Annotated in this window: 48 protein-coding genes and 3 tRNA genes; 23 read left to right on the forward strand and 28 right to left on the reverse strand. The window is 66.8% G+C overall.

Annotated elements, in window-relative coordinates; translation table 11 throughout:
• Nucleotides 1-219 (forward strand): hypothetical protein (locus NFW05_RS17995; RefSeq protein ID WP_295310096.1); only part of this gene is annotated, 219 nt, incomplete at its 5' end.
• 216 nt (nucleotides 220-435) lie between these two features.
• A complete protein-coding gene (locus NFW05_RS18000) occupies nucleotides 436-1,797 on the forward strand; it encodes a glycosyltransferase family 39 protein (protein WP_295310098.1) in 1,362 nt (453 codons plus the stop codon).
• A 36-nt stretch (nucleotides 1,798-1,833) separates the two neighbouring features.
• On the opposite strand, the gene NFW05_RS18005 is transcribed toward NFW05_RS18000, so the two are convergent.
• The 3 genes from NFW05_RS18005 to NFW05_RS18015 form a co-directional block, all read right to left on the reverse strand.
• Nucleotides 1,834-2,643, reverse strand: coding sequence for a class I SAM-dependent methyltransferase (locus tag NFW05_RS18005; RefSeq protein WP_295310100.1), 810 nt, complete (start codon nucleotides 2,641-2,643; stop codon nucleotides 1,834-1,836).
• Nucleotides 2,644-2,647: 4 nt separating this feature from the next.
• Nucleotides 2,648-2,977 (reverse strand): hypothetical protein, encoded by a 330-nt coding sequence (locus tag NFW05_RS18010; RefSeq protein ID WP_295310101.1) that lies wholly within the window; start codon nucleotides 2,975-2,977, stop codon nucleotides 2,648-2,650.
• A gap of 291 nt (nucleotides 2,978-3,268) precedes the next feature.
• Nucleotides 3,269-4,291, reverse strand: a complete 1,023-nt coding sequence (locus tag NFW05_RS18015; protein ID WP_295310103.1) for a glycosyltransferase family 2 protein — start codon at nucleotides 4,289-4,291, stop codon at nucleotides 3,269-3,271.
• 392 nt (nucleotides 4,292-4,683) lie between these two features.
• Here NFW05_RS18015 and NFW05_RS18020 point away from each other — a divergent pair, with 392 nt between their 5' ends.
• On the forward strand, nucleotides 4,684-5,316 hold the full coding sequence (locus NFW05_RS18020; protein WP_295310105.1) for a hypothetical protein: 633 nt from the start codon (nucleotides 4,684-4,686) through the stop codon (nucleotides 5,314-5,316).
• Nucleotides 5,317-5,381: 65 nt separating this feature from the next.
• Here the strand turns inward: NFW05_RS18020 and NFW05_RS18025 are convergent, their stop codons facing one another.
• The 13 genes from NFW05_RS18025 to NFW05_RS18085 all read right to left on the reverse strand — a co-directional run bounded on the left by NFW05_RS18025 (nucleotide 5,382) and on the right by NFW05_RS18085 (nucleotide 19,676).
• The gene (locus tag NFW05_RS18025; RefSeq protein WP_295310107.1) at nucleotides 5,382-6,716 is read right to left on the reverse strand and encodes a ferric reductase-like transmembrane domain-containing protein; all 1,335 of its coding nucleotides are present in this window, start codon (nucleotides 6,714-6,716) and stop codon (nucleotides 5,382-5,384) included.
• 3 nt (nucleotides 6,717-6,719) lie between these two features.
• Nucleotides 6,720-7,898, reverse strand: a complete 1,179-nt coding sequence (locus tag NFW05_RS18030) for a radical SAM protein (protein WP_295310109.1) — start codon at nucleotides 7,896-7,898, stop codon at nucleotides 6,720-6,722.
• Nucleotides 7,895-8,716, reverse strand: a complete 822-nt coding sequence (locus tag NFW05_RS18035; RefSeq protein WP_295310111.1) for a hypothetical protein — start codon at nucleotides 8,714-8,716, stop codon at nucleotides 7,895-7,897. The genes NFW05_RS18030 and NFW05_RS18035 overlap by 4 nt, the downstream gene beginning before the upstream one ends.
• Nucleotides 8,717-8,737: 21 nt before the next feature.
• Nucleotides 8,738-9,148 (reverse strand): hypothetical protein, encoded by a 411-nt coding sequence (locus NFW05_RS18040; protein ID WP_295310113.1) that lies wholly within the window; start codon nucleotides 9,146-9,148, stop codon nucleotides 8,738-8,740.
• A 265-nt stretch (nucleotides 9,149-9,413) separates the two neighbouring features.
• Nucleotides 9,414-9,815 carry a bacteriohemerythrin gene (locus NFW05_RS18045; RefSeq protein ID WP_295310115.1) on the reverse strand — a complete coding sequence of 134 codons (402 nt, stop codon included), beginning with the start codon at nucleotides 9,813-9,815 and terminating at the stop codon, nucleotides 9,414-9,416.
• 811 nt (nucleotides 9,816-10,626) lie between these two features.
• Nucleotides 10,627-10,929, reverse strand: a complete 303-nt coding sequence (locus tag NFW05_RS18050; protein WP_311104699.1) for a GFA family protein — start codon at nucleotides 10,927-10,929, stop codon at nucleotides 10,627-10,629.
• A gap of 256 nt (nucleotides 10,930-11,185) precedes the next feature.
• On the reverse strand, nucleotides 11,186-13,162 hold the full coding sequence (locus tag NFW05_RS18055; protein ID WP_295310117.1) for an acetoacetate--CoA ligase: 1,977 nt from the start codon (nucleotides 13,160-13,162) through the stop codon (nucleotides 11,186-11,188).
• A gap of 43 nt (nucleotides 13,163-13,205) precedes the next feature.
• On the reverse strand, nucleotides 13,206-13,613 hold the full coding sequence (locus NFW05_RS18060; RefSeq protein ID WP_295310118.1) for a thioesterase family protein: 408 nt from the start codon (nucleotides 13,611-13,613) through the stop codon (nucleotides 13,206-13,208).
• A 118-nt stretch (nucleotides 13,614-13,731) separates the two neighbouring features.
• Entirely contained in the window at nucleotides 13,732-15,525 is a 1,794-nt protein-coding gene (locus NFW05_RS18065; protein WP_295310120.1) for an acyl-CoA dehydrogenase, read from the reverse strand.
• 33 nt (nucleotides 15,526-15,558) lie between these two features.
• The gene (locus tag NFW05_RS18070; RefSeq protein WP_295310122.1) at nucleotides 15,559-17,256 is read right to left on the reverse strand and encodes a hypothetical protein; all 1,698 of its coding nucleotides are present in this window, start codon (nucleotides 17,254-17,256) and stop codon (nucleotides 15,559-15,561) included.
• A 43-nt stretch (nucleotides 17,257-17,299) separates the two neighbouring features.
• A complete protein-coding gene (locus tag NFW05_RS18075) occupies nucleotides 17,300-17,965 on the reverse strand; it encodes an energy-coupling factor ABC transporter permease (RefSeq protein ID WP_295310124.1) in 666 nt (221 codons plus the stop codon).
• Between the two features lie 26 nt (nucleotides 17,966-17,991).
• A complete protein-coding gene (locus NFW05_RS18080; RefSeq protein ID WP_295310126.1) occupies nucleotides 17,992-18,924 on the reverse strand; it encodes an electron transfer flavoprotein subunit alpha/FixB family protein in 933 nt (310 codons plus the stop codon).
• 2 nt (nucleotides 18,925-18,926) lie between these two features.
• On the reverse strand, nucleotides 18,927-19,676 hold the full coding sequence (locus tag NFW05_RS18085) for an electron transfer flavoprotein subunit beta/FixA family protein (RefSeq protein WP_295310128.1): 750 nt from the start codon (nucleotides 19,674-19,676) through the stop codon (nucleotides 18,927-18,929).
• A 249-nt stretch (nucleotides 19,677-19,925) separates the two neighbouring features.
• On the opposite strand from NFW05_RS18085, the gene NFW05_RS18090 reads away from it, so the two are divergent.
• The 5 genes from NFW05_RS18090 to NFW05_RS18110 all read left to right on the forward strand — a co-directional run bounded on the left by NFW05_RS18090 (nucleotide 19,926) and on the right by NFW05_RS18110 (nucleotide 23,674).
• Nucleotides 19,926-20,537 carry a TetR/AcrR family transcriptional regulator gene (locus NFW05_RS18090; RefSeq protein WP_295310130.1) on the forward strand — a complete coding sequence of 204 codons (612 nt, stop codon included), beginning with the start codon at nucleotides 19,926-19,928 and terminating at the stop codon, nucleotides 20,535-20,537.
• Nucleotides 20,538-20,553: 16 nt separating this feature from the next.
• Entirely contained in the window at nucleotides 20,554-22,065 is a 1,512-nt protein-coding gene (gene glpK / locus NFW05_RS18095) for a glycerol kinase GlpK (protein WP_295310132.1), read from the forward strand.
• Between the two features lie 139 nt (nucleotides 22,066-22,204).
• Nucleotides 22,205-23,158, forward strand: coding sequence for an Hsp70 family protein (locus NFW05_RS18100; RefSeq protein ID WP_295310134.1), 954 nt, complete (start codon nucleotides 22,205-22,207; stop codon nucleotides 23,156-23,158).
• The gene (locus NFW05_RS18105; protein ID WP_295310136.1) at nucleotides 23,155-23,319 is read left to right on the forward strand and encodes a hypothetical protein; all 165 of its coding nucleotides are present in this window, start codon (nucleotides 23,155-23,157) and stop codon (nucleotides 23,317-23,319) included. The genes NFW05_RS18100 and NFW05_RS18105 overlap by 4 nt, the downstream gene beginning before the upstream one ends.
• The gene (locus NFW05_RS18110; protein ID WP_295310138.1) at nucleotides 23,312-23,674 is read left to right on the forward strand and encodes a hypothetical protein; all 363 of its coding nucleotides are present in this window, start codon (nucleotides 23,312-23,314) and stop codon (nucleotides 23,672-23,674) included. The genes NFW05_RS18105 and NFW05_RS18110 overlap by 8 nt, the downstream gene beginning before the upstream one ends.
• 135 nt (nucleotides 23,675-23,809) lie before the next feature.
• On the opposite strand, the gene NFW05_RS18115 is transcribed toward NFW05_RS18110, so the two are convergent.
• From NFW05_RS18115 to NFW05_RS18145, 7 genes are all read right to left on the reverse strand, one after another.
• Nucleotides 23,810-25,045 (reverse strand): HD domain-containing phosphohydrolase, encoded by a 1,236-nt coding sequence (locus NFW05_RS18115; RefSeq protein WP_295310140.1) that lies wholly within the window; start codon nucleotides 25,043-25,045, stop codon nucleotides 23,810-23,812.
• 109 nt (nucleotides 25,046-25,154) lie between these two features.
• Complete coding sequence (gene phaC, locus NFW05_RS18120; RefSeq protein ID WP_295310142.1) at nucleotides 25,155-26,261, reverse strand: class III poly(R)-hydroxyalkanoic acid synthase subunit PhaC; 1,107 nt, start codon at nucleotides 26,259-26,261, stop codon at nucleotides 25,155-25,157.
• Nucleotides 26,262-26,323: 62 nt separating this feature from the next.
• Nucleotides 26,324-27,394 carry a poly(R)-hydroxyalkanoic acid synthase subunit PhaE gene (locus NFW05_RS18125; protein ID WP_295310144.1) on the reverse strand — a complete coding sequence of 357 codons (1,071 nt, stop codon included), beginning with the start codon at nucleotides 27,392-27,394 and terminating at the stop codon, nucleotides 26,324-26,326.
• A 141-nt stretch (nucleotides 27,395-27,535) separates the two neighbouring features.
• Entirely contained in the window at nucleotides 27,536-27,955 is a 420-nt protein-coding gene (locus tag NFW05_RS18130; RefSeq protein WP_295310146.1) for a MaoC/PaaZ C-terminal domain-containing protein, read from the reverse strand.
• Between the two features lie 9 nt (nucleotides 27,956-27,964).
• The gene (locus tag NFW05_RS18135; protein WP_295310148.1) at nucleotides 27,965-28,405 is read right to left on the reverse strand and encodes a MaoC family dehydratase N-terminal domain-containing protein; all 441 of its coding nucleotides are present in this window, start codon (nucleotides 28,403-28,405) and stop codon (nucleotides 27,965-27,967) included.
• A 59-nt stretch (nucleotides 28,406-28,464) separates the two neighbouring features.
• Nucleotides 28,465-29,646 carry an acetyl-CoA C-acyltransferase gene (locus NFW05_RS18140; protein ID WP_295310150.1) on the reverse strand — a complete coding sequence of 394 codons (1,182 nt, stop codon included), beginning with the start codon at nucleotides 29,644-29,646 and terminating at the stop codon, nucleotides 28,465-28,467.
• A 58-nt stretch (nucleotides 29,647-29,704) separates the two neighbouring features.
• The gene (locus NFW05_RS18145; protein ID WP_295310152.1) at nucleotides 29,705-30,472 is read right to left on the reverse strand and encodes a 3-hydroxyacyl-CoA dehydrogenase; all 768 of its coding nucleotides are present in this window, start codon (nucleotides 30,470-30,472) and stop codon (nucleotides 29,705-29,707) included.
• A 502-nt stretch (nucleotides 30,473-30,974) separates the two neighbouring features.
• On the opposite strand from NFW05_RS18145, the gene NFW05_RS18150 reads away from it, so the two are divergent.
• Nucleotides 30,975-32,999: an alpha/beta fold hydrolase gene (locus NFW05_RS18150; RefSeq protein ID WP_295310154.1), complete on the forward strand. Its 2,025-nt coding sequence runs from the start codon at nucleotides 30,975-30,977 to the stop codon at nucleotides 32,997-32,999.
• A 69-nt stretch (nucleotides 33,000-33,068) separates the two neighbouring features.
• Here the strand turns inward: NFW05_RS18150 and NFW05_RS18155 are convergent, their stop codons facing one another.
• Complete coding sequence (locus NFW05_RS18155) at nucleotides 33,069-34,607, reverse strand: AMP-binding protein (protein ID WP_295310155.1); 1,539 nt, start codon at nucleotides 34,605-34,607, stop codon at nucleotides 33,069-33,071.
• Nucleotides 34,608-35,092: 485 nt separating this feature from the next.
• On the opposite strand from NFW05_RS18155, the gene NFW05_RS18160 reads away from it, so the two are divergent.
• The 7 genes from NFW05_RS18160 to NFW05_RS18190 all read left to right on the forward strand — a co-directional run bounded on the left by NFW05_RS18160 (nucleotide 35,093) and on the right by NFW05_RS18190 (nucleotide 39,973).
• Nucleotides 35,093-36,559 (forward strand): hypothetical protein, encoded by a 1,467-nt coding sequence (locus NFW05_RS18160; protein ID WP_295310157.1) that lies wholly within the window; start codon nucleotides 35,093-35,095, stop codon nucleotides 36,557-36,559.
• A gap of 211 nt (nucleotides 36,560-36,770) precedes the next feature.
• Nucleotides 36,771-37,547 (forward strand): enoyl-CoA hydratase, encoded by a 777-nt coding sequence (locus NFW05_RS18165; protein WP_295310159.1) that lies wholly within the window; start codon nucleotides 36,771-36,773, stop codon nucleotides 37,545-37,547.
• A gap of 488 nt (nucleotides 37,548-38,035) precedes the next feature.
• Nucleotides 38,036-38,112: transfer RNA gene (locus NFW05_RS18170), tRNA-Pro, on the forward strand.
• Nucleotides 38,113-38,190: 78 nt separating this feature from the next.
• Nucleotides 38,191-38,267: transfer RNA gene (locus NFW05_RS18175), tRNA-Arg, on the forward strand.
• Between the two features lie 8 nt (nucleotides 38,268-38,275).
• A tRNA-His gene (locus NFW05_RS18180) sits at nucleotides 38,276-38,351 on the forward strand.
• 131 nt (nucleotides 38,352-38,482) lie between these two features.
• On the forward strand, nucleotides 38,483-38,983 hold the full coding sequence (locus NFW05_RS18185; protein ID WP_295310160.1) for a putative molybdenum carrier protein: 501 nt from the start codon (nucleotides 38,483-38,485) through the stop codon (nucleotides 38,981-38,983).
• Nucleotides 38,984-39,163: 180 nt separating this feature from the next.
• On the forward strand, nucleotides 39,164-39,973 hold the full coding sequence (locus NFW05_RS18190; protein ID WP_295310162.1) for a DUF2189 domain-containing protein: 810 nt from the start codon (nucleotides 39,164-39,166) through the stop codon (nucleotides 39,971-39,973).
• An 11-nt stretch (nucleotides 39,974-39,984) separates the two neighbouring features.
• Here the strand turns inward: NFW05_RS18190 and NFW05_RS18195 are convergent, their stop codons facing one another.
• Nucleotides 39,985-40,848: an amino acid ABC transporter substrate-binding protein gene (locus tag NFW05_RS18195; protein ID WP_295310164.1), complete on the reverse strand. Its 864-nt coding sequence runs from the start codon at nucleotides 40,846-40,848 to the stop codon at nucleotides 39,985-39,987.
• A 267-nt stretch (nucleotides 40,849-41,115) separates the two neighbouring features.
• Between NFW05_RS18195 and NFW05_RS18200 the strand changes: the two genes are divergently transcribed.
• Genes NFW05_RS18200 through NFW05_RS18210 form a run of 3 tightly spaced genes read left to right on the forward strand, consistent with a single transcriptional unit; the run spans nucleotide 41,116 to nucleotide 45,618 of the window.
• A complete protein-coding gene (locus NFW05_RS18200) occupies nucleotides 41,116-42,885 on the forward strand; it encodes a type I secretion system permease/ATPase (RefSeq protein WP_295310166.1) in 1,770 nt (589 codons plus the stop codon).
• 7 nt (nucleotides 42,886-42,892) lie between these two features.
• On the forward strand, nucleotides 42,893-44,287 hold the full coding sequence (locus NFW05_RS18205) for an HlyD family type I secretion periplasmic adaptor subunit (RefSeq protein ID WP_295310168.1): 1,395 nt from the start codon (nucleotides 42,893-42,895) through the stop codon (nucleotides 44,285-44,287).
• Nucleotides 44,284-45,618, forward strand: a complete 1,335-nt coding sequence (locus NFW05_RS18210) for a TolC family outer membrane protein (RefSeq protein ID WP_295310170.1) — start codon at nucleotides 44,284-44,286, stop codon at nucleotides 45,616-45,618. Before NFW05_RS18205 ends, NFW05_RS18210 begins: the two co-directional genes overlap by 4 nt.
• A 24-nt stretch (nucleotides 45,619-45,642) precedes the next feature.
• Here NFW05_RS18210 and NFW05_RS18215 read toward each other — a convergent pair whose 3' ends face one another.
• The 3 genes from NFW05_RS18215 to arsS all read right to left on the reverse strand — a co-directional run bounded on the left by NFW05_RS18215 (nucleotide 45,643) and on the right by arsS (nucleotide 49,723).
• Nucleotides 45,643-47,787: an FAD-dependent oxidoreductase gene (locus NFW05_RS18215; protein ID WP_295310172.1), complete on the reverse strand. Its 2,145-nt coding sequence runs from the start codon at nucleotides 47,785-47,787 to the stop codon at nucleotides 45,643-45,645.
• Nucleotides 47,788-47,859: 72 nt separating this feature from the next.
• Nucleotides 47,860-48,576 carry a haloacid dehalogenase type II gene (locus NFW05_RS18220; RefSeq protein WP_295310174.1) on the reverse strand — a complete coding sequence of 239 codons (717 nt, stop codon included), beginning with the start codon at nucleotides 48,574-48,576 and terminating at the stop codon, nucleotides 47,860-47,862.
• Nucleotides 48,577-48,709: 133 nt separating this feature from the next.
• Nucleotides 48,710-49,723: an arsenosugar biosynthesis radical SAM (seleno)protein ArsS gene (gene arsS / locus NFW05_RS18225; protein ID WP_295310176.1), complete on the reverse strand. Its 1,014-nt coding sequence runs from the start codon at nucleotides 49,721-49,723 to the stop codon at nucleotides 48,710-48,712.
• 506 nt (nucleotides 49,724-50,229) lie between these two features.
• On the opposite strand from arsS, the gene tig reads away from it, so the two are divergent.
• The 4 genes from tig to NFW05_RS18245 all read left to right on the forward strand — a co-directional run.
• Nucleotides 50,230-51,537: a trigger factor gene (gene tig, locus NFW05_RS18230; protein WP_295310178.1), complete on the forward strand. Its 1,308-nt coding sequence runs from the start codon at nucleotides 50,230-50,232 to the stop codon at nucleotides 51,535-51,537.
• A gap of 38 nt (nucleotides 51,538-51,575) precedes the next feature.
• Nucleotides 51,576-52,205, forward strand: coding sequence for an ATP-dependent Clp endopeptidase proteolytic subunit ClpP (clpP, locus tag NFW05_RS18235; RefSeq protein ID WP_295310180.1), 630 nt, complete (start codon nucleotides 51,576-51,578; stop codon nucleotides 52,203-52,205).
• Between the two features lie 51 nt (nucleotides 52,206-52,256).
• On the forward strand, nucleotides 52,257-53,528 hold the full coding sequence (gene clpX / locus NFW05_RS18240; RefSeq protein ID WP_295310182.1) for an ATP-dependent Clp protease ATP-binding subunit ClpX: 1,272 nt from the start codon (nucleotides 52,257-52,259) through the stop codon (nucleotides 53,526-53,528).
• An 81-nt stretch (nucleotides 53,529-53,609) separates the two neighbouring features.
• Nucleotides 53,610-54,321: LON peptidase substrate-binding domain-containing protein (locus tag NFW05_RS18245; protein ID WP_295310184.1), on the forward strand; the 712-nt coding region annotated here is incomplete at its 3' end.

Here is a 54,321-nt window from a genome sequence, read left to right on the forward strand (position 1 = left end):
CATCATCATCAAACCGACCGACAGAATTTACAGCAAATTTTGGACTTGACTCGGCTGGGGGCGCTTCCACAGGGAACGGCATGGATCCATGTCGAGGGGATGCTCGCCGTCGACGCCGGAGCCTCCAGCAACGCGATCGCCGGCTTGTTCCGCCGAACATCGCCCAGGTCGATTCCTTCCTGCTCCTTCGCAGCCCCGACTGTCACACCACCATCATAGAAAAATCATAATTTTACCACTCTATCCTCGAGCTTTGTATAAGGAAATGGTCTTGACCGCTTCTCTTGGGGGCCGAGATAATGCTCGGCCGGTCGTTGCGCCGGAAGCGCCGTCTGTGTCCTACAGTTGTATCTTGAGGTGCCGTTGCAGGGAGCAGGACGTTTGGATTTCCTATGCTTCTTTTTCCTTCAGCTGAACGATCTCTGGAGTTGCTCGATGACAATCGATGGCCAAGCATACGAGACGAATCGGTGGTCTTCAGGGATGGCCAGGCGGCTCGACCGTATCGTGCACCACAGGTGGTTTGTACCAATCTGCTTCCTGATTTTTTTGACTTTGCGTGCCGGATTGATTGCATTCGTCCCGGTCGAACAGGCGTCCGACAATAGCTGGTACATCGCTCGGGCGGAGGACATCGTGCGCGGCCATGGCTTCAGCGAGGATGGTGTGCCGACCGCCTACTGGCCGGTGGGCTGGCCCGCGGTGATCGCGCTCCTCTACCGCATCTTCGGGATCGACGTCAACGTAGTGCTGATCGCAAACCTGCTTTTTGCAGCGGGCACCTTCTTCGTCATGCTTGGGCTCGGTCGCCAGCTGTTCGGGTTTGAGGCGGCTGCGCGAATCAGCGTGTTCCTGCTTGCGGTGTACCCCAACAACATTGCCTATACGAGCCTCACTTCCACGGAGGTTTTCTACACGTTTCTCCTCCTCCTTGGCACGTGGCTGTTTATAGCGCGCCGCACCATGCCTGCCGCGATTCTGTGCGGCCTGATCTTCGGTTACGCCACGCTAACCAAGCCGCAGACGCTGTTGATGCCAGCGGCCCTTGTTGGAATCAGTTTTTTGTTCGAGAACGGTCACCGGCTCAAGATGAGGACTCTTGCGCACGGCGCAATGGTGTATCTTTGTCTGGCCATGGTCCTTGGCCCATGGATCTATCGCAACTACCTGGTGTTCGGAGAGCCCGTTTTCGTGTCCACCAACAGTGGTTGGGCTCTCTACGTTGGAAACAATCCGAGTTCGCTCGCCAGGCGAGGCTTTCCGACGGACTCGGGCGCCGAGGTGACGGAGCTTCGACGAAAGACTTTCACACTCGCCACACAGGTGGAATCGAATCGGCAGGCACGGGCGGCTGCGCTGGCGTGGATTAGTGAAAATCCCGGAACGTTCCTGCTCTTGATGCCGATCAAGGCATTCAGCCTCTGGGCAGTGGATGGCGAGGCGGAATGGCTGTACCAGTTGGGTTCGCCATCGTACGACAAGTCGGTCACGGCATTCCGCACGATCCGCATCCTCAATCAGGGCTACTACCTGCTGCTGATCAGCGGATTTGCCGTGGCCGGCTGGATGATCCTGCGCCGCTATCTCGCACGCGATCGCCAAGCGGCGATCCCGGTTTGGTCGCTAACCGGCTACGTCTTCGCCGCCTACACGACCTTTCAATGCATGGTCATGGCCGCTTCGTATCGCTACAAATTCCCACTGATGCCGTTCGTGGTTCTGTCGAGCGCCTGGGTCATCTCGTGCTGGCTGGCGTCGCACCGTCAGAACCGGCGCGGCGACGAGCACGAGGGGTGACACGTGCCGTGCTCGTGGGTTGTGCCTTCCGGCGGATCAGCTTCCGGCCGCGGCGCAACCGATCGGCGAGCGCTTGCGCCAGATTGAGAGCGTCGCGAAGGAGAGCTTGCGCGCAAGGGAGGATCGAAAGAACGGACGCTCCAGCCGAAACAGCGTTCTGACCAAGCCCGGGCCGCCAATGTTGAGCATGGGGAATGCGTCAGGATTGTAGTACAGCACGTAGGTCAGCAATCCGGGATAGACCTGGTCCACCAACTCGTAGCCGGCGTCGGTGAACAGGCGATCCAGGTCCGACAGCCAGAATCCCTGCTCGGTCTGGTCGTCGAACAGGGCGTTACGTCGGTAGATCCAGCCGCGCACCCAGCTCAGGGGTGTGAAGTTATGGGTAGGCTCGAGATTTACGAAGTAGCCACCCTCGCGCAATGCTCGCCGCAGCCGCTCAACGACGACGCCTGCGTGCTGATAGACGTGGTGCAGTCCGCCGAGCAGCATGATGAGATCGTAGGGCGGCTCGCCAGCGGCAAGCTCGAACTGCGTGACGTCCGCGTGTTCGACGCGAAGCGCGGGGTCATCGGCGCGGACCCGGTCTACCAGCGGCTTGCTGTAATCGAAACCGAAGTACTCGATCTGCGGCGTCAGGTACTTCAGTACGATTTGGCGCCCTTCGCAATAACCGCACATCGGCTCGAGCACGCGCAGTGGACGACCCTGCAGATCCGCCTTGTCACGGAAGAAACAGGACCACATCAGTTCCTTCAGAACCAGATGATTGGGCGTATGGCGGCTCTCGTAGTACTTGTCCGAGATGCCTTCAAAATGCGCCCGCTGCCGCTCTATGTCATCCATGGCACTACCGCCCCTCCCCCAGAGAAACCATCACGATTCCCACGACGATCAGGGCGACCCCACCGAGCTTGAGGACGTGTGCCTTCTCGGCCAAAAGGAGGATGCCGACGAGCGTAGTGCAAAGTATCAGCGTCCCGGCAGCCACCGGAAACGCCAACGACAGCGGCGTCGTGCGCAGTATGTAGAACCAGACGAGAAAGCCGGCGCCGTAGGCGGTGAAACCGATGACGAAAGCCGGGTGGAGGATCTCCGGCGCCGCTTTGATCTTGTAAAGCCCGTAGGTGCTCAACAGGGCGTACAGCACGAATACAGCGATGCTCGCGACGAGTTTCATCTCCGCTTGGCGCTCCCGACGTCATTGGTTGTAAGAAATCTACGGCGTCGCCCACCAGCTTCCTCCACGGCTGGCTTTGCACAGCCGGCCGGCTACGGCGGCGGGCAGCATGCTCCGCGAAACCCCACCTTCGCCCATCTATCCGATACCTCTCGTCGTTCGCTCGCGGAGGAGGAGGACGAGCCCCTCCCCTTCCTTGGCGCCTGGCATATCGGCCTGCTCCCGACAATTTCTTCACAACCTCCCGGTGGTCCTGTCGCGGGCGGTCGGGGTGCGGCGCATGGCCGGGCCTCAACGGCCATCCCTCGGCAACGCGTCGGCCGGCGACTCCTCCGCCACGATGAACCGCGGCCGCTGCTGCAGCATCCGGTGGATCGACGCGATGTAGAGGCCGATGACACCGAGCAGCAGGAACACGACCGCAAAGAGCAGCGAGGTCACGCCGATCGTTGATGCCCAGCCGGCAACCGCGTGCCCCGTGGCGGCCTGCCATATCACGTAGCCCAGTTCCAAGACCGCGAGAAATGCCGTGAAGACTCCGATGCTGATGCCGATCGTCAACGGTTTCGACGAGTGCCCGACAATCCCCGTCCGCGCAAGGTGCCACATCTTCCGGAGCGTGAACTTCGAAGCCCCGGCATGCCGCGCGGCAGCCTCAAAGGGGACCACCACGGCCTGAAAACCCAGAAACTGAACTGCACCGCGGATGAAGATTTCGCTGTCCCTCAGGCGCAGCAGGGCGTCCAAGACCTTACGGTCGAGCAGCCTGAAGTCCGAGCTACCCTCCGACAGCTCCACGTCCGAGAGATAGGAGAAAATGCGGTAGTACGCGCGCGACGTGCTGCGTTTCAGAAACCCCGCAACCGCCCTGTCCTGGCGCCTCGTATTGACTATCTGGAACCCCTCCCGCCACCTGGCTACCAGCGTAGGGATCACCTCGGGAGGATGCTGCAGGTCCCCGTCCATGCTGATGACCGCCGCGCCGCGCGAGGCCGAGAGCCCGGCGAGCAAGGCTGCCTGATGCCCGAAATTGCGCGACAGGCGGATTCCGCGAATGCACGGGTTCGCCTGGCCAAGCGCGGATACGCGCTGCCAAGTGTCGTCACAGCTGCCGTCGTCGACGAGCACTATCTCGTATGGCTCCTGGAGCAGATCGAGGACCGCTGCCGTACGCTCGATGAGGCGCGCAACGTTTGCCTCTTCGTTGAAGATCGGCGCAACGACGGAAAGGACGGGGGGCGCTTCGCGGCGTGGCATCGGCAGGGAGGCAGGCCCTCTAGTCATCAATTTACCCGGGCGATTCAGCTCGCCCATTATTGATCATTCACCAAATCCCTGACAATCAGTTCGTATCCCCGTCTGACGCGTCGCAAGCTGTCAGGCCGGTTGTCACGGGACTTCTTGCTGCTCATGGCCTACCCTTCGGCGCCTGGGAATGACTTGTCAAGCCTTGAGCCTGACCGCCAGCCGGCCAACCGAGATCACCATGTGCTTCCCCGGGCATTGCGCGAAACCATAGCTGGGGCCTGATAACCTCGGACTCTTGCGGTGAGAGGCCATTGGTTTCCGGCGTGGGCAGTTCGATTCCCGGCTTCCTGCCCGAGGATGGCGGCCGCCGCCGCCTTGGCGCCCGGAATGCGCGACACGACGTGGCGCGACGAAATGCCGCAGCACGCCAAGCGACCATCTGAGCGATAATCTTTGACGTGCATCAAATCTCTTCAGGGCACCCGCCCCCCGTAACCCCGGCAGTCGGTATCGACGGCCAGACCGTTCACGGCTCGGTCGGGTCGGGCTCTGCCTGCCCACCGATCGACGACGGTGGAGACCTCGCCGGGGCCGCTGGACGCGACTCGCCGGCTGGTCGCCCAACGCCCCGCAACTTTCTGGTCGACGCGGCGATCCTGCTCGCGCTCTGCGTGATCGGCTATACTGGCTACCGGGTCGCCCCGCTGCTGCACCCGAAAACCGATCTCACACTGCCGATCTCGGCGTGCAACGTCGGCGAAGGTCCGTGCACCGCCCGGCTGCCCGATGGCCGCGAGATCGAGTTGAGCATCCAACCGCGGCCGATCCCGGTGCTCAAGCCGCTACGCATCGAGGCGACCGTGCGCGGCGCCGGTGTGCGCGGCGTCGACGTGGACTTCGCCGGCACCGAGATGCAGATGGGCTACAACCGGCCGCGCCTCGAACGGCAAAGCGACGACGCATCCCGCTTCGCCGGCCAGACGAGCCTTCCCGTATGCATCACCGGAACGATGGAATGGGAAGCGACGCTGCTCGTCGACACGGGCCGGACACTCATCGCCATCCCTTTCCGCTTCGTCAGCAGTCATTAGCCCCGATCAGGCCGGACGCCGCGCACCAGGCAAGACCTGACCCCGGCCCGGCCCCGCTCGCGCGCTCAGCGCATCTCGAACAGTTCCTGGTGGAAGCACGCGGCCGGCAGGCCGCGGGCAATGAAGTCGGCACGCAGCGCCCGCCCGAAGGCCGCCGGGCCGCAGAACCAGAGGCTCGCCGACCGCCACTCGGGCACCACCGCGCGGATGCGCTCGCCGTCGAGCGGTCCGTCCTGCCCATCGACCATCAGATGCAGGCGCACCCGCGCGCCAGCGACGTCGCCGGCAAGCTTCGCGCTGACCTCCGGACTGATTTCTCTGGTCGGGTGAAACAGGTCGACCGGCCTTTCCTCGGGAGTGGCAGCGAGCTGCTTCATCCGCGCGACGAACGGCGTGATGCCGATCCCCGCGCCGATCCAGATCTGGCGCGGCTGTGCATCGTTGAAGTCGAAGCAGCCGTAGGGGCCTTCGACGCTCACCCGCATGCCGGCCTTCAGGCGCCGGTGCAGGCGACTCGTGTGGTCGCCGAGTGCCTTGGCGATGAAGCGGATCCGCCGCGTCGCCGGGTCCCATGCCGAGGCGATCGTATACGGATGCGCACCTTCGCGGCGGTCCGAGGTGGCGAAGGCGAACTGCCCGGCGGCGTGACCCGGCCAGCCCTCGTCGAGGACGATCAGCACTTCGAGCACGCGCATCTGCTCATGGTAGTCGAGTTCGACGATCGTTCCGCCGACCCGGCGCCGCGCGCCGATCCGGCCAGCCAGTGACCAGATCGCGGCGACGCTGCCGCCGGCGAGCAGCACGGCGAGCAGCCAGCCGACCGGCTGGCTCCAGTACGTCGCCCTGGCGAGCACCAGCGAGTGCCAGGCGAGCGCCAGATAGACGACCGCAAGCAGCTTGTGCGTCCGCGCGAACAGGTGGTACGGGAAGCGCCTGACCAGCGCGAGGACGATCAGGACCACCGCCGCGTAGAACGCCCACTCGCCGATCGTCTCGGCGAGGCCACGCTGACTGCGCAGCCAGGCCTCGACGGCGCCGAGTTCGCCGGCCCCCGGCGGCCGGCGCGGCGGCCGGGTCAGCCAGCCCCAGCCGACCATCCACTTCGTCCCCTGCGCCCACCACCAGTGGACGACCGAAAAGACCAGCCCGGTGACCCCGAGCCACTTGTGCAGCCGATACATCTTGTCGAGGCCGTCGAGCCACGGCTCGAGCCACTTCGGGCGCAGCGCGAGCAGCATCGCCATACTCATCGCGCCGATCCCGACGATCCCCGTGTACTGCAGGAACGCGCTGCGGAAGGTGAAGGTGTTCAGCGGCTCGGGGAAGAAGCCGTCGGCGAGCAGCCAGAGCGCCGTCGGCACGAGCAGCGCGGCGAGAAACGCGTAGCGGATCGGGTTCATCGCTTACGCCAGTGCGGAGATCGGGCTCTGCTGGGCGGCAAGGCGGCCGGCCACCGCCTGCCGCGCGAGCCCGACCGCCGCGTCCTCCATCTGCCGGAAGAGCGCCTTGTACAGCGCGCAGTACGGATCAGTCTCGGTCAGCCGGCCGTGGAACGCGAACGTGCGGATCGGGCAGCCTCCGTGACACAGCGCGAGATACTCGCAGTCGATGCACGCACGCCGGGCGAGATGGATCGGCCGTTCGCCGAACTGCCGGCGCGCCGCGCTGCCGTCGAGCAGCTCGGCGAGCGTCGCCGAGGCGAACAGATTGCCGAACCGGTAGTCCGGGTGACTGGTCACCCAGCAGTCGCACTGCGCGACATGGCCGCGAGCGTCGATGGCGATCAGCCGATCGACGCAGTTGTCGCCCCAGAAGCACGGCAGCGCCGCCGGCCGGTCGCTGAAATGGTCGAGCAGCGCGTCGAACGGAGCGATGCGCACGCCCTGCTCGCGCCCGCGCTCGAGCCAGATCGCCGCCAGGTCTTGGTGGAAGCGCAGCAGTTCGGCGTGATGCCGCTCGTCGATCGTCCGCCCCGGGTCGTCGGCCGCACCACCAGGGAACGGCGTGTTGATCTGGATCTGGTCGAGGCCGAGTTCATCGACCAGGTGTTCGTAGAAGCGCCCGGCGCCGATCGCCAGCGTCGCCTCGTTGGGCAGCGAGATCACCTCGACGCGGATCCCCGCCGCGCGCGCCTCGTCGAGCTTGCGCCGCCAGAGCACGTCGTAGTGCGCCGGACTCCTCCCGCGCAGCTGGCGGTGGAGGTTAGGGTAGTCGAGCGAACTGCCGATGCAGTTGCCGAACATCCGCTCGATCACCGGGTTCCACTCGCGACCGTAGGCGAGCAGGTTGGACTGCAACAGGTGGCGCACCTCGATAGCGCGCGCCGCCGCTGCTTCGCCGATCAGCTCGCCGGCCGCGTCGTACCACTCCGGCGGCAGCAGCATCGCCTCGCCGCCCTGCCAGTAGATGGCCAGCGAGGCAAGCCGCCGGCCGGCCATGTACTCGAGCACCCGCTCGATCAGCACGCGCAGCCCTTCGAGGCTCAGCCGATCGCGAGTCCGCCGCTCGAAGCAGTAGCTGCACGCCGCGTTGCACTGCAGCGTTGGCAGCAGGATCAGCGCCAGCTGCCCGCCGCCGTTCACCGGTCCCCCGCGGCGAGTTCGTCGAACGCGGCGAGGTCGGCGCGCAGCTCGTCGGCCGCGGCGCTCAGGCGGTCGAGGACCTCGCGAATCCCGGCGCACGAATAGCCCGGATCAGGCCACTTGAAATAGCCGAGGCAACCCTTGGCGAACGGGCACGCGCGGCACTCGCCATCACCGGCGAAGCGCGCGGCCACCGCGCCGGCCTGATCCTCGCCGCTCGCCGCCAGACGAGCGCCGCCGAGGCGTACCGGCAGGCGCTCCTCGCCGAGCGCATCGACTTCGCGGAACAGCGCCGGGTCATCCTCGGCGATCGCCCAGAGCGAGAACGGCTCGCCACGCAGCAGCGCGTTCAGCACCCCCTGGAAAGGCTCGACCGGAACGGCGACCGTCGACCCGTGCAGGAAGCGACTGAGCACCTCGGCGAGCTCGTCGATCGGCTCCGGACCCGGCTGCCCGATCTGCAGACGGACCGGCAGCTGCAGGCTGACGGCGAGGCGGACGGCCCGACCGAAGCCCTCGACGACCGGGATCGTGATGCGCACCGGCGCGTAGTCGACGAGCGGCGAACACGCGTAGAGCAGCGGATAGTCGTTCGCCGGATCAGCGAGCCGAAAATCGATCGGCGCACCACCGCGCCAGCCGGCGAGTTCGCCGGCGGTCTGCGGTGAGAGCGGCATCTCCAGATGGACCAGGCCCGCGGGCGGATCCACGCAGACCGTGGCCAGGCCGGCCACGTCGTCGACGCGCACGATGACCGGCTCACCCGACCAGCCGGCAAGCCGCGTCGCCGGCACGCGGTAGACGATCCCGGCGGTCAACGGCTCGCGCCGGCGGCCCGCCTAGCGGTTGACCCAGGCACCGCCGCGATTGGCCCAGGCCCGGCCGCCGTTGACCCAGGCGCCGCCGCGGTTGGCCCAGGCCCGGCCACCGTTGGCCCAGGCGCCGCCACGGTTGACCCAGGTGCCGCCGCTGGTCGCCGCGCCGCCGCGGTTGACCCACGCCGCACCACGGTTGGCCCACGCCCGCCCGCCGTTCGCCCAGGCGACGCCGGCGATCGCCGCGCCTTCGCGATCGAGCAGACTGCCGCCGAAGAGCGCCACCGCGACCACCGCCTTCGACCACTTGCCGAGGCTCAGCAGGAACTCCCGCCGATCCGGCAACGATTCTGCGTCCTCTACCCCGTCGCCGCCCGCGGAAAGCTGTCCAGCCTCAGGCTGCCCTGTTCTCGTCTTGTCCTGTTCGCTGCTCATGCCGCACCTCTCTCGATCACCCGATGGCTCGTTGCCCGCTGCCGGCCCCGACCCGCGCCCGACGCAGCGCGAAGTGACACTCTAGGCCAGTCCTCGCCGGCCACCGTTGACCCAAGTCAACGGCAAGCCATCACCCTCCAACTGGGAAACAAGCGGACTGGAAAAAAGGGGACGGAAAAAAGGGGACAGACCCCGTTTTCTGCCCTGCAGAAAACGGGGTCTGTCCCCTTTTTTCCTCGACTTGTCAGCCCTCGTCGAGCAGCGCCTACATCACTAGCGAAAGGTGAGCACCCAAGCGCAAGTCGGTGGTCAGTATGTGCTCGGTCAGCCAGTGCTCGAGGAACTCGAGATGGTCGCCGATCACCGCATCGCCCCCCTGAAGGATTCGCCGCTGCAGTTCCCTGGCGCTTTCGATCAGGTCCCGATGCTCGGCCTTGTGCTCCTCGATGGCCGGATAACCATGCTTGAGCATCAACCGCTCCTCGTGGCTGAAGTGCCAGACCGTACAGTTGATCAGTTCTTCCAGCGTCGCCGCGAGATACTCCGGGGACTCCCCTGCGCTGACCGAGTGATTGAGAAGGTTGAAGATGTTCACCAGCCTGCGGTGATCGTCGTCGATTTCGTCGACGCCGACGCTCAGTATCTCGTCCCAGACGATGTCCTTCATGGTTCCACTCCTGTCAGCAATGACCGACCCCGGGCGTGGGGCAGGACGACCCCGACCATGCGGCGCTCGACAGACACGGTCGAGGGCGCTGCGCTCACCGCCCACGAGCGAATCGCCCATTCCTCCACTGGCTCCTGCGCGGCCAAGGCTCCTGCGAGGCTCGTCGCGGCGACCTCCGCAAAGCGGTGCAAAGAAAGAGTGGCGACTGCCCCGCAGTAGGCGTGCGTCGCCTAGCGCCGCAAAGGCGCATCCGACCACGGGCATTGTAAGGCAGCCGCCTGCCCGGTCAACGGCTTTTGCAAAATGGCAAGAACGGGGCAAAAATGCAAAAATGGGGACAGACCACGTTTTCTGCCCGTTTTCTCCCGGGGAAATGGGGTCTGTCCCCATTTTTCCCCCTTTCTTCCACCAACCCCGAGCGAAAAGCTCGGGCAGCGAAGCATCGAGGGACGCCGACTTGTCGGGCTTGTCGCCTTCCTTGCGCCGACGCGCGAGACGCGACGACATCGCCTCCTTCAGCGTCTCCAGTGCATCACCCTGGCCAAACACCTTCGCCACCGCGTAGCCGTCGAGAGCGAAGTTCATGATGTCGCTGCCCAGCGCCATTTCGGTATCCTCGGCCTTGGCCGCCAGCCAGCGCAACCGCGGACGCAGCAGATCGAGACTGCGATCGCTCTCCTGACCGCCCGAGAACGTGCAGAGGATGGTCGAGGCGAGCGCGACCGGCGCGCCTGCGGAGCGCCGCGACGGTGGTCGCCACGGTCGTGCGCCAGGGGTTTTCCCGGAACAGCTTGCGCGGCGCCCGCGGTGGTCAGGTGCTCGATCCTGAGCCGGCCGGCCGGGCCTCCGCTTCGCTGGCCGGAAGACCGCTGCGCGCGGCCGCGAACTGCGGCAGGCCATCGGCGATGATCTCCCACGGCGCCTTCGAGTCGACGTGGATGTGATACGCGTTGCGGCATGCGAAGGGCGTTTCGACGGTGCCGAGCCGCAGCCGCCTGATCCCCGGCAGGTCCTCGCGCGCGCTGTAGATCGGGCTGCCGCAGTTCGTGCAGAATACGCGGGCCTTGTCGGGAACCGCCCGGTACTCCCTGAGCAGATCCTGGCCGCAGATGATCCGGAAGCGTGAGGCGTCGACCGGACTGACGGCGACCTACGCCGAGCCCTGCGCCTTCCTGCACATCGAGCAGTGGCAGATGGAGATTTCCTCGATCTCGCCGTCGTACTCGTAGCGCACGCCGTTGCACAGACAGCCGCCGACGATCATCGCCGACTCCCTCGAGGATGCGGCGCCCGGGTACGTTGGCCGGCTGGCCGCGTCGTGTCGGCGCCGAGCCGTCGCGCGCCGGTCATCGATCGTCGGTCCCGGGCGCTCAGCATCGCAGTTCGCAGCGGTCGCGGTAGAAGTCGAGCGCTTCGGGGTTGGCGAGCGCCTCGACGTTCTGCACCGGCCGGCCATGGACGACGTTACGCACGGCGAGTTCGACGATCTTGCCGCTCTTCGTGCGCGGGATGTCGGCGACCTGCAGGATCTTCGCGGGGACGTGGCGCGGCGTGGTGTTCGCGCGGATCTGGCGGCGGATGCGCTCACTCAGCGCGTCGTCGAGCGCCATGCCGTCGCGCAGCCGGACGAACAGGACGATGCGCTGGTCGTGTTCCCAATCCTGGCCGATGACCAGTGATTCGACGACTTCGGGCAGCTGCTCGACCTGGCGGTAGATCTCGGCGGTGCCGATGCGCACGCCGCCGGGGTTGAGCACGGCGTCCGAGCGGCCGTGGATGATCATCCCGTCGCTCCCGGTGAGTTCGACGAAGTCGCCGTGGCACCATACGCCGGGGAAGCGCGCGAAGTACGCGGCGTGGTACTTCGCGCCGTCGGGGTCGTTCCAGAAGCCGACGGGCATCACCGGGAAAGGCCGCGTGCAGACGAGTTCGCCGCGCTCGCCGCTGCCCGGCGGGATCGGCCGGCCGTCCTCGTCGAAGACGTCGACGGCCATGCCCAGGCCGCGGCACTGCAGTTCGCCGCGGCGCACCGGGACGATCGGGTTGCCGAGCGCGAAGCACGAGAGGATGTCGGTGCCGCCGGAGATCGAGGCCAGCTGGACGTCGGAGCGGATCGCGCGGTAGACGTAGTCGAAGCTCTCGGGAGCGAGCGGGCTGCCGGTCGAGAAGATCACCCGCAGGTCGTCCAGGCGGTGCGTGCGCCGCGGCTCGACTCCGGCCTTGGCCAGAGCGTCGATGAATTTCGCCGAGGTGCCGAAGTGGGTCATCCGCTCGGTGTCGGCGTAGTCGAAGAGGATTTCGCCCGGGCGGCCCGAGGCGCCGGCGACGAACGGCGAGCCGTCGTAGAGGAGCAGCGTCGCCTGCGAGGCGAGCCCGGAGACGAGCCAGTTCCACATCATCCAGCCGCAGGTGGTGAAGTAGAAGAGCCGGTCGCCGGCGCGCAGGTCGCCGTGCAGCTGGTGCTCCTTGAGGTGCTGGAGCAGCGCGCCGCCGTGGCCGTGGACGATGCACTTGGGGACGCCGGTCGTCCCCGAGGAGAACATGATGAACAGCGGGTGGGCGAAGGGCAGCGCAGCGAAGTCGATCTCGGTGGCGGCGAACGGCGCGATGAAGTCGGCGTAGCCGACGCCGCCGGCGATCGCGCCGATCGCCGGTGCGTCGGTGAGGTACGGGACGACGACGGTGCGCACCAGCGACGGCATTCGCGCGGCGACTTCGGCGTTCCTGGCCAGGCAGTCAACGGCCTTGCCGTTGTACCAGTAGCCGTCGGCGCAGAGCAGCACCTTGGGTTCGATCTGCCCGAAGCGGTCGAGAACGCCCTGGACGCCGAAGTCGGGCGAAGCCGAAGACCAGATCGCGCCGAGCGACGCGCTGGCGAGCATGGCGATCACCGCTTCGGGCATGTTCGGCAGGTACGCGGCGACGCGGTCGCCCTGCCCGACTCCGGCGGCGCGCAGCGCCTGCGCGCAACGCGACACTGCGCCGTGGAGGTCAGCGTACGAGAGGCGGCGGCGGACTCGGTCCTCGCCGCGGAAGACGAGCGCGTCGGCGGCATCGCGCCGGCGCAGCAGGTTGGCCGCGTAGTTGAGCCGCGCCTGCGGGAACCAGCGTGCTCCGGGCATCCGCCCGCCGTCTTCGAGGACCGTCTCGCCGCGTTCGCCGAGGACGGCGCATTCGTCCCAGACGGTCGCCCAGAACGCCGCGGGTTCGGCGATCGACCAGCGCCACAGGCTCGCGTAGTCGGCGAAGTCCCTGCCGACGCGCTGGCCGGCGCGGGCGATGAAGCGGCTCATCCGGGCGGCGGCGATGCGCGCGGCGTCGGGTTGCCAGAGGATCTGCCCGCTCATCCCTTCCCTCCCCCAGGTCAGGTTGGTCGATTCGCCGCCGCCGTCAGGCGGGCAGCTCGGCGCGCAGCGTCTCGGGGATCGGCACCGACTTGCCGGTCGACACGTCCATCCAGACGATCTTCGAGTCGCCGGTGGCGTAGATCGTCTCTTCGCCCTGGAGGCGGATCTCGTAGTGCGTCGGGATGCTGCTGCGCCCGGGATGGCCGCAGTACATGCGCACTTCGACGACGCCCGGGTAGTTGAGCGGGACGAGGAAGGTGCAGCTGGCGTTGATGATCACTGGCGCAGAGCCGCGCGGCATGACCTGGAAGCCGAGCTGCTCGAGGTATTCCACTCGCGCCTGCTCCATATAGCGGAAGTAGATCGTGTTGTTGACGTGTCCGTAGGCGTCCATGTCGCCCCAGCGAATCGGGATCAGGGTCGTCTGGACGAGCTTGCGTGGGCTGTGCATATGGATTTCCTTTCCCGGCCGGACAGCGGGGACACGCTGCCGGCCGCAGCAGCGGCCGCGGCCCGACTGCCTGCGGCCGCGGAAAGCGGGCCGCGCGGCCCGCTTTCCGCCTGGTCGATCAGAACATGCCTTCGGGCAGGTCGAGGACGCCGGCGGCGCCGCTGACCACGCTGCTCGCCAGGCCTGGCGCCTGGGCGAGGACGTGGTCGGCGTAGAAGCGGCTGGTGACGATTTTCGCCGGGTAGAACGGGTCGCTGTCGCCGGCGTCGATCTTCCGCTGGGAGACCAGCGCGGCGCGGGCCATCTGCCAGCCGCCGGCGACAGTGCCGAGGAGCATCAGGAAGGGGACGGCACCGGCCGCCGCGGCACGGACGTCGCGGCCGTAGTTGGCGACGATCCACTCGCCGGCCTCGGCGAGCGCGTCGACGCCGGCGGCCAGCCGGCTGCCGATCGCTGCGAAGTGCTCGCCCGGGCAGGCGGCGAGCTGGCCGTCGAGGTCGCGCATCATCGCGATCACCGCTTTCAGCGTCGACCCGCCTTCGCGGGCGATCTTGCGCCCGATCAGGTCGTTGGCCTGGATTCCGGTGGTGCCTTCGTAAATCGTCGAGATCTGCGCGTCGCGCAGGTGCTGCGCCGCGCCGGTCTCCTCGACGTAGCCCATCCCGCCGTGTACCTGGATGCCGATCGAGGCGATGTCGACGCCCGACTCGGTGCTCCAGCCCTTGACCACCGGGATCATCAGGTCGACGAAGGCCTGGTTGCGCTTGCGCGTTTCGCCGTCGGGATGATTCGCGGCGGCGTCGTGTGCAGCGGCGACGACGTAGGCCAGCGCGCGGGTCGCTTCGGCGCGCGACTTCATGGTCATCAGCATCCGGCGTACGTCGGGGTGGCGGATGATCGGCACCTTCGGCCGACCGCGGACGCCGATGTCCGGGCTCTGGATGCGCTCGCGCGCATAGTCACGGGCGCGTTGGTACGCCCGCTCGCAAGCGGCGACGCCTTCGAGACCGACGCCGAAGCGCGCGGCGTTCATCATGATGAACATGTATTCGAGACCGCGGTTCTCTTCGCCGACGAGGTGCCCGATGGCGCCGCTGTGGTCGCCGAAGGCCATCACCGCGGTCGGGCTGGCGTGGATGCCCAGCTTGTGCTCGATCGACACGCAGTACGCGTCGTTGCGCGCGCCGAGGCTGCCGTCGGCGTTGACCAGGAACTTCGGAACAACGAACAGCGAGATGCCCTTGACGCCTTCGGGTGCGGTCGGGGTGCGCGCGAGGACGAGATGGATGATGTTCTCGGCCATGTCGTGGTCCCCATAGGTGATGAAGATTTTCTGGCCGTAGATCCGGTAGCTGCCGTCGGGCTGGGGCTCGGCACGCGCGCGCACGGCGGCGAGGTCGGAACCGGCGCTCGGTTCGGTGAGGTTCATCGTCCCGGTCCACACACCGCTGACCATCTTCTCGAGGTAGGTCTTCTTGAGCTCGTCCGAGCCGCTGAGGACGAGCGCCTCGATCGCCCCGGTGGTCAGCAGCGGACAGAGCGAGAACGAGTGATTGGCCGACTTCCACATCTCGGCGACCGCCGCGGCGACGACCTTGGGCAGCCCCTGGCCGCCCCACTCGGGTTCGCTGCCGAGCGCCGTCCAGCCGCTTTCGGCGAACAGCCGGTAGGCGTCGGCAAACCCGGGCGGCATGGTCACTGCCTTGTCGTGCCACTTCGCGCCTTCCTGATCACCCGGCCAGTTGAGCGGCGAGAGAACCTCCTCGGCGAAGCGCGCGGCTTCCTCGAGGATCGCATCGACGAGGTCGGGCGTCGCCTCCTCGTAGCCGGGCAGCTGCGCAACCTCTTCGAGCCCGGCGAGTTCATTGAGCACGAACTGCATGTCGCGGACCGGGGCAACGTATTCACTCATCTGTTTCTCCTTGCAGGGGGTTGGACTCTGTGGTCAGTGGCGTGACTGGTGAGTGGCCGCCGCGCTGGCGGCGATCTCGCTCAGCAAGAGGATCTCCTCGACGATCGGCAGGCTGAAGCCGCGGCGGCCGCCGTCACGGTTGTCGCGGAGCAGCTTTTCGAGGTACTCGGAACAGGCCGCGGTTCCCCAGAGCGTGACGATCTGATCGCGGATGCGCGGAATCTCCTCGATCGTCGTCGGCTCGACGAGCGACATCTCGGCCGGCTCGGCTGCCGCCTGGCGAGACTCCCGATCGCGGTCCCAGCGCAGGATTTCGACGTTGAAGTTGCGGTTCAGCCGCTGCGTCAGCGCTTCGAACTCCTCGCGCATGCCGTTCTCCTGGTAGATCTCGAGCAGGCGAATCCACGGGCGCAGCGACTCCTGCGGCTGCTCGGCGAGGAACTCCTCGAGCGTCCTCGCCGCACCGCCGACCCGGCCGAAGGAGAGCATGATCTCGGCGAGTTCGAGTGCCGGCGCCGCGCCGCTCGGCTGCGCTTCCGGCAGATTCAGAACCGGCGGTGACGCGGGCTCGGCGAGCGGAGCCGCGCTGGTCGGGGGAGCCTCTGCGGGTCCCGGGACGGCCACGCGCGAGGGTTCCGGGGCGGCCACTGGCGACGCCGGCCGGCGCTGGCTGTCGGGTGCCGACGGTGCTGCGCGCAGTGGGGTCTCGCCAGCCGCGGCAGCGCCTGCCGCTCGCTCGGCTGCCGCCCCCGCACTGAATGGCACCGCCTCGCGCCGGACCCTTCCGGCGATCGTCGTCGGGGAATCGGGCACGCTGAACGGCGCCTGGGGTGCGGCGGCCGGCGCCTCGCCAACGCGCCGGCGATGAAAGAGAACCAGCAGGACGAGCGGCAGGACCACTGCTAGGCCGCCATAGAGCAGCCACGACAGCTCGTCGTCGGCCGGCGGCGGAACAGGTCGCGATGCGGGCGCCGGTGCACGCGGCGCGGCGCTGACCGCGGGCGCGCCGGAGCTCTCGGCCGGGGACTGGCCGCCTGAACCAGCCGCTGCCGAGTCGGGCAGCGAGCCAGCGGCGGCCGCGAGCCGTTGCTCGGCCCTCTTGAGCTCGGCGACGTTGGCTTCCAGCCACGCCAGGCGCTCGTTGAGCGCCTCTTCGCTGAGCAGCGGATCGCTGCGCAGTTGCAGCGCGCGGTGCTCGAGGCGCAGCAGATCCCGGCTCAGGCGGCTGTCCGTGCCGCCGGCCGCGGCAGAGAGTTCGTCGGTCAGACGCAACGCATTCGCTTCCTCGCCCGGGGAAGCCGGCGGAGCGGCGGCATCCCGGCCTCTCGCCGGCGGCGTAGCGGCGGCCACCGGTGCGGCAAGCGTCAGCGTGTACTGACGGAGGACTTCGGCGCCGCATTCGGAGCGCAGGCCGATATGGATCACCGGGTCGCCGACCGGCGCCTGCGAGACAATCGACAGCGTGCCGCGATCGGCATCGCGCCGGTAGCTGAGCCTCGCCGCGGTCAGCCAGGGCAGGTCGTCGGACGTCTTCTCCGGGCGATAGAGCTTCAGGCAGGCCGGGTCGAAGCGCTCGGCCGGGTGCGCCCTGACCTCGAGTTCGGCGCGGAGGACTTCGCCCGTCCGGGAAGTGCTGCGCAGTTCGCCGAGACCGATCGCCCGCGCCGGGAAGGCCAGCAATGATCCCGACAGCGCGACGAACAGCGTCAGTCCAAGGGTTCGCCATGCCATCAGCCGCGCACGCTCCTTCCAGGAAAGCAGACTGAGGAGGCCATCATTTCTTGCCCAGGAGTTGTGCATCCTCGAAGCCCGTCAGCAGGTGCGGTCGATAGACGGCGAGCAGCGTGACGAGCATTCCCGACAGCCAGGCTTCGGAGAAGCCGAGGAGCAGGAAGTACGGCAGGTACTCGCTGGTGAGATACTCGCCCGGGTACGCGCCGGCCAGCGCGAGAACCAGACACGCCGCGCCGCCGACGGCGACCACGGCCAGCGCCGAGGCGAAGAAGCCCTTGCAGAAGATGTAGATGAACAGGTGCCGAGGGAACAGCCGGTCGATCAGCTGATGCACGCTGTGACTCGCTGCGACGCCGACCCCGGCCATCAGCAGCGCGTTGAGGGCAAAGGTTTCGCCGCCGGCGGCGCCGTTGAGAGTCACTCCGACGACGACCAGCGAGAGGCCAATGAACGCGAGCTGCCAGCCGAAACAGAGGGTAAACAGCGTCGCACCGAGCAGGTGCAGCGAGAGGCCCGGCTTGACGCCGGCTCTGAGCTGCCAGAAGATGGACAGGACGACAATCATCGCCAGAAAGGCGTTGAGCCGGGCGCCGTCGGCGAGCACCGCCCACGGCGCCCGACGCACGGCCGTGAAGGCGAGCACCGCGTAGACGAGCCAGCCGAGCAGCGTCCAGCTGCCGTCGACCAGGCCGTCCGGCAGGTTCATGCGGCGCGCGGCTGCCGGCGAGACGCTCAGCCCAGCTCGGCCTGCAGAGCCGGCAGAAGCTCGAACAGGTCGCCGACGAGACCGTAATCGGCGACCTGGAAGATCGGCGCTTCGGGATCCTTGTTGATCGCCACGATCACCTTGCTGTCCTTCATTCCGGCCAGGTGCTGGATCGCTCCGGAGATGCCGACGGCGATGTACAGCTGCGGTGCAACGATCTTGCCGGTCTGGCCGACCTGGTAGTCGTTCGGGACGTACCCGGCATCGACGGCGGCGCGCGATGCACCGACCGCAGCGCCGAGCCGGTCGGCGAGCGGCTCGATCAGCTTGTGGAAGTTGTCGCCGCTGCCCAGCCCACGCCCGCCCGAGACGACGATCTTGGCAGCGGTCAGTTCGGGACGCGCCGACTGGGTCAGCTCGCGACCGACGATACGGCTGACCCCGAGGTCGGGACCGGCGGCGATCGCTTCGATCGTCGCGCTGCCGCCGTCGCCGGCCGCTTCGAAGGCCGTGGCACGGACGGTGATCACCTTGACCCGATCCGACGAGCGGACCGTGGCGATGACATTGCCAGCGTAGATCGGACGCAGGAAGGTGTCCGGCGAGTCGACGCCGGTGATTTCGGAAATCTGCGCCACGTCGAGCATCGCGGCGACGCGGGGCATGAAGTTCTTGCCATCGGTCGTCGCCGCGGCGAGCAGGTAGCCGTAGCCGCCGGCCTGGGCGACGACCAGCGCGGCCAGGCTCTCGGGCGAGTGATGCGCGTAGTGCGGGGCATCGGCGACGAGCACCTTGCTGACCCCGGAGACGCGTGCCGCAGCCGCGGCAACCGTCGCGCAGCCGCTGCCGGCGACGAGGACGTGGATCTCCCCGCCGAGCTTGGCGGCGGCGGTGACGGCGTTCAGCGTCGCCGCGCGAAGGACGCTGTTGTCGTGTTCAGCGATGACGAGAATGGCCATGGTCAGATCACCTTTGCTTCGTTCTTGAGTTTGTTCACCAGGTCGGCGGCATCCGCGACGCGAACGCCGGCGGTGCGCTTCGCTGGCTCGCTGACGCGCAGCGTTTTCAGGCGCGCGGCGACGTCCACCCCGAGCGTTTGAGGATTGGTCGTCTCGAGCGGCTTTTTCTTGGCCTTCATGATGTTCGGCAGTGTCGCGTAGCGCGGCTCGTTGAGCCGCAGGTCGACGGTGATCACCGCCGGTAGCGGGATTTCGACGGTCTCGAGGCCGCCGTCGATCTCCCGTGTGACGCTCGCCTGCTGGCCGCTGACGACGACTTTCGAGGCGAAGGTCGCCTGTGGCCAGTTCATCAGCCCGGCGAGCATCTGCCCGGTCTGATTGGCGTCGTCGTCGATCGCCTGCTTGCCGCAGAGGACGATCTGCGGCTGCTCTTTCGCGCAGACCGCCTTGAGCAGATTGGCCACGGCCAGCGGCTGCAGTTCACCGTCGCACTGGACGAGGATTCCACGGTCGGCACCGATGGCCATCGCGGTGCGCAGCGTTTCCTGGCACTGGGCGACCCCGGCCGAAAAGACGATCACTTCGCTGGCGATCCCGGCTTCCTTGAGACGGACAGCCTCCTCGACGGCGATCTCGTCGAAGGGATTCATCGACATCTTGACGTTGGCCAGGTCGACGTCGCTCTGGTCGGGCCTGACCCGCACCTTGACGTTGTAATCCACCACCCGCTTGACTGGAACGAGGATCTTCAACTCTTGCTCTCCTATATCACCACACCGAAATCCCTGCCCGCCACGACTGACGGCGGCGGAGTTTGACATTGCTGAAATTCGACCGGAGAATACGCCATACCCTGTCGTATGGCAAGCGTACGCTACCGTATGGCGGCGCGGCTGTCAATACCGCCAGCCGCGTCGGTGATGCCCGTGAAACCGTCCGGGCGCCCCCGGAATCGTATACCCTTAATGATGCCCCAGCGGCGCGATCGAGGAAAGGACCCGATGACCGTCAAGCCTGCGAGCGGCAGACAGCGCGCCGCACTCGACCGCAACGACTGGATTCAGGCAGCGATCGAGATTCTCGCCGAGAACGGCGTCCAGGGCGTGCGCGTCGAGGTCCTGGCCAAGGATTTCGGCGTCACCAAGGGCAGTTTCTACTGGCACTTCAAGGACCGGCAGGACCTTTTCGACGCCGTTCTCGAGACCTGGCGGGACGGCCGAATCCGCGACATCGACAAGCAGAGCGTCTCCGTTCCGGGCCGCGAGCACGAACAGCTGCTGCACCTGATCGACGTCTATAGCGCGACGCGCAACCGCCGCGGCATTGCGATCGAACTCGCCGTCCGCGAATGGGCGAGACGCGACCCGCGGGCCGCAGCGATCGTCGAGGAGGTCGACCACTGGCGGCTCGAGCGCACGCGCCAGCTGTTCGTCGCGCTCGGCGTCGCCGACGATGAGGCGAAGAGCCGCAGCGTCCTGCTCTATGCTTACGTCTTCGGCCAGAGCCTGATGGCCTGCGAGCACTACGACCCGCGGCTGGCCGACTTCCGGCGGCGAATCGCCGAGTTGATCGTCACGCCGACGGCGGGCGTGACGCAGGCCAGTCCCTGTTGATCGAGGAGAGCGACCGATGACCAGTGCGCATGGCGAATCCTTCATCCTCGCTGTCGACCAGGGAACGACCAGCTCGCGGGCGATCGTCGTCGCGCGCGACGGCTCGATCCGCGGCGTCAGCCAGCAGGAGTTCACGCAGCACTATCCGCAACCCGGCTGGGTCGAGCACGACGCCGAAGAGGTCTGGCGGACACAGCTCGCGGTGACCCGGTCGGTGCTCCGTGACCAAGGAATCCGGCCCGAGCAGATCGCCGCGATCGGCATCACCAACCAGCGCGAGACGACCGTCCTCTGGGATCGGGCGAGCGGCGAGCCGATGCACCGGGCGATCGTCTGGCAGGACCGGCGCACCGCCGGGATCTGCGAAGCGCTGCTCGCCGCCGGCCACGGCGAGTTGTTCCGGCAGCGAACGGGACTGGTCGTCGATGCCTATTTCTCGGGAACGAAGCTCAAGTGGCTGCTCGACACGCTGCCCGGCGCGCGAGCCCGTGCCGAGCGCGGCGAGCTGGCTTTCGGGACGATCGACAGCTGGCTCGCCTGGAAGCTCACTGGCGGCCGGGTCCATGTCACCGACGCGTCGAACGCGTCGCGCACGCTGCTTTTCGACATCCGGCGCCGCTGCTGGGACGACGAACTGCTGCAGCTGCTCGGCATCCCGCGGGCGGTTCTCCCCGAGGTCGTCGATAGCAGCGGCGTCGTCGCGCGGATCGATGAGGACTGGCTCGGTGCGCCCGTTCCGCTGGCCGGAATCGCCGGCGATCAGCAGGCAGCGACTTACGGCCAGGCTTGTCTCGAGCACGGGATGGCCAAGAACACCTACGGGACGGGCTGCTTCCTGCTGATGAACACCGGACCACAGGCGATGCCCTCGCAACACCGGATGCTGACCACCGTCGGCTGGCAGAAGCAGGGAGCAGCGACTTACCTGCTCGAAGGCAGCGTGTTCATGGGCGGAGCGGCGGTGCAGTGGCTGCGCGACGGGCTCGGCCTCGTCTCGCGATCGGACGAGATCGAAGCACTCGCCCGGACGGTTCCGGACAGCGACGGCGTCTTCCTCGTTCCGGCACACACCGGCCTCGGCGCGCCGTACTGGGACCCATACGCACGCGGCGCGCTGCTCGGCATGACCCGCGGCACGACCCGCGCGCACGTCGCGCGTGCGGCGCTCGAGGCGATCGCCTTCCAGAGCGCCGAGGTGCTGCTGGCGATGGAACTCGACTCGGGCGAACGACTGCGCGAACTGCGCGTCGATGGCGGTGCGGCGCGCAACGATCTGCTGCTCCGTTTTCAGGCCGACCTGCTCGGTGTTCCGGTCGTTCGCCCGCAGATCACCGAGACGACGGCGCTCGGCGCTGCGTACCTGGCCGGTCTGGCGGTCGGCTTCTGGAGTGACGAAGCGGAGCTGGCCAGGCTGTGGCGGGCCGAGCGGCGCTTCGCGCCGGCGATGGACGACGACCGGCGAGCGACGCTGCTCGCGGGCTGGCGGCGCGCCGTCGAGCGAACTCGCGACTGGGCGAAGCCCGACTGAGAGAGCGCAGCCAGTAGTCCGGGGAAGCCCTTCATGATGACCGGCGCAGCCGACCACGGTGGACCACTGCGGACAACTGTGCACCTATGGTTCTCGATTTCCACCGAGCGGCAATGAGATCGTGACAGTCAAGCGAGGGATGCGAAGACCGCCTCCGACCGCTTCCCAAGCGGTGACGACACCGGGGGTTCCGCTGGAGACGCGGGCTGCCGCGGCGCTGGCCGCGGGGCGCGACCGCGCGAATTTTTGCGGCAAGCCGCTGGCCGACGGCCCCTATGGCGACTGGCTGTTACGCACCGGGAACCATGACGCAGCAGCACTGCGTCGGCTTGCCGAGAGAAGTGACGGTGCTCCGGCAAGCGGCAGCGAACTCGAAACGCGTCTGGCGGCGGTCGCGCTGACCGCGCCCGAAGCGGCACTGGAGTCCATTCCCGCCGAATCGCTGCTGCGCCGGCACCGCGACGCCGCGCTGGCCTACGAAAGCAGCCGCAGCGGAGCCCGCAAGGCGCTGGCTCACGACCTCGGGGGCGGGACCTTCGACATTTCGGTGGTCAATCTCGAAAACGATGTCGTCGAAGTGCTTGCCAGTCATGGCAACAACCACATCGGTGGCGACGATTTCGACCAACAGATCGTCAAGCCCCTCGTCCAGCATCTCGAGCAAACGCACGCGGTCGATGTGCGACAGCAGCCGCTGGTCATGGCGCGGCTGCTGCGCGCTGCCGAAGCGGCCAAGATCGCCCTCTCCGACCAGCCCTACACCATGCTCAGCGACGAATACCTATTCGAGAAGGACGGCGTTCCGATCCAGCTTTCGCTGGAACTCTCGCGCCTCCGCTACGAAGAAATGATCGAGCCAGTCATCGCCGAGACGATCGAGGCCGTCCGTGTCGAGTTGAACGGCGCCGGGCTGACGGTGGCCGCAATCAACGGAGTCCTGCTCGTCGGCGGCGCGACGCGAACGCCGATGGTGCAGCGCCGACTTGAGGAGGACCTCGGGATGCCGCCGCGGGCCGACCGCGACCCGGACCTTTGCGTCGCGATGGGTGCGGCGAGTATGGGCGACGTCTGCGCGTCGAGGCGCAGGCGTTGATCGAAAAGGCCCAGCGATCGCTGGCCGAAGCCGGCAGCGAGGATGCCGAGGATCTGGTCAATGCGATCAAAGCAGTGAAGGATGCGATCGCCGGAGCCGACGACGACCTGAAGACCGCCAAGGACACTCTGGCGGATCTCCTCTATTACCTCGATGCCTGAGACGCTCGAGCTTTGCCCGGCGTGCCGCGCACGACGGGCAGACAGCGCCGTCTGTCCGCGCTGCGGCTGCGACTTCTCGCTCGTTCGGCAGGCCGAACAGCAAGCCAGCCGGCTGCTCGACGAGGCTCTTGTCGCGCTGCTGCGCGGCGACCGGAACGCGGCGCGGGCTCGCGTCAACGCGGCCCTCGCCAGCAGTCCGATGCGTCTCGCGTCCGCACTCAAGGGCTTTCTCGCAATGCCGACGCCGGCGGGCGATAAACGCCCGGCCGCCGGCGGAGGCCCGCTTCGGTCTGCCCCTTCAGACGGCCGGCTGCTCGCCGAGCACCGCTTCTGCCGCGAGCCTCTGGTCTGGTGACGGCGCTTCGCCGGCGAGCGCGTGTGACCTCTGGTGGAGATGTCCGGTTACCGGTTTGGCGGTTCGACCGTTGCTTCCGGAAAGCCGACTGCCGCCCGTGCCCGGCCTCAGGCAAACCGGGCCCGTCGCACGGCTTCAGCCGCTGCCGGCGGCCGGCGTTTCAGTCGCCGCCTTCCAGCAGCCCTCGAGGTCCTCGCAGGCGAGTGCGACGAGACTGCCGTCAAGGACGCCGCGGCGAACGAACTGGTTGAGGAAGGCGCTGATCTGGTCGGGATTCTGTCGGACGCGGTATGGGCGTTCCTGCGCCAGCGCCTGAAAGACGTCGGCAACGGCGACGATCCTGGCCTCCGCGCAGAGGTGCTCGCCGTCCCGGCGGAACGGGTAACCGCGGCCGTTGAGCGCCTCATGATGGAACGCCGCCCACTCGGCGACGCGTTCGAGCCCGGGGATGTGGTGGAGAATCTGGTAGGTCTCGAAGCTGTGCCGCTCCATCACCGAGAACTCGCGCGGCGTCAGGCGTGCCGGCTTGTCGACGATCTCGTCGGGAACGCAGAGCTTGCCGACGTCGTGCATCAGCCCGGCCACCTCGACTTCGGCGAGCGTCTCGTCGGCAAGCCCCGCGCGCTTTCCGAGATGGCGGGCGAGTTGGGCGACACCGAGCGAGTGAGCGGCGGTGAACGGGCTTTTCGCATCGACGATGCTCGAGACGAGTCGCGCGACATGACCGAACTGCGGGAAGTCGATGGTCATCCGCCACTCGCCGAGCGGCAGGTCGGCGAGATAGCGATGGACGTGACGCGGCACGAGGGCGATCCAGAACGCCTCGCAGCGGGCCGCGGAGCGGAATGCCTGGACGGCTTCGGCCGACAGTTCGCTGCCGGCGAGCGCACTGATCGCTTCGATGATCCCGCCACGGATGAACAGCGGGTTGTCGAGCCCACGCAGCAGCAGCAGCGCGTCGACGCGGTCGGCGAGCTGGATCAGGTTGCTCTCGAGCGCGTCGTCGTCAGCGAGGTCGTCGGGCAGTTCGCGCCACGGAGTGTGATGGTAGCGAACCGCGCGGGCGAACCGCGAGAGATGTGCGAAGGGCAGCAGCAGCCGGTAGCCTCGTTCGCAGTGTTCCTGCCGGTCTTCCCATTGGAGGTCGCGGACGAGCCGCGAATGGACGCTCGTCGACGAAACACCGAGGTCGTGGAGCAGGCTTGCACAGACCAGTCGGTCGAGCTGGCGCTCACCAAGGCCGAGCAGCAGGCCGGTCTCGCGGGCGATCATCGCCACCCGCTTGCCGTGCTGGAAGTCGTTGACGCCGACCAGGTCGAGCGCGTCGGAGAGCGCCAGGATGGCGCTTCGCAGGTCGATGCGCAGGGTCATCCGCTGGCCGGAAGAACGCCGAAGCGTCGGCCGGCGGCTGGCGGGCCGCCGGCCGACCGCGCTGCCCCGTAGCGCGGAGAAGACCGCGCCGGGGCGGACGGCAGCCCTCTCAGGCGCCGTGCTCGCGCATCCAGCTGCCGACTTTCGGGGCGAGCACCTTTTGCGAGAGTCCGCCGGTGTAGATGCCGATATGCCCGGTGGCGATGGCGAACTCGGTGTAGTCCTTGCTGCCCACGACCTTGCCAAGGGCGACCGTGCACGGCGGCGGAACGATGTGATCCTTCTCGGCGTAGATGTTGAGGATCGGGATCTTGAGTTCCTTGATGTCGACCTTGCGGCCGCCGATCTCGAGGCCACCCTTGACCAGCTTGTTGCCCTTGAGGAAGTCGCGGATGAACTCCCTGAAGGTCTGTCCGACGGCGTCGGGACCGCCGAACAGCCATTTCTCCATGCGCAGGAAGTTGAGCAGCGCCGAGCGGTCGTCGAGGATGTCGATCACGTCGGCGTACTTGCCGAAGTTGAGGATGAACGGTGAGGCCATCAGAAACGAGACGTTGAGCACGTCGGCCGGGACATTGCCATGCACGGCGACCATCTTGTCGACGTCGGCGTCGGCGCCCATGGTGAACATCAGCCCTTCGTGCGGCTTGTGGTTGGCGCGATAGGCGTCGAAGTCGATCGGCGAGACGGTCAGCGTGAGCAGGCAGATCTTGTCCTGGTTGAGCGTCGAGTAGGTCGTCGAGATCGTCCCGCCCTGGCAGATGCCGAACAGCGCGATCTTGTCCACGCCGGCGCGCTGGCGAATGAAGTCGACGGTGTCGTCGAGGTAGCCGTTGATGTAGTCGTCGACCGAGCGGTGCTTGTCGACCTGACGTGGATAGCCCCAGTCGTTGAGATAGACGTCGATGCCTTCGCGGAGCAGGTTGCGGACGAGCGAGCGATCGGGCTGGAGGTCGGCGACCTCGTAGCCGTTGATCAGCGGCGGCACGATCAGCAGCGGCGTCTTCATGATCTTCGACGGCTCGGCGATCGGATGGTAGTGATACACGCGGATCCCATCCTGCTCGAAGACGACATCCTTGGGCGTGCTGCCGATGTCGACATCGTCGTCGGTCAGGTTGTTGAGCAGTTCGACGCCTTTGGTGAGTTTGGCGTTCAGGGCAGCGGCTTCGGCCGCGACATCAGCGGGCAGGATCTGGATTGGAAAGCTGAACATGTGACTAGCACCCTCCTTGAGTTCGGTTGTCTTGTGGGCTCGGGCAGACAAGCTTCAGTGCCCTACTCGGTCTTCGCTCGCGCCGGAGTCTTGCGCACCGCGGCCGGCTTCGCCGCCGCAACCGCGGCAGGAGCGGGCAACTGCTTGCGCAGGGCGCGGACCTCCTTCTTCAGATCGTGGATCACCTTGTAGGCCTCGTCGATCTCGCTGCGCGTCGGGATGTCGAGTCCGCGCAGGACGTCTTCGATGACCACCCGCTGCGTCAGCTTGTACGCCTGCTGCGCCTTGGTGAACTCGTTCTGCGCGTCGAGGAACTCCTGCGAGTTGAAGGTCACCTGCAGCGAGGCGTCGGCAGTACGATACCAGAGACGCATCAGGTCACGTACGGCGGTGATCTTCTCGCCCTTGGCGGCCAGCTTGGCGAGTTCCTCGACGGTCGCCTCGACGGCCTTGGCCAGCGCTTCGCCGAAAGCGGTGTGGAACTTCAGGCTGTTCTTGCGCATGTCGACGGCGGCATCGAGCATCCGCATCAGCTTGGCGTTCTTCTCGCGGAGGATTCCGAAGTGCGGGATCTCGCCGACACCCGAGAACGCGCTGGCATCGCTCTCCATGGCCAGCAGCCGGCTCAGCCCGCTCGTCCCGTTGAGCATCGTCTCGCCGAAGTGGCCCGCCGAGACGGCCTGGGTCAGGAACGACAGCCACGGACCGAGCGCGTCGGGCCATTCCTTGAGCGAGGAGCCGAGTTCGTTGAGGTGCGTCGGCAGTCCGAGGCTGCGCTGGAGCATCGCCGTCGATTCCTTGGCCCAGTTGTCGGCAAAGGCCTTGAGGTCTGGACGCCAGTCCTTGTTCGCTTCGAGATTCGGGGCGACGACCTTCATCGAGCGGAAGAAGAAGTCCATCACCCGATTCATCGCGCCCTGGCTGCCGTTGATCCGGTCCATGAGCATCCGCGCCGCTTCGTTGGTGCCCCTGGTCACCGCTTCCATACCCTTGCGCGCTGCTTCCGCGGGATTCTCGGCGCCGCCCTGGAGATTCTGCAGCATCGTGGCCCAGTCGTTCCACATGCGCTTCTGCGTCTCCGCCCAGGCGTTGACGACTCCGCCCATCTGCTCGTTCGGATTGTTGTTTTCCACTCCTTCGATCTCCTTTCAGTGTGTCGGACACGCCTGCCGCGGAGGCAAACCGAGCCCACGGGTAGATTGAGTGCACTTCCAGTTGAATTGCGGCCGTCGGACGACGGCCGCGACTGCGCAGCTGCAGCAGAGAAAGCCCCGTCAGGCCAGGGCCACCACTGCATCCGCCTTGTGTTTCGCCTCGCCCTGCTCGTTGGCGCAGGTCAGTTCGAGACGCACACGTTTTTCGCCATCCTGCTCGAGTTTCTCGACCACCTTGCCGGTGCACACCAGCCGCTCACCGATCCAGGTGATGGCCGTGAAGCGGACGCCGAAGCTGCGGATCGCTTCCTGTGGCACCCACTGGGTCAGCAGACGACCCAGATAGGCCATGCCGAGCATGCCGTGGGCGAAGACGTCCTTGATCCCTTTCGAGCGGACGTAATCCTGATCGAGGTGCAGCGGGTGGTGGTCACCGGAACCCGTGGCGTAGAGCGCGAGGGTCAGGCGCGAGACCGGCTCGGTGGTGAACGAGGGGATCTCGTCGCCCACGTTGAGCGAATCAAAAGTCGGCATTGCCATCACTTCCCCCTAATCCCGAATGACCATCACGCTGCGCACGTCGCAGACCAGTTCGCCCTTGCGGCGAACCTTGACATCCTTGACGACGAACTGCAAGGCGCCGTTCTTCTTGTCGTAGATGTCGGTGATCTGGCCGTCGAAGTCGAGCGTGTCACCCGAATAGACCGGCTTGTGGTAAACGAAGGACTGCTCGCCGTGGAGCATCTTGCCGAGGTCGCAGCCCATCGTTTCGAGATAATCGAAGGGATGCTCCTTGTCCATGTCCATGCAGAAGAAGAAGGTCGGTGGCGCCAGGACCCCGGGCAGTCCGGCCTTGCGCGCGGCTTCCTCGTCGAAGTAGATCGGATTGGTCTCGCCGGTCGCCTTGGCGAACCACTTGAGCTGCCACGCCGTCAGATGCACCGAGTGTGGCGGCACCTTCATGCCTATGTGCTTCTTGTCAATCAACATCTGGAATCACTCCTGCCCCACCCCGCGGCGCGGGGCGGGAAAGCGGGTTGACGACTCGATCAGAGAACTTCAATGGCGATCGCCGTGGCTTCACCGCCGCCGGCGCAGAGGCCGGCGATGCCGCGCTTGAGACCGCGAGCCTTCAGCGCGTAGAGCAGCGTCACCAGGATCCGCGAGCCGGTCGCCCCGATCGGGTGGCCGAGCGCGCAGGCGCCGCCATTGACGTTGACCTTGTCGGGCGAGAGTGCGAGGTCGCGGACCGAGGCCATCGTCACTGCGGCGAAGGCTTCGTTGATCTCCCAGAGGTCGACGTCGCCGGTCTGCCAGCCGACCTTCTTGAGCAGTTTCTGGAAGGCGAACACGGGAGCGGTGGTGAACCACGCGGGGTCGTGGGCGAAGGTCGAATGACCCACGATCCGCGCCAGCGGAGCGATTCCCTTGGCTTTGGCGTCGGACTCGCGCATCAGCACGAAGGCCGCGGCGCCGTCGGAGATCGACGACGAGTTGGCCGGGGTCACCGCGCCATCCCGCTTGAAAGCCGGCTTGAGCTTGGTGATCTTCGAGACGTCGCACTTCATTGGCGTTTCGTCGAGCGCGAACTGTTCGTCACCCTTGCGCGTGGTGATCGTCACCGGAGCGATCTCGGCGGCGAAGACCCCGGACGAGACCGCGTTCTGCGCGCGGGTCACCGACTGGGTGGCGAAGGCGTCCATCTCTTCGCGCGTGAAGCCGTACTTCTCGACGCAGAGCTCGGCGAACGCGCCCATCAGCTTGCCCGGCTCGTACGCGTCCTCGAGGCCGTCGAGGAACATGTGGTCGAAGAGCTGGCCATGGCCCAGACGATAGCCCGAACGCGCGCTGGTCAGCACGTGCGGGGCGTTGGTCATCGACTCCATGCCGCCGGCAACGGCGACGTTGATCGAACCGGCGAGCAGTTCGTCGTGGGCGATCATGATCGTCTTCTGCGCCGAACTGCACATCTTGGTCAGCGTGACGCAGGGCACCGACTTCGGCAGACCGGCGCCGAGCACCGCCTGGCGAGCCGGCGCCTGACGCAGGCCGGCCATCAGGCAGCATCCGATCAACGCTTCGTCGATGTCCTCGCCCTTGACACCGGACTGCTCGACGGCCGCGCGGATCGCCACAGCAGCGAGCTGCGGCGCCGACAACGCGGCGAACTGACCCTGGAAGGCACCAACCGGCGTGCGCTTGGCACCGACAATGACTACTGACTCACTCATGAAACACTCCTTGAAGGGAAGCTATCGTGCCTGATCGACTCTTGTCGGTCGCGCCGGATCACTTCGGCGCCATCCGGATCGCCCCGTCGAGACGGATCACCTCGCCGTTGAGGTAGCCGTTCTCGCAGATGTGGCGGACCAGCGCGGCGTACTCGGCGGGCTTGCCGAGGCGCGACGGGAAGGGCACCATCTTGCCGAGCGATTCCTGCGCCGCCGGCGGCAGACCCTTGAGCATCGGCGTCTCGAAGATGCCGGGAGCGATCGTCACGACGCGGATTCCCTGCGCGGCGAGTTCGCGGGCCACCGGTAGCGTCAGGCCGACGACGCCAGCCTTCGACGAGGCATACGCGGCCTGACCGATCTGGCCGTCGTAGGCGGCGACCGACGCGGTATTGACGATCACCCCGCGCTCGCCGCCCGCGTTCGGCTCGTTGCGGGCCATCGCTTCGGCGGCCAGACGGATCATGTTGAAGGTGCCGACGAGGTTGATATTGACGACGCGCGCGAAGGTCGCCAGGTCATGCGGGCCGTCACGGCCGAGCACCTTCTTCGGTGGGGCGACGCCGGCACAGTTGACCAGTCCGTGCAGCGCGCCGAATTCGCTGACCGCCAGCTCGATCGCTGCGCGAGCGCTGGCCTCGTCGGTGACGTCGGTTTTCGCGAAGCGTGCGTTCGCGCCCAGTTGGGCGGCGTGCGCCTCGCCGGCAGCGGCGTCGACATCGACGATGACCACCTTTCCGCCAGCGCTGACCAGCCCGTTTGCCGTTTCCGCTCCCAGACCGGATCCTGCTCCCGTTACCACAAACACACTGCCATTGATTTGCATGATTACCCCCAAAAAAATGTCGCGACACCACGCGATGCCGCGCTACGGGCCAGCGCCGACGGCGATCGATGCAAGGCCGTGACGGCGCATGAAAACGCGCGCATCCTGCCAGTCCGAGCGTCCCGCAGAACGATGCTGCCCTGCAAAATCGGCGCAGCGGGCGACGCTCCGGCAAGCTCCGCCGGGCCGACCGCATCTGGGCCTGCCGGGTTCCGGCGGCAAGTAATCCCGGCATTGTCGGACTCAGAGCGGCACAGAGTCAAGCACCGGATGCGTTGCAGCACCGGCGGCGCCGGCAAGCGCCCGAAGGCCACCCGGCAGACCGCCAGGGACCACCCGCGAGACCCCGGCAAGCCCCCGCGAAGCGCCGGCGTGACAGATCCGCACCGTCTGTTGACCTGGATCAGCCTCGCCCACCTGCGCCAGGCGTAGGATTGCCCGGCGAATCGGCGCGGCCGCGCGCCCAGCTGGCCAGTGGGCCAGCGCACACTGGAGAACAACCATGGTCGACACCGTCAAGGAAAAGCCTGAAGCCGCAGCGACTGCGCCCGCCGAAGGGGCCGCCGGGCGAACCCGCAAAACCACCGGCACCACTGCCCCACGCCGCCGAAAGGCAGCCGCAGACGTACCGGCCGTCGAAGCTCCGGCCGTCGGAACCGCGCCGGCACCGGCCGATCCGCCGCCGGCCGCCGCGAAGGTCGAGCCAGCCGCTCCGCCTCCGGCCGCACCGGCGGCACCCGTGGCTGCCGGAACCAATCCCGCCGAGTTCTCGCGGCGCCTCGGCGACCGTCACCTGCTCGACTCCGACGCGCTCGAGAACATCGACCGGATGACCAATATCGCGCTCGGCCAGCTCAACGGCGGCGTTTCGCCGGCCTCGCTGGCCATGGCCTACCTCGACTGGACCGTGCACCTCTGGGCCTCGCCGGGCAAGCAGTTCCAGCTCGGGGCCAAGGCCGCGCGCAAGGCGCTGCGGCTGACGAGCTATGCGCTGAATTCGCTGGCCACCGGCACCGCCGAGCCGTGCATCAAGCCGCTACCCGGCGACCACCGCTTCGACCATCCCGGATGGCAGCGCTTCCCGTACAACGTGATCTACCAGGGCTTCCTGCTCAACCAGCAGTGGTGGCACAACGCAACCACGGGAATCCGCGGCGTCGGCAAGCACAGTGAGGCCGCGGTCTGGTTCACCGCTCGCCAGATCCTCGACATGATGGCCCCGGTCAATGTGCCGTTGATGAACCCGGAAATCGTCGAGGCGACGGTCAGCGAGCGTGGCGCCAATCTTCTGCGCGGCGCCGAGTTCTATCAGGAAGACGTCCGGCGGCAGCTGCGCGACGACAAGCCGGCCGGCGTCGAAGCGTTCAAGGTTGGCGAGAATCTGGCGATTACCCCCGGCAAGGTCGTCTTCCGCAACCAGCTGATCGAGCTCATCCAGTACTCGCCGACGACCGCGACCGTCCATCGCGAGCCGGTGCTGATGCAGTCGGCGTGGATGATGAAGTACTACATCCTCGACCTCTCGCCGCACAACTCGCTGGTCCGCTACCTCGTCGAACGCGGGCACACGGTGTTCATGATCTCGTGGCTCAATCCCGGGCCCGAGCACCGCAACCTGGGCATGGAGGACTACCGCAAGCTCGGTACGCTGGCCGCGGTCAACGCGGTTTCCGAGATCCTGCCGGGGCGCAAGATCCATACCGTCGGCTACTGCCTTGGCGGCATCCTGCTGACCATCGCCGCGGCGGCGATGGCCCGCGACGGCGACGACCGGCTGGCGAGCGTCACGCTGTTCACGACGATGACCGACTTCACCGAGGTCGGCGAGATCAACGTCTTCATGGACGCCAGCGAAGTCACGCTGCTCGAAGACATGATGTGGGAGAAGGGCTACCTGGGACACAAGCAGGTCTCGGGCGGCTTCCAGCTGCTCAAGTCGGCCGACCTGATCTGGTCGAAGATGGTCCGCGAGTACTATCTCGGCCACCGCGAGCCGATGTTCGACCTGATGGCCTGGAACGCCGACGGCACGCGGATGCCCTACCGGCAGCACTCCGAGGTGCTGCGCCGGCTCTACGTGGACAACGAGCTGTTCGAAGGCAAGTACATCGTCGAGGGCCGGGCAATCTCGATCAGCAGCATCCACGCGCCGATCTTCGCCGTCGCCGCGAGTGCCGACCACGTCGCTCCGTGGCGTTCGGTGTACAAGCTGCACCTGCAGAGCGACGCCACCGAGCTGACCTTCGTGCTGACCAGCGGCGGACACAACGTCGGGATCATCAACGAACCCGGCCATCCGCGGCGTACGTATCAGCTCAGCGTCTGCCGCGAAGGCGAGCGCTTCCTCGACGCCGACAGCTGGAAGCAGAAGACGCCGGTCTCGCCGGGATCGTGGTGGCCGGTCTGGCAGGAGTGGCTGGCCCGGCATTCCTCGGGGATGGAAGCGGCGCCGGCGGCACCCGGCGCGCCCGAAAAAGGCTACGAGCCGATCTGCGACGCGCCGGGGACCTACATCTTCCAGCAGTGACGCACCGCGCGCGACGATCAATCAGCCGGGCGAGCGGTCGGTCGCCCGGAGCGCGCGCCGGCCGGCGGGTCAGCCGCCGGCGCCGTGCTGCAGCTGATACGCGTCGCGCATCTCGCGCTTGAGCGTCTTGCCGGCCGCGTTGCGCGGGAAATCGTCCATCACCTCCACGGCGTGCAAGCGCTGGTAACGCGCCGCGACGCGCTCGTTGATCCATTCGAGCAGTTCCTCCGCCGAAGCCGATGCACCGGGGCGCAGCGTCACTGCGGCGACCGGCGTCTCTCCCCACTTCTCGTGTGCGACCCCGAAGACGGCGACTTCCCTGACCGCCGGGTGGCGCGCGGCGACTTCCTCGATGTCCCGCGGGTAGATCTTGACGCCGCCGCTGTCGATCATGTCCTTCTTGCGATCGACGAGATAGAGGTAGCCCTCGTCGTCGGTGTAGCCGAGGTCGCCGGTGAACAGCCAGCCGTCGCGCACCGCCTGCGCGGTCAGGTCCGGTCGGCCGTAGTAGCCGAGCATCAGCGACGGCCCGCGGCCGACGATCTCGCCGACTTCGCCGGGTGGCGCGTCGCTGCCGTCCTCGCGGACGACGCGCATCTCGAAGTAGTACGGCGGCGAACCGACCGAGCCGGCCTTGCGCAGCGACTGGGTCCGGTCGAGGATCGTCCAGAAGCCCTCGGTGAGCCCGTAGAGCTCGTAGAAGCGGTCGGGGAGCAGGCGGTTGAGCCGGTCCTTCTGCTCCTGGTGCAGCGGCGCGCCGAGCGAGAGGATCATCTCGAGCGAGGAGAGCTTCTCGGGTGCGAAATTCGGCGAGTCGAGCACGGCGATGATCTGCGCCGGGACCATCATCGTATGCGTGACGCGTTCGCGGGCGATGATCTCGATCGCCTCGGCGGCGTCGAACTGGCGCTGCAGAACGTAGCGTCCGCCGAGATAGAAGGAGGGCATCAGCGTGACGAAGGCGCCGTTGAAGACGATCGCGCCGGTATGCAGGACGACCGACTCGGGGCACATCCGCCACGCCGAAGCGAACAGCGTGCAGTACATCGAGCGCACGAAATGGCTGTGCATGATCCCCTTGGGCAGCCCCGTCGTCCCGCTCGTATACATGATGTTGAACAGTTCGTCGGGGCCAACGGCGACCACCGGCGCCGGGCCTTCGGGCCGTTCGGCGAGCAGCGGCTCGTAATGCCGGTAGCCCCCCTCCGCGCCGTCGACGAGCAGCACGTCGTCGGCCGACCAGCCCGGCAGTCCGGCGAGCACCTGGTCGACGACCGGGACCATCGAGCGTTGGGTGATCAGACAGCGCGCGCCCGAATCGCGCAGCAGGCTGGCCAGCCCCGAAGCCATCAGCAACGGGCTCAGCGGAACGAGCACCGCGCCGATCGTCGGGATCGCCCAATACACTTCGAGGAGTTCCCGGCAGTTGGCCAGCACGGTCGCCACGCGGTCGCCGCGGCCGACACCAAGCGACTGCAGCAGCCGCGCGCAGCGCCCGACGCGCGCATCGAACTCGTTCCAGGTGAGCCTCTCGTCCTCGAAGACGACGGCCGTCCGGTCGGGGCGGAAACGGGCGTGATGGCTGATCAGCCTGGCGAGTTGCAGCATGGGAAACTCCTCCGGTCAAGTCGTCGCAGCGCAGCAAGGCGCTACTATACCGCGGGTACGCCGGGCGGTGCGCGGCGCCCCCCGGGGGCTCCGGCCGGAAGCCCTCGCAAACCCCGTGGAACCCGCCTGATCGTCGCTCGGACAAGCAGTTGCCGATCGTTTGCGCGGATCGCGAAAATAAAGGCGCGGAGCGGTCCACGAGGCGTCAACAAATCGCGTGCAGAAGAGTAAAATGAATTGTGCGGTGCGCAAATCTGTCTGTCCGGACGTCCGCGCGAAGGCAATTCCGGACCCGCGGGCAAAGCCGGCCAAGCCATCACAGCCGGCTGCTTTGCTGCCTGCCCGGGTTCCGGAACCGGCAGTCCGCCGGGGGGACCGGACGAGGTCAGCGGTGTCTGCCGCAGGGGCAGATCCAGGGCAATCAGGGGCCGCCCTGTGCAGGCGGGCCCGTTTTGGCTCACGTTTATTGTCGGAGGTTGAGAACTATGTATGCACTGATGAGGGAATTGCCTGATTTCACCACCAGCTGGTGGCGCTACACGCTGGCCATGATGCGCGCGTCGAACCGCGAGGTCAGCGAATTCAACGACAACCTCCTGATCGCCGCGCACATCGCGATGACCGCGGCCAAGGACAACCCGCTGAGCATGCTCGAGACGGTCGAGATCCTGGAGCACAACGTCGGCATGGCCCGCAAGGGACTCGCCGGCATGCAGGACAAGATGGCCGACTTCGCCTTCGACCAGGTCGAGGAAGCCTCGCGCGCCTTCCTCAACACGGTGCTCAATTCCGAAGGCGAGAAACTCGGCGGCTACATGCGCCGCGAGGCCGAGATCATGGAGGCGGTCTCGAACTTCAACGAGCAGATCGAAGCGATCGCCGACGAGTTCGGCTTCCATTTCAACACCGTCAATTACAAGCTCGTCCACGAAACCGACGCCTTCCAGCTCTACCAGGTCCTGCCGCTGAAGAAGGGCGTCGAGGTGCGCAACGACCTCAAGCCGGTGATCCTGGTCCCGCCGTACATGCTCGGCGTGCACATCCTGTCGTTCCTGCCGTACGAGAACAAGAGCTACTCGCACTCGTTCGCCAACGAAGGCATCCCGACCTACGTGCGCGTGGTCAAGGACATCCTGACCGACCCGAAGGTCCAGACGATGACCCCCGAGCAGGACTGTCTGCAGACGCTCGAACTGTGCGCCAAGGTCAAGGAACTCAACGGCGGCAAGAAGGTGACCCTCAACGGCACCTGCCAGGGCGGCTACATCTGCCTGATGAACGTGCTCTCGGGCAAGCTGCAGGACGTCTGCGACGCGCTGATCACCAACGTCACCCCGGTCGACGGCACGTACAGCGACGCGATCAGCGGCATGCCGACGATGCACCACGACTTCATCACGACGACGCTGCAGAGCGGCAACAAGGTCGCCAACGGCTACCTGCTGAGCCTCGGCATGCGCTTCGTGGCCATCGACCGCGAGTCGCCACTGGTCAAGGTGCTCGACCAGGCTTCGCTGCATCGGGCTACCGACCTCAACCCGGGCAAGACGCCGGCCGCCCTCTTCCGCTGGCTGCTCAAGGAGCGCGTGCACCTGCCGCTGGCGATCGCCAACATGAGTTCGTGCACCTTCCAGCAGCCGATCGCCGACGACGGCACGCTGCCGGTCAAGTTGTTCGACCAGCCGCTGAACATCAAGAACCTGGTCGACCTGAAGGTGCCGTGGTACCAGAACTACGCAGTCAAGGACGACCTCGTCACCCCGGCCTGCGCGACGGCCGGCAACAAGTTCCTCGAAGGCTGGGACGGCCTCGAGTCGGTGGCCTTCTTCGGTGGCCACGTCGCCATCCTGACCAGCCCGTACGGCAAGAAGGCTCCGGTCAACGGGGCGTTCACCGACGCCAACGGCAAGGCGTCGCGCGGGCCCGTCAAGTTCCAGATGGACATCTCCTGACTCCAGGCCGGCGCCCGGGGCGCCGTTGCCCCGGGCGGCAGAGCAGGTAGTCCGTTCCGCTGCCCCCGAACTTTTCGAGTGCCCGATCGCCGCATCGCTGCGGCATCGGGCACGGCAGTATCCGCCAGTCGCCAGCTCGACTGGCCCGTAGCCGGGATACCCGCGCGTCGCGGGATCCCCGTTCATCCTTTCTGAGTCCGGAGATTTCCCCATGACCTACGCCAACATCACCGTCGAAGTACGCGGCAAAGTCGGCCTGATCACCCTCAACCGCCCGAAGCAACTCAACGCCCTCAACGATGACCTGATGGACGAACTCGGCCAGGCACTCGGCGGCTTCGAGGCCGACGAGAACATCGGCGCCATCGTCATCACCGGCTCCGAAAAGGCCTTCGCCGCCGGAGCCGACATCACCGTGATGCAGTCGCTGACCTACATGGACGCCTACAAGGGCGACTTCATCACCCGCAACTGGGATTGCCTGAAGAACTGCCGCAAGCCGGTGATCGCCGCGGTCGCCGGCTACGCGCTCGGCGGCGGCTGCGAGCTGGCGATGATGTGCGACATCATCCTCGCCGCCGACAACGCCCAGTTCGGTCAGCCCGAAGTCCGCCTCGGCATCCTGCCCGGCGCCGGCGGCACGCAGCGCCTGCCGCGCGCGGTGTCGAAGGCCAAGGCGATGGAGATGTGCCTGACCGCGCGCAACATCGACGCAGTCGAGGCCGAACGCGCCGGCCTGGTCTCACGGATCGTTCCGCTCGACAAGCTGCTCGACGAAGCGATGTCGATGGCCACGCGGATCGCCAGCTTCTCGCTGCCGGTCGTGCTGATGATCAAGGAGTGCATCAACCGCGCGTACGAAAGCTCGCTCGCCGAGGGCCTGCTCTTCGAGCGCCGCACCTTCCACTCGGCGTTCGCGCTCGACGATCAGAAGGAAGGCATGGCCGCCTTCGTCGAGAAGCGCAAGCCGTCGTTCACCAACCGCTAGTCGCCACCTCTCCTCTGCCTCCGCCAGCGGCCTTTCGCGCAGCGAAGGGCCGCGCCCGGCGGGGAGGAAAGAGGCACATCGTGTTCTTCCCGGCGAGTGTGGTGGGCTTCAGCTGGTCGGCTCGACGGCTCAGTCCTTCTTCGCCTTGCGGACAATGCACCGACGACTGCCGGTGGCGGAGCAACAGGTGAGGCGAAGCTCGCGGCGTATCTTCGGATCGCGGGGGAACTGTATTCGGGGAATGCTGGCCAGAAGACTTCGAGCCATGGTCAGCCTGGCTTCCAGCCGAGACAGGACGTCGAGCCTTGTTGCGCGTTGCACGCGACGATCGGGAGCGCCTGGCGACTGCCTGCCACGTGTCGTCGAAGCCGTCACCGGAATCCCCCAGCGCATGATCCCGAGCTGCAGGTCGCCCGCCTGCAGCTCACGGCGGACTCCTTCGCCTGCATTGACCCTCCGGAAGGCCGGCGTTAGAATGCCGCCTCCTTCGGGGCGTAGCGCAGCCTGGTAGCGCATCTGCTTTGGGAGCAGAGGGTCGTGAGTTCGAATCCCACCGCCCCGACCAGTTGGACAGGCAGCAGTCGCCAGGAAAAGCAGGATGCGATACCCAGCGGAAAAGCAGTGCCCTGCAGGTGTCGCGCTCGCGCCCGTAGCTCAACCGGATAGAGCACCGGCCTTCTAAGCCGGGGGTCGTGAGTTCGAGTCTCGCCGGGCGCGCCAGATCGACGGCGGTGTTAGCTCAGTTGGTAGAGCACTGGATTGTGGTTCCAGGAGTCACGGGTTCGAATCCCGTACATCGCCCCAGACATCCCCTGCCAGAGACTCCGCGGAAGCCCCCGAGGGCCTTTTCGGCCGGGAGCCTGCGACGATCCCCCGCGCGGGTCTCTTGCCCAAACCCGCAGGACGGCCAGCAGACTGACCCGGAAGGTTCTGCGATGCACCCGATGGTGATCGTTTCAGGAGGCCAGACCGGAGCCGATCGTGCGGCGCTCGACGTGGCCATCGAGCTGGCGATCCCTCACCGCGGCTGGGTGCCGCGCGGCCGCCTCGCCGAGGACGGCGTGCTCGCCCCGCGCTACCGGCTCGCCGAAACACCTATGGCGAATCCGGCGCAGCGCACCGAATGGAACGTCCGCGACTCCGAGGCGACGCTGATCGTCTCGCACGGCGCGCTGTCGGGCGGCTCGGCGCTGACCGAGCGGCTCGCGCACCGGTACGGTCGGCCGTGCCTGCACCTCGACTTCTCGGCCGAATCGCCCGCAGTCGCCTTCACCAGCCTCACCCGGTGGCTCGTTTCGGGCGGGTTCGCGACGCTCAACGTCGCCGGGCCGAGGGCATCGGAGGATCCGGCGATCCATGCCGCGGCGCATGTCCTGCTCCGGCGCGTCCTGTCGTCGTCGTCGCCGCCAGCCGGCGCCGGCGGCGTGCACGACTGACGGAGCCTGTGTTATAAAGCGCACGATCGCTGCAGCCTGAGCGCTGCCCGGTGGGCATTCGCGTCGCCACCCGGCGGATGGCAAGGCCGGCGACCGCTCGCCCTGGACGAGCGCCGGAGACCACGCGGGGGTGCCGCCCAGTCGGGGCTGGCGGCCTTCCGCTCGAACGAGGACCAGCGCATGGACAAGAACGACGCTGCGAAGTCCGGCCGGCCGGCCAGCCCGTTCCCGGTCATCCGGACGATCGATTGCCGGGCGATTCCGCGCTGGCTGCTGGCGGGATGGCGGGACTGCCGCCAGGCCGGAGCCGCGAGCCTGTTCTACGGTGCGTGTTTCGCCAGCGCCGGCTGGCTGATGTACTTCGTCTTCGCGCAGGCGTACGCGCTCTTCGCCGGCCTGACGACCGGCTTCCTGCTCGTCGGACCCTTCCTGTCGATGGGTCTCTACGACCTCAGCCGACGCATCGAGGCCGGCGAGCCCCCGGAACTGCTGCCGACACTCGGCGCCTGGCGCCCGAACCTGGCCAACGTGGGTGTCTTCGCCGCCCTGCTCGCGGTCGTCCTGCTCGTCTGGGCGCGCGCTTCGATGGTCGTCTTCGCGCTCTTCTACACCGGTGGTCTGCCGACCTTCGCCGACGTCGTACACAGCGTGCTGACCTTCGAGGAGCCCGAATTCGCGATCGTCTATTTCGCCGTCGGCGGTTTCTTCGCGCTGTTCGTCTTCGCCATCGGCGTCGTTTCGCTGCCGCTGATGTTCGACCGCCAGACCGACGCGGTCACCGCGGCGATCGCCAGCCTGCTCGCCTGCGCGCGCAACCCCGGACCGATCGTCCTCTGGGGAGCATGCATCGTTCTGCTGATCGCTGCCGGCTTCGCGACGCTGTTCTTCGGTTTGGTCCTGGTCACCCCGCTGGTCGGGCACGCGACCTGGCACGCCTACCGCGAGATCGTCCAGCGCGAGAGCGACACGGTGCCAGTTCCGCGACACTGAGAGTCCGGCGACTACTCGGGCAGCGCGTTGAGGTCGTAGAGATTCTCGAGCCGCGGTCCAGGCTTGCCGAGCAGGCCGAACCAGCGCTCGTATACCGGGTAAATTTCGCGGCTGCGATAGAGACGAGCCAGTTCGCGATTGACCGCCAGGCGAAAATCGGCGTCGTTGCGCCGCAGCATCAGCGCGTAGGGCTCGTTCGAGAGGGTCTCGGGGCCGAGCGCCAGATCCTTGTGCATGCCGGAATCGAGGACCAGCCCGATGAGCAGCGCCCGGTCCGACGCGTAGGCGTCGGCCTTGCCCCGGGTCAGCGCGGCCAGCCCCTGTTTGTGGTCGGCCACCCTGAGCAATTCGACGGCCATCCCGTGCTGGGCAAGCGCCTCGACGAGCGTACGCTCGCTGGTCGTTCCTCCGGCGACGGCGATCCGCTTGCCGTTGAGATCCTCGAACTGACGGATGCCCAGGGAGCGCCGCGAAAGGTAACCGAGCCCGTCGACGAAGATCGGCAGGCTGAAATCGACTTCGCGCATCCGCGACAACGAGGTCGTCGTTGACCCGCACTCGAGATCGATCTCGCCCGACTTGAGCTTGCCGATCCGCGTTTCCGGGGTCACCGCGACCCATTGCAGCTGGAGTTCGTCGATCCCGAGCTGTCTGACCAGCGCTGCGGCGACGCGCGTGCACAGGTCGATCGAGTAACCCCAGGGCTGATTGTCGTCGCCGGTGTACGAGAACGGGATCGACGTCTCGCGGTAGCCCAGCGCGATCGTCCCGGTGGTCCTGATCCTGTCCAGCGTGCCGGCCGCGCGGACCGGCGCGGCCAGGCCGACGGCGAGGACCAGCGTGACGATCGGGACCACCCAGCGACGAAACGGCATGCGAGCCTCCGGATGCTGCTGCGCAACAGGTGACGATTCTGACACGTCGGCTGCCGTTTGGGAATCGCCGACAGACCGCCCGGCGGCCGACGGCCCGCAAGGTCCCTGCAACGCTGGATCGGCAGCCGCTCTTCTGTCATCATCCCTGTTCACCTGGGAGGGGAAAGCGATCTTGTCGGGTTCCGACCGTCTGCGCAAAAGATCACACCTTTCCTGCCTTGATCGGACGACAATCCGCTCATTCATCCTCCGCGAGAAAGATCCCCGATGAGCCCTCCCGCGCGGCAACGTCCTGAACTCGAGCAGGCGCTGCTGTCGTTTCGCCGGGCCTTTCTGACCGTCGGCGCGTTCAGCTTCTTCATCAACCTGCTGATGCTCACGCCGTCGATCTACATGCTCCAGGTGTACGACCGCGCACTCGGCAGCCGCAACCCGACGACGCTGTTGATGCTGACGCTGATGACGCTCGGCCTGTTCGCGCTGATGTCGCTGCTCGAGTGGATCCGCTCGATGGTCCTCGTGCGCATCGGCGCCCGGCTCGATCTCGATGTCAACTCGCGGGTGTTCGATGCGACCTTCGAGCGCAACCTCCGGCTGGCCGGCCAGAACCCCGCGCAGGCGCTCAACGATCTGACGACGATGCGTCAGACGCTGACCGGCGCCGGGCTGATCGCGCTCGCCGACGCACCGTGGATGCCGATCTACCTGTTCGTGATTTTCCTGATGCACACGCATCTCGGACTGTTTGCGCTGTTCGGCGTGATCCTGCTGATCGCCCTGGCGCTGATCAACGAGCGGGCTTCGGCGGCGCCGCTCAAGGAAGCGCAGACCTTGTCGATGGCCGCCAGCGCACAGGCCAACAGCAACCTGCGCAACGCCGAAGTGATCGAGGCGATGGGCATGCTGCCGGCGATCCGTGCGCGCTGGTTCCGGTTGCACGAGAAGTTCCTGATCCAGCAGGCGCTGGCCAGCGACCGGGCGGGCGTCCTCAACGCGCTGACCCGTTTCACCCGCATCTCGCTGCAGTCTCTGGCGCTGGGTTACGGCGCGCTGCTGACCATCGAAGGCGAGGTGACGCCGGGAATGATGATCGCCGGATCGATCCTCGTCGGTCGCGCGCTGGCGCCGGTCGAAATGCTCATCGCCAACTGGAAGCAGCTGGTTTCGGCACGCGCCGCGTATCAGCGGCTCAGCGAGCTGCTGCGCGTCTTTCCGGCGCGCGTCCGCGGCATGCCGCTTCCCCGGCCACTCGGCGAGGTGCTCGTCGAGAATGCGGCGACCGCCGCTCCGGGCAGCAAGGTGATGATCCTGCGCAATGTGAGTTTCCGGCTCAAGGCCGGCGAGATCGCCGCGGTTATCGGCCCGAGCGCCTCGGGCAAGTCGACTCTGGCGCGCCTGCTCGTCGGTGTGTGGCCGCCTCTGGCCGGCTCGGTGCGCCTCGACGGCGCCGAGGTCTACAAGTGGAACAAGGATGAACTCGGACCTTACCTCGGCTACCTGCCGCAGGACATCGAACTGTTCGACGGAACGGTCGCCGAAAACATCGCCCGTTTCGGCGAGGTCGATCCGGAACTGGTCCTCGCCGCGGCGCAGGCGGCCGGTGTGCACGAGCTGATCCTGATGCTGCCGGCAGGCTACGATACGCCACTCGGTGACGGCGGCCGGTTCCTCTCGGGTGGCCAGAAGCAGCGTATCGGACTCGCCCGGGCGCTGTACGGCGATCCCGCGCTGATCGTCCTCGACGAGCCGAACTCGAACCTCGACGACCAGGGCGAAGCCGCGCTCGCCGAAACGCTCAGGCGACTCAAGGCCCGGAACCGGACGGTGGTCATCGTCACCCACCGGATGACCACGCTGGCGGTCGCCGACAGCATCCTCGTCCTGCACGAGGGGACGCTCAGGGCGCACGGCCCGCGCGATCAGGTGCTCGGCGCGCTGCGCGGCGGAAATGCGCCGGCCGCCCCGGGTGGCGTGGGACGGCCAACGCCGTCGGCCGCCGAGGGTATCCTGCCGGCGGCACCGCTGGCCAGCAGCTGAGGACCCGATGGGCGCGATACTGGACAGGATCCTCGGCCGGGACAGGACGGCCGGAAGCGATGCCGGAGAAGGCGCCGGCCAGGCTGGCCAGACCAAACCGGCTCTGGCGCAGGTCGACATCAATCACCAGAAGCCGTCGCGGTTCGGCTGGCTGGTGCTGGCGATCGGCTTTGGCGGCTTCATGCTCTGGGCCGGGCTGGCGCCGCTCGATCAGGGCGTTCCGGCAAACGGTCAGGTAGTCGTCACCGGCAACCGCAAGACCGTCCAGAACCTCAGCGCCGGCAAGGTCGAGGCGATCCTGGTCAAGGACGGCGACGAGGTGAAGAGCGGCGACGTGCTCGTCAGGCTCGATCCGACGACCGCGCGTTCGCAGTACGAAACGGCGCGCAGCCAGTGGTTCGTGGTCAAGGCGACCGAGGCCCGACTGCTCGCCGAAGCCAAGGGTAGCAAGGAAATCGCGTTTCCCGAGGAGCTGACGCGCGAGCAGGCGGACCCGAGGGTGGCCAGTGCGATGGCCGTCCAGCGACAGTTGCTGCGTTCGCGACAGGCCGGGCTGGAGGCCGAAATCGCGGGGATGAACAATACGCTCGCCGGTCTCCAGTCTTCGGCGCGCGCGCTCGAGGCGACGCGCAAGGCCAAGGAGGACCAGTCGAAGCTGCTCGTCGAGGAACTCAAGGGCCTGCGCGAGCTGGCGGCGGAGGGCTACCTGCCACGCAACCGCCTGTCGGAGCAGGAGCGCCTGCTCGTCCAGCTCGGTGGGGCGATCTCCGAGGACCTCGGCAATCTCGGGCGGACGCAGCAGAGCATCAGCGAGATCCGGATGCGCATCGTCGCTCGCCAGCAGGAGTACGACAAGGACGTCGAGCATGGCCTGTCCGAAGCTCAGAAGGAGGCCACCGCGCTCGAGAGCCGCCTCGAGGGACTGGCCTTCGACCTTGACAACACGGTGATCCGCGCGCCGAGCGAGGGGATCATCGTTGGACTCACCGTGCACACGATCGGCGGCGTGCTCAATCCGGGTACGCCGCTGATGGACGTCGTGCCGCGCAACGAGCCGCTGCGTGTCGACGTCCAGATCCCGACGGCGCTGATCGACAAGGTCAGGCTCGGCTCACCGGTGCATATCACCTTCCCGGCGTTCAACCAGAAGACGACGCCGCAAATTCCCGGCGAGTTCGTCCAGGTCGCAGCCGACGCGACGACCGATCCACAGGGCAGGAACCCACCGTATTACCGCGGCCAGGTGGTGGTCACCGAAGCCGGGATGAGCAAGCTGAAGACGCACGAGATCAAGGCCGGAATGCCCGCCGAGGTGTTCATCAAGACCGGCGAGCGAACGATGCTCAACTACCTGTTCAAGCCGCTGCTCGACCGCATGCGGTCGGCGCTGACCGAGGAATGAGCGCCCCGCGTCCGCGTGTCGTGCTCGCCGGCTGCGCGCTCGCGCTGCACTGCGCCGCCGGCCTGGCGGCGGGACTGATCGACGCCTACCTCGCGGCACGACAGAACGACCCGGTATTCAAGGCGGCGCGCTACGAGCGCGAAGCCGGCCAGTACGCGATCGACATCGGCAGGGCCGGGCTGCTGCCGACGGTCGGCATTACCGGCTCCTTCTCGAAGAACAAGGGCGAGCGCGAGTCGACGCGCGTGGACGTGAGTCAGTCGCTCGACTACCGCGAGGAGATCGCCGCGATCACGCTGCGCCAACCCTTGTTCAACTACGACAGTTTCGTCCGCTACCGCCAGGGTGGGGTCCAGGCGGCCTTCAGCGACGCGGTGTTCGACCGCAAGGACGCGGAAATGGCCGTGAAGCTGTCGACCGCGTATTTCGAGGCTCTGCTCGCCCGCGAGCAGCTCGCGCTGACCGACGCCGAGATCGCCGCCTACGGCGCCCAGCGGGAACTCGCGGAGCGGCGCCGGAAAGGCGGCGAGGGAACGGTGACCGAGGTCGCCGAGGCCGAGTCGAGGCTGCAGCTCGCCCGCGCCGGTCGAGCCGGGGCGCTCGACCGGCTGGCGGTGGCGATGCGCAAGATCGAGGGCATGACCGGGAGGCCGATGGCCCCGCTGTGGCTGCTCGACCCCGAGTTCACGCCAGCGGGTGTCCAGCCGGCGCGACTCGACGAGTGGACCGCGCTCGCCCGGGAGAAAAACGCCGAGATTCGCGCGCAGCGCAAGGCATACGAGTTCGCCAGCCTCGATGTCGAGCGCAATCGTGCCGGGCACATGCCGCAGCTCGATCTCGTCGCGCGCTCCTCGCGCTCGCAGAACGAGACGATCTCGACGCTCAACCAGAAGGATACGATCAACGCGGTCGGCGTGCAGATCAACGTCCCGCTGTTCGCTGGTGGCCGGGTGTCGGCGCAAACCGGTCAGGCGATCGCCAATCGCGAGCGGGCATTCGCCGAGCTCGAAGCGACGACGACCGACGTGCTCGTCGAGGTTGAGCGTCAGTTCCTGGCCGTCGAAACCGGCCAGAACAAGGTCGGCGCATACCGCAAGGCGGTCGAGGCGAGTGCCGTGGCCGTCGAAGGGACGATGCGCGGGATGATCGCGGGAATCCGCACGAACACCGACGTCCTCGACGCCGAACGCGTGCTGTTCGGCTCACGCCGGGATCTCGCCCAGGCACGCTACGAGTACCTGGTCAGCGTCCTGCTGCTGAAGAAGGCCGCCGGAGTTCTCTCCGAGCAGGATATCGTCGAGGTTTCCAGCCTGCTCCGTCCTCCCGAGTAAGCGCCCGAGAATACGCGAGGCCGTTCAGCGCCGCCGCCAGGAGTGAAAGCGCTCGACCCAAGCGAGCACTCTCTGCGGCGCGTGCGCCCTCTTCCAGTTGCCGGCGACGTAGCGGCTCGCTTCGGCGAAGGTCGGATAGACGTGGATCGTCCCGAGGATCCGGTTCAGCCCGAGGCCGTGGCGCATGGCCAGGACGAACTCGGCGATCAGCTCGCCGGCGTGCTCGCCGACGATCGTCGCTCCGAGGATCCGGTCCTTTCCGGGAACGGTGAGCACCCTGACGAAGCCGTGCGCTTCGCCGTCGGCGATCGCCCGGTCGAGGTCGTCGAGGCGGTAGGTGGTCTGCTCGTAGGCGATTCCGCGCTCGCGTGCTTCCCTCTCGTTGATGCCGACCCGGGCGACCTCGGGGTCGACGAAAGTCGCCCAGGGAATCACCGAATAATCCACGCGGAAGCGCCGGAACGGGCTGAACAGCGCATTGACCGCCGCGGTCCACGCCTGATGCGCGGCGACGTGTGTAAACTGGTAGGGGCCGACGACGTCGCCGGCGGCGTAGATGTTCGGATGTCGCGTCTGCAGGAACTCGTTGGTCTCGATCCGGCGGTCACCGCCGATGCCCAACTCCTCGAGTCCGTAACCGGCCAGATTGGCGACCCGGCCGACGGCGACGAGCAGCGCGTCGAAACGGATGCGCTGCTCGCTGCCGTGATGCTCGGCGAGCAGCAGTTTCTCGCCGTTCTCGACGACGAACGCGCTCGCCCGATGCTCGAGCAGGACCGTGATTCCCTCGCTGCGGAAACGCCCGACGACCAGATCGGACACCTCGGGGTCTTCGCGCGGCAGCAGTTGCGCGGCGCTTTCGACCTGGGTGACGGTGGCGCCGAGGCGAGCGAAGGTTTGGGCAAGTTCGCAGCCGATCGGGCCACCGCCGAGCACGAGCAGGCGAGCCGGCAGCTCGCGCAGATCCCAGACGCTCTCGGAGGTCAGGTAGCCGACTTCGTCGATGCCGGGAATCGCCGGAACGTGCGGGCGCGCGCCGGCGGCGATGACCACGCTGCGCGCGCTGAGCCTGTGCCGGGCGCCGTCGCGGCCGGTGACCTCGACGACCCACGGCGAAACCACCCTCGCCGTTCCCTCGACGACTTCGACCCCGAGCGACGTGTAACGCTCGACCGAGTCGTGCGGTTCGATCGCCGCGATCACCCCGCGTACGCGCTCCATGACTTCGCCGAAACTGAATTCTGCTTGCGCCGAGCGGATCCCGAAGTCGCGCGCGCGGCGGATCTGGGAGAGCAGGCGGGCCGAACGGATCAGCGCCTTCGAAGGCACGCAGCCGGTGTTCAGGCAGTCGCCGCCGAGCCGGTGCGCTTCGATCAGCGTCACGCGCGCCCGGACTGCGGCGGCGATGTAGGCGGCGACGAGACCGGCCGAGCCGCCGCCGATGACGATCAGGTTACGGTCGAAGCGCACCGGCTTCGGCCAGCCCGCCTGGATCCGTCGCGCGGAAAGCAGGTCGACGGCCTGGCGCGCGAGCCACGGAAAGACGCCGAGCAGCGCGAACGAAGCGAGCAGCGCCGGCGAGAGAATCCCCGCTGGCGTGTCGATCGTTGCGAGCTGTGTCCCGGCATTCACATAGACCAGCGTGCCGGCGACCATGCCGAGCTGGCTGACCCAGTAGAAGGTCCACGTGCGGATCGGTGTCAGACCCATCAGCAGATTGATCACGAAGAAAGGGAACACCGGCACCAGACGCAGCGTGAACAGGTACAGGCCACCGTCCCTCTCGATCCCCGCGTCGAGCGCGCGCAGGCGATCGCCGAAGCGCGCCTGCACCCAGTCGCGGAGTACGAAACGCGCGGACAGGAAGGCGAGCGTCGCGCCGAGCGTCGAGGCGAAGGAAACCAGCACGAAACCCCACGCGAGACCGAAGACCGCGCCACCGAGCAAGGTCATCACGCCCGCTCCGGGCAGCGACAGCCCGGTGATCGCCACGTAGGCGACGAAGTAAGCGAGCGCCGCGGTCAGCGGCTGCGCGCGGACCCAGGAATCGATCGGCGCCCAGTGGCTCTTCAGATAGTCGAGGTTCAGGAAGCGTCCCGGATCGAGCGCCAGGTAGGCGCCGGCCGCGGCGAGCAGCAGGCCGACGACGACGAGCCGTCGCCTGGTCACCGCCGCCACGGCGCTGCCGATGCCAGCGCGACGGGCACCGCACTGCCGGCGGCCGCGGCACACCGGCGCCGGCTAGCGCGCGGCGACACCGAGCAGCGCCGGCAAGCAACGGAGATCGGCGATCTCCGCGTCGGGTGTCTCGGGAAGCCGTTCAGGCGCCTGCCCGAGACGGTTGCACCACAGGACGCGAAAGCCGAAAGCCTTGGCCGAATAGGCGTCCCAGGCGTTCGAGGACAGGAAGCAGATCGCTGCCGGAGCGATCGCCAGGCGATCGGCAGCCAGTTGGTACACCGACGGGTGCGGCTTGAAGACCCCGACTTCCTCGACCGAGAGCAGCGCGTCGAACAGGCCGTCGAGCCCGCTATTGTGCACCGCCGCGGCGAGCATCTCGGGCGTTCCGTTGGAGAGGATCGCCCGCCTGACGCCGGCGTAGCGCAGCTCGCGGAGGACTCCGGGCACCTCCGGATAGCAGTGCAGGCGGAGGTACAGACCCATCAGCCGCTCGCGCAGCCCTCCCCGTTCGATGCGCAGCGCGTCGAGAGCGAAGTCGAGCGCATCGCCGGTCACCTGCCAGAAGTCCGCGTGGCGGCCAGCCAGGCCGCGCAGCCAGGTGTACTGCAGCTGCTTCTGCCGCCACAGTTCGGAGAGGCGCAACCAGTCGTCGCCGAGTTCGTCGGCCGCCTCACGTGCCGCACTGTTGACGTCGAACAGGGTGCCGTAGGCGTCGAAGACGCAGGCCCTGACCCCGGAGAGCCCGGCAACGGCCGGGCAATCGTCGGTGATGCTCATCTCGCGTTCCTCCAGGTCGATGGAGCCGAAAGGACGGCTGACACAGACTGGCCGATCGGCAGGTTGGTCTGTCGAGCGACCATTCCGTACTTCGCGATCGGCGCTCGACAGAGGGGCATGGCGCGCAGGCGCTTCAGCCGGCGACGAGGTCGACCACCGGATGCGCCGAAGCGACCGTGCTGTCGGTACCGAGAGCCCCACCGCAGCTCGACCCCTGCCCCGCGGTACAGCCAAAGCAGTGGCCGGCGACGACGATCGGCCTGCCGGCGAGCAGCGCAGCGCTCGCCTCGCTGATGTGCAGCCGACGCCCAGCGCGTCGAGTCATCGGCAGCCCGAGCTGTTGATTGAAGTCGCAGTCGTAGAGGAAGCCCTGCCAGTCGACCGACAGCAGATCCCGGCACATGACGCGGTCGACGTTCTCGTCGCGATGCGCCAGCCTCAGGAGTTGCAGGTAGGCGTCGAACTCCCCCCTGGAGACGAGCAGCGATCCGAAACGCTGGATCGGCATGTTCGCCAGCGTGAACAACTCGTTGAAGACGATGCCCAGGCTGCCGAGATGGCTGCGGTAGGCCGCGGCGAGCGGGCCCTGCGGCGGCGGCAGGACCGGCCCCTGCGGGTTGTAGACGAGGTTCAGGACCAGACCGCTTTCGGGGGCGCCATAGCCGAGCGCATTCAGCCGTCGCAGGCCGCGCAGACTGGCGGCAAAGGTGCCCCGACCGCGCTGCCGGTCGACGTTCTCCTCGAGATAGCAGGGAAGCGACCCGACGACTTCGACCCGCTGTGCCGCCAGAAAATCGGCCAGGTCGTCGTGCCCCGCTTCTTCGAGAATCGTCAGGTTACAGCGGTCGATCACCCGCAAGCCCCGCTGCCTGCCGGCGACGACGAGCTCGCGGAAGTGCGGGTTCAGCTCGGGTGCGCCACCGGTGACGTCGAGAACCTTCACTTCCGGGCTGCATTCGACGAAAGCGAGAATCGCGTCGATCGTCTCGCGCGTCATTTCTTCGCTGCGCTGCGGCCCCGCGTTGACGTGGCAATGCACGCAGCTCTGATTGCAGCGGTAGCCGAGATTGACCTGCAGCGTTTCGACCGAACGCCGCTGGAGAGCCGGAAAGCTGGTCCTTTCGAGGAGAGGCAGGGTCGGATGCATGGCGAATTCCTTCAGCGAACGATTGACTGGTCAACCTTTCCGTCGCGACTCGCCGGGCGTTCCTTACGCCAGGCTGCGACCCGGCACACGGCACACGCCTTGCCCGTCTCGCGACGCGTGCCTACGATACGGCATTTCGCGGGCGGGCAGGAGTCCCTTGGAGGGCGTCTCAGCGCCGGCCGCGCCGCCGGCCGTCGACCCGGTCGACCGAGTATTGCTGTAAAATCGCGTCCTTTTCGTACGCGGAGAAGCGGTATAGTCGTGTCCGCCCGGCGGCGGGATCGGAGGAGCAAGGTCGCGAAGAGATCGTCCCTGACCGCGATCCCGCCAGGCGAGGGCCTCCCCGCCGCGCGGCTGCGCAAGGCTCCGGCTGCCGTTCGCCGCCCGGGCACGGGAAAGGCCGTCAGACCGGCGATCGAGCGGGTATCCCGGCCCTCGCGGGAGCGCCGCCCTGTCCGGACACCCGCATTGCGGTCAACGTTCAGCCCGTATCACAAGGATTGTCAATGGAAACCAACACCGACGCACCCGTCGCCAACGCCCTCGAACGCCGCCTCGACCTGTCCGTGCCCATCGCCGAACTCGATCATCTGGTCGACCAGCGACTGCGCCAGATCGGCCGCAACATGAAGATGCCGGGCTTTCGTCCCGGCAAGGTGCCGCCACAGATCATCCGGCAGCAATACGGTCAGCAGGCGCATCGGGATGCGCTCGGCGAAACCCTCGGACGGCTGTTCAACGAAGCGGTCGTCGCGCATCAGTTGCGGGTCGCGGGTACGCCGAGGATCGAGCCCAAGGCGTCGGACGCGACGCACATGGAGTTCTCGGCGATCTTCGAGGTTTATCCGGAGATCGCCCTGAGCGACCTCGGAGAGGTCGAAATCGAACGCCCGGTGCTCGAAGTCGGCCCGGCCCAAATCGACGAGACGATCGAGATCCTGCGCAAGCAACGAGTCCGTTATCAGCCGGTCGAGCGCCCGGCGGCGAGTGCGGATCGCGTGAGCATCGATTTCGCGGGCACGAAGGACGGCCAGCCGTTCTCCGGCGGCCAGGGCAAGGACTACCGTTTCGTGCTCGGTGAAGGCAAGATGCTCTCGGACTTCGAGAACGCGGTGATCGGTACGCGCGCGGGCGAATCGAAGAGCTTCGAGATGACCTTTCCGCCGGAGTACTTCGCGAAGGAACTCGCCGGACAGTCGGTGAGCTTCGAAATCTCGGTCAATGAGGTTGGCGAACCGGTCCTGCCCGAGCTCGATGCCGATTTCGCGCGGAGTCTCGGAGTCGCCGACGGCGACCTCGACCAGATGCGCTCCGAGATCGAGGACAATCTTCGCCGGGAGGTCCGGAAACGCCTCCAGGCGAGGATCACCGGACAGGTCATGGACGCACTGCTGCAGGCGAACAGCTTCGACGTGCCCGCAGCGCTCGTCGAGAAGGAGATCGAGCGGTTGATGGAACTGGCCCGGGCCGACATGGAGCAGCGCGGAATGAAGGTCAAGGACCTGCCGATGCAACCGGAGTGGTTTTCCGACCAGGCGAAGCGACGGGTGAGTCTCGGGCTGATTCTCGCCGAGATCGTCAGGCTGAACGAGCTGGCGGCGAAGCCTGCCCAGGTCCGCGCGCTGGTCGATGAGGCCGCGAAGAGCTATGAGCATCCCGAGGAGGTCGTCCGCTGGTACTACGCCGACCCGCAGCGCCTCAGCGACATCGAGGGCGCGGCGATCGAGTCGAACGTCGTCGACTGGGTGCTTGGGCGCGTCAAGGTCGTCGACCGGCCGATCGCCTTTGCCGAACTGATGGGCCACCAGTCGTGAGCCGGGGCCAGTCTCATTTTCGATCCGGAGGCGGAAACATGGGCAGCGACCCTTTCGGCGGATGGGATCCGCAGGCACTCGGCCTGGTGCCGATGGTCATCGAACAGAGCGGCCGTGGTGAGCGGGCCTACGACATCTACTCGCGTCTGCTCAAGGAACGGGTGGTCTTCCTGGTCGGGCCGGTCAACGATGCGACGGCGAATCTGGTCGTCGCGCAACTGCTTTTTCTCGAAGCCGAGAACCCCGACAAGGACATCCATTTCTACATCAACTCGCCCGGCGGTTCGGTCTCCGCGGGACTGTCGATCTACGACACGATGCAGTTCGTCAAGCCCGACGTGTCCACGCTTTGCATGGGACAGGCGTGTTCGATGGGCGCTTTCCTGCTCGCCGCGGGCGCTCACGGCAAGCGTTTTGCGCTGCCCAATTCGCGGGTGATGATCCACCAGCCGATGGGCGGCTTTCAGGGTCAGGCATCGGACATCGCGATCCACGCCAAGGAGATCCTCTCGCTGCGCGCCAGACTCAACGAACTGATGGCTCGCCACACCGGCCAGGCGATCGAGCGCATCGAGCGCGACACCGATCGCGACAATTTCCTTTCCGCTCAGGAAGCGGCAGAATACGGCCTGATCGACAGGGTGCTCGCCAACCGGGAGGCGCTTTGACCGGCAGCCCGGGCCGGTACGCCCTGAGCTTGAGAAAGAGGTAGGTCATCTATGGCGGAAAGGAAGAGTGGCAGCGAGAAGCTGCTCTACTGCTCGTTCTGTGGCAAGAGCCAGCATGAGGTGAAGAAACTCATCGCCGGCCCGTCGGTGTTCATCTGCGACGAATGCATAGAACTGTGCAACGACATCGTTCGCGACGAGATCGCCAGCGATCAGGGCGGTCGGGGCCCGCGCAACGATCTCCCGACGCCGCGCGAGATCTCCTCGCTGCTCGACCAGTACGTGATCGGCCAGGAACAGGCCAAGCGCATCCTCTCGGTTGCCGTCTATAACCATTACAAGCGCTTGCGGCACCAGGGCAAGACCAGCGAGGACGTCGAACTGGTCAAGAGCAACATCCTGCTGATCGGCCCGACCGGCTCGGGCAAGACGCTGCTCGCGCAGACCCTGGCGCGGATGCTCGACGTGCCCTTCGTGATGGCCGATGCGACGACCCTCACCGAAGCCGGCTACGTCGGCGAGGACGTCGAGAACATCATCCAGAAGCTGCTTCAGAAGGCCGACTACGACACCGAAAAGGCTCAGCGGGGCATCGTCTATATCGACGAGATCGACAAGATCTCGCGCAAGTCGGACAACCCTTCGATCACCCGCGACGTTTCCGGAGAGGGCGTCCAGCAGGCGTTGCTCAAGCTGATCGAAGGAACCGTCGCGTCGGTTCCGCCGCAGGGTGGCCGCAAGCACCCGAATCAGGATTTCGTCCAGGTCGACACGACGAACATCCTGTTCATCTGCGGCGGTGCTTTCGACGGGCTCGAGAAGGTCATCCGGAGCCGATCCGAACGCGGCGGAATCGGTTTTGGCGCAGAGGTGAAGAGCCGGGACGACCGCAAGGCGATCGGCGAAGTGTTGCGCAGTGTCGAACCCGAGGATCTGATCAAGTTTGGCCTGATCCCCGAACTGATCGGCCGCCTGCCGGTCGTCGCGACGCTCGAGGAACTCTCGGCGAGCGCTCTGGTACAGATTCTCGTCGAACCGCGGAATGCGCTCGTCAAGCAGTATCAGAAGCTTTTCGCGATGGAGGGTGTCGCGCTCGAGATCAGTCCGGCGGCAATGATGGCCATCGCCCGCAAGGCGCTCGACCGAAAGACCGGTGCCCGTGGCCTGCGCTCGATCCTCGAAGCCGTACTGCTCGACACGATGTATGAACTGCCCGGGATGAAGGATGTCTCGGAAGTGATCATCGACGAGAACGTGATCGTCGGCGACGCTCGGCCCCTGCTGATTTACGCGGACCAACCGAAGGTTTCTGGCGGCAACTGATGTGCTGGCCGCCTGCGCGGCTTGAATTGCGGGTTCGTGCCACCATCTGCGGCTAGAACTTCCACGTGAAAGGCACCATCGATGTCTGCATCCCTCAAGCTTTCTGCCGAGCCGGTCGAACTGCCGCTGCTGCCGCTGCGCGACGTGGTCGTCTTCCCGCACATGGTCATCCCGCTGTTCGTCGGTCGGCCGAAGTCGATCAAGGCCCTGGAAGCCGCGATGGAAGCCGGCAAGAGCATTCTGCTGGTGGCCCAGAAATCGGCTGGCAAGGACGAGCCCGAAGCCGACGATCTCTACTCGGTCGGTTGCGTGGCGAACATCCTGCAAATGCTCAAGCTGCCCGACGGAACCGTCAAGGTACTCGTCGAAGGCTCACAGCGTGCGCGTCTCGAGAGGATCGACGCGCGCCAGGAGATGTTCGTCGCGCTGGCTCGTCCGCTGGTCGCCGAGGAAAGTGCGAATCACGAACTCGAAGCGCTGCGTCGTGCGGTGATCGCCCAGTTCGACCAGTACGTCAAGCTGAACAAGAAGATCCCGCCTGAAATCCTCACTTCGATTGCCGGAATCGAGGAAGCCGGGCGGCTCGCCGACACGATCGCCGCGCACCTGCCGCTGAAGCTCGAGCAGAAGCAGGAGATTCTCGAGATGTTCGACATGCGCGGACGAATCGAGAAGCTGCTCGCCCAGCTCGAGGCCGAGATCGACATCCTCCAGGTCGAGAAGCGAATCCGCGGCCGGGTCAAGCGCCAGATGGAGAAGAGCCAGCGCGAGTACTACCTGAACGAGCAGGTCA

Origin of the sequence: Accumulibacter sp. (genome assembly GCF_023806625.1) — a bacterium.
GTDB lineage: Bacteria > Pseudomonadota > Gammaproteobacteria > Burkholderiales > Rhodocyclaceae > Accumulibacter.

What these genes read in the sequence shown, in the direction of transcription:
- NFW05_RS18000 (WP_295310098.1), top strand. Translation starts at nt 436, where the DNA reads ATGACAATCGATGGCCAAGCATACGAGACGAATCGGTGGTCTTCAGGG.
- NFW05_RS18005 (WP_295310100.1), bottom strand. Translation starts at nt 2,643, where the DNA reads ATGGATGACATAGAGCGGCAGCGGGCGCATTTTGAAGGCATCTCGGAC.
- NFW05_RS18010 (WP_295310101.1), bottom strand. Translation starts at nt 2,977, where the DNA reads ATGAAACTCGTCGCGAGCATCGCTGTATTCGTGCTGTACGCCCTGTTG.
- NFW05_RS18015 (WP_295310103.1), bottom strand. Translation starts at nt 4,291, where the DNA reads ATGGGCGAGCTGAATCGCCCGGGTAAATTGATGACTAGAGGGCCTGCC.
- NFW05_RS18025 (WP_295310107.1), bottom strand. Translation starts at nt 6,716, where the DNA reads ATGAACCCGATCCGCTACGCGTTTCTCGCCGCGCTGCTCGTGCCGACG.
- NFW05_RS18040 (WP_295310113.1), bottom strand. Translation starts at nt 9,148, where the DNA reads ATGAGCAGCGAACAGGACAAGACGAGAACAGGGCAGCCTGAGGCTGGA.
- NFW05_RS18045 (WP_295310115.1), bottom strand. Translation starts at nt 9,815, where the DNA reads ATGAAGGACATCGTCTGGGACGAGATACTGAGCGTCGGCGTCGACGAA.
- NFW05_RS18055 (WP_295310117.1), bottom strand. Translation starts at nt 13,162, where the DNA reads ATGAGCGGGCAGATCCTCTGGCAACCCGACGCCGCGCGCATCGCCGCC.
- NFW05_RS18060 (WP_295310118.1), bottom strand. Translation starts at nt 13,613, where the DNA reads ATGCACAGCCCACGCAAGCTCGTCCAGACGACCCTGATCCCGATTCGC.
- NFW05_RS18065 (WP_295310120.1), bottom strand. Translation starts at nt 15,525, where the DNA reads ATGAGTGAATACGTTGCCCCGGTCCGCGACATGCAGTTCGTGCTCAAT.
- NFW05_RS18070 (WP_295310122.1), bottom strand. Translation starts at nt 17,256, where the DNA reads ATGGCATGGCGAACCCTTGGACTGACGCTGTTCGTCGCGCTGTCGGGA.
- NFW05_RS18075 (WP_295310124.1), bottom strand. Translation starts at nt 17,965, where the DNA reads ATGAACCTGCCGGACGGCCTGGTCGACGGCAGCTGGACGCTGCTCGGC.
- NFW05_RS18080 (WP_295310126.1), bottom strand. Translation starts at nt 18,924, where the DNA reads ATGGCCATTCTCGTCATCGCTGAACACGACAACAGCGTCCTTCGCGCG.
- NFW05_RS18090 (WP_295310130.1), top strand. Translation starts at nt 19,926, where the DNA reads ATGACCGTCAAGCCTGCGAGCGGCAGACAGCGCGCCGCACTCGACCGC.
- glpK (WP_295310132.1), top strand. Translation starts at nt 20,554, where the DNA reads ATGACCAGTGCGCATGGCGAATCCTTCATCCTCGCTGTCGACCAGGGA.
- NFW05_RS18100 (WP_295310134.1), top strand. Translation starts at nt 22,205, where the DNA reads ATGCGAAGACCGCCTCCGACCGCTTCCCAAGCGGTGACGACACCGGGG.
- NFW05_RS18110 (WP_295310138.1), top strand. Translation starts at nt 23,312, where the DNA reads ATGCCTGAGACGCTCGAGCTTTGCCCGGCGTGCCGCGCACGACGGGCA.
- NFW05_RS18115 (WP_295310140.1), bottom strand. Translation starts at nt 25,045, where the DNA reads ATGACCCTGCGCATCGACCTGCGAAGCGCCATCCTGGCGCTCTCCGAC.
- phaC (WP_295310142.1), bottom strand. Translation starts at nt 26,261, where the DNA reads ATGTTCAGCTTTCCAATCCAGATCCTGCCCGCTGATGTCGCGGCCGAA.
- NFW05_RS18130 (WP_295310146.1), bottom strand. Translation starts at nt 27,955, where the DNA reads ATGGCAATGCCGACTTTTGATTCGCTCAACGTGGGCGACGAGATCCCC.
- NFW05_RS18135 (WP_295310148.1), bottom strand. Translation starts at nt 28,405, where the DNA reads ATGTTGATTGACAAGAAGCACATAGGCATGAAGGTGCCGCCACACTCG.
- NFW05_RS18140 (WP_295310150.1), bottom strand. Translation starts at nt 29,646, where the DNA reads ATGAGTGAGTCAGTAGTCATTGTCGGTGCCAAGCGCACGCCGGTTGGT.
- NFW05_RS18145 (WP_295310152.1), bottom strand. Translation starts at nt 30,472, where the DNA reads ATGCAAATCAATGGCAGTGTGTTTGTGGTAACGGGAGCAGGATCCGGT.
- NFW05_RS18150 (WP_295310154.1), top strand. Translation starts at nt 30,975, where the DNA reads ATGGTCGACACCGTCAAGGAAAAGCCTGAAGCCGCAGCGACTGCGCCC.
- NFW05_RS18155 (WP_295310155.1), bottom strand. Translation starts at nt 34,607, where the DNA reads ATGCTGCAACTCGCCAGGCTGATCAGCCATCACGCCCGTTTCCGCCCC.
- NFW05_RS18160 (WP_295310157.1), top strand. Translation starts at nt 35,093, where the DNA reads ATGTATGCACTGATGAGGGAATTGCCTGATTTCACCACCAGCTGGTGG.
- NFW05_RS18165 (WP_295310159.1), top strand. Translation starts at nt 36,771, where the DNA reads ATGACCTACGCCAACATCACCGTCGAAGTACGCGGCAAAGTCGGCCTG.
- NFW05_RS18185 (WP_295310160.1), top strand. Translation starts at nt 38,483, where the DNA reads ATGCACCCGATGGTGATCGTTTCAGGAGGCCAGACCGGAGCCGATCGT.
- NFW05_RS18190 (WP_295310162.1), top strand. Translation starts at nt 39,164, where the DNA reads ATGGACAAGAACGACGCTGCGAAGTCCGGCCGGCCGGCCAGCCCGTTC.
- NFW05_RS18195 (WP_295310164.1), bottom strand. Translation starts at nt 40,848, where the DNA reads ATGCCGTTTCGTCGCTGGGTGGTCCCGATCGTCACGCTGGTCCTCGCC.
- NFW05_RS18200 (WP_295310166.1), top strand. Translation starts at nt 41,116, where the DNA reads ATGAGCCCTCCCGCGCGGCAACGTCCTGAACTCGAGCAGGCGCTGCTG.
- NFW05_RS18205 (WP_295310168.1), top strand. Translation starts at nt 42,893, where the DNA reads ATGGGCGCGATACTGGACAGGATCCTCGGCCGGGACAGGACGGCCGGA.
- NFW05_RS18210 (WP_295310170.1), top strand. Translation starts at nt 44,284, where the DNA reads ATGAGCGCCCCGCGTCCGCGTGTCGTGCTCGCCGGCTGCGCGCTCGCG.
- NFW05_RS18220 (WP_295310174.1), bottom strand. Translation starts at nt 48,576, where the DNA reads ATGAGCATCACCGACGATTGCCCGGCCGTTGCCGGGCTCTCCGGGGTC.
- arsS (WP_295310176.1), bottom strand. Translation starts at nt 49,723, where the DNA reads ATGCATCCGACCCTGCCTCTCCTCGAAAGGACCAGCTTTCCGGCTCTC.
- tig (WP_295310178.1), top strand. Translation starts at nt 50,230, where the DNA reads ATGGAAACCAACACCGACGCACCCGTCGCCAACGCCCTCGAACGCCGC.
- clpP (WP_295310180.1), top strand. Translation starts at nt 51,576, where the DNA reads ATGGGCAGCGACCCTTTCGGCGGATGGGATCCGCAGGCACTCGGCCTG.
- clpX (WP_295310182.1), top strand. Translation starts at nt 52,257, where the DNA reads ATGGCGGAAAGGAAGAGTGGCAGCGAGAAGCTGCTCTACTGCTCGTTC.